This window comes from Candidatus Nucleicultrix amoebiphila FS5 (assembly GCF_002117145.1).
GTDB classification, from domain to species: domain Bacteria; phylum Pseudomonadota; class Alphaproteobacteria; order Caedimonadales; family Nucleicultricaceae; genus Nucleicultrix; species Nucleicultrix amoebiphila.
Genome location: NZ_CP008743.1, coordinates 1,440,211 through 1,497,881, shown reverse-complemented (window position 1 = coordinate 1,497,881; position 57,671 = coordinate 1,440,211). Strand labels below are relative to the sequence as shown.

48 protein-coding genes (2 of these 48 only partly in view) are annotated in these 57,671 nt (G+C 40.2%); 36 read left to right on the top strand and 12 right to left on the bottom strand.

Going from position 1 to position 57,671, the window contains the following annotated elements; genetic code table 11:
- The 6 genes from GQ61_RS07390 to GQ61_RS07365 all read left to right on the top strand — a co-directional run.
- Positions 1-1,772, top strand: partial view of an OPT family oligopeptide transporter gene (locus GQ61_RS07390; protein ID WP_232317311.1) — the 3' portion only. Its footprint begins 310 nt before the window's first position; only the last 1,772 of its 2,082 coding nucleotides appear in the window; its start codon lies off the left edge, out of view; it ends in the stop codon at positions 1,770-1,772.
- A gap of 162 nt (positions 1,773-1,934) precedes the next feature.
- Entirely contained in the window at positions 1,935-2,612 is a 678-nt protein-coding gene (locus GQ61_RS07385; RefSeq protein WP_085784714.1) for an outer membrane beta-barrel protein, read from the top strand.
- Positions 2,613-2,700: 88 nt separating this feature from the next.
- A complete protein-coding gene (mfd, locus tag GQ61_RS07380) occupies positions 2,701-6,207 on the top strand; it encodes a transcription-repair coupling factor (protein WP_085784713.1) in 3,507 nt (1,168 codons plus the stop codon).
- Positions 6,185-6,796, top strand: coding sequence for a heme ABC exporter ATP-binding protein CcmA (gene ccmA / locus GQ61_RS07375; protein ID WP_085784712.1), 612 nt, complete (start codon positions 6,185-6,187; stop codon positions 6,794-6,796). The genes mfd and ccmA overlap by 23 nt, the downstream gene beginning before the upstream one ends.
- A gap of 31 nt (positions 6,797-6,827) precedes the next feature.
- On the top strand, positions 6,828-7,415 hold the full coding sequence (locus tag GQ61_RS07370) for a heme exporter protein CcmB (RefSeq protein ID WP_198157313.1): 588 nt from the start codon (positions 6,828-6,830) through the stop codon (positions 7,413-7,415).
- A 58-nt stretch (positions 7,416-7,473) separates the two neighbouring features.
- Complete coding sequence (locus GQ61_RS07365) at positions 7,474-8,331, top strand: DUF2608 domain-containing protein (protein WP_085784710.1); 858 nt, start codon at positions 7,474-7,476, stop codon at positions 8,329-8,331.
- 31 nt (positions 8,332-8,362) lie between these two features.
- Here the strand turns inward: GQ61_RS07365 and amrB are convergent, their stop codons facing one another.
- Together amrB and GQ61_RS07355 are read right to left on the bottom strand one after the other, a co-directional pair.
- Positions 8,363-9,787, bottom strand: a complete 1,425-nt coding sequence (amrB, locus tag GQ61_RS07360; protein ID WP_085784709.1) for an AmmeMemoRadiSam system protein B — start codon at positions 9,785-9,787, stop codon at positions 8,363-8,365.
- Between the two features lie 127 nt (positions 9,788-9,914).
- Positions 9,915-11,297 carry a hypothetical protein gene (locus tag GQ61_RS07355; protein ID WP_085784708.1) on the bottom strand — a complete coding sequence of 461 codons (1,383 nt, stop codon included), beginning with the start codon at positions 11,295-11,297 and terminating at the stop codon, positions 9,915-9,917.
- A gap of 417 nt (positions 11,298-11,714) precedes the next feature.
- Between GQ61_RS07355 and GQ61_RS07350 the strand changes: the two genes are divergently transcribed.
- From GQ61_RS07350 to GQ61_RS07335, 4 genes are all read left to right on the top strand, one after another.
- Positions 11,715-13,052 (top strand): hypothetical protein, encoded by a 1,338-nt coding sequence (locus tag GQ61_RS07350; protein WP_085784707.1) that lies wholly within the window; start codon positions 11,715-11,717, stop codon positions 13,050-13,052.
- 144 nt (positions 13,053-13,196) lie between these two features.
- Positions 13,197-14,342: a Re/Si-specific NAD(P)(+) transhydrogenase subunit alpha gene (locus GQ61_RS07345; RefSeq protein ID WP_085784706.1), complete on the top strand. Its 1,146-nt coding sequence runs from the start codon at positions 13,197-13,199 to the stop codon at positions 14,340-14,342.
- A gap of 10 nt (positions 14,343-14,352) precedes the next feature.
- On the top strand, positions 14,353-14,775 hold the full coding sequence (locus GQ61_RS09455) for an NAD(P) transhydrogenase subunit alpha part 2 (RefSeq protein WP_085784705.1): 423 nt from the start codon (positions 14,353-14,355) through the stop codon (positions 14,773-14,775).
- A gap of 66 nt (positions 14,776-14,841) precedes the next feature.
- Positions 14,842-16,185: an NAD(P)(+) transhydrogenase (Re/Si-specific) subunit beta gene (locus GQ61_RS07335; protein ID WP_408606997.1), complete on the top strand. Its 1,344-nt coding sequence runs from the start codon at positions 14,842-14,844 to the stop codon at positions 16,183-16,185.
- 51 nt (positions 16,186-16,236) lie between these two features.
- Here the strand turns inward: GQ61_RS07335 and GQ61_RS07330 are convergent, their stop codons facing one another.
- A complete protein-coding gene (locus tag GQ61_RS07330) occupies positions 16,237-16,860 on the bottom strand; it encodes a COQ9 family protein (protein WP_085784703.1) in 624 nt (207 codons plus the stop codon).
- Between the two features lie 92 nt (positions 16,861-16,952).
- Here GQ61_RS07330 and rpsU point away from each other — a divergent pair, with 92 nt between their 5' ends.
- The 6 genes from rpsU (at position 16,953) to GQ61_RS07295 (ending at position 24,274) form a co-directional block, all read left to right on the top strand.
- Positions 16,953-17,156, top strand: coding sequence for a 30S ribosomal protein S21 (rpsU, locus tag GQ61_RS07325; protein WP_085784702.1), 204 nt, complete (start codon positions 16,953-16,955; stop codon positions 17,154-17,156).
- Between the two features lie 977 nt (positions 17,157-18,133).
- Positions 18,134-18,736 carry a hypothetical protein gene (locus tag GQ61_RS07315; protein WP_085784700.1) on the top strand — a complete coding sequence of 201 codons (603 nt, stop codon included), beginning with the start codon at positions 18,134-18,136 and terminating at the stop codon, positions 18,734-18,736.
- Positions 18,737-19,006: 270 nt separating this feature from the next.
- Positions 19,007-21,313 (top strand): coiled-coil domain-containing protein, encoded by a 2,307-nt coding sequence (locus tag GQ61_RS07310; RefSeq protein ID WP_085784699.1) that lies wholly within the window; start codon positions 19,007-19,009, stop codon positions 21,311-21,313.
- A gap of 156 nt (positions 21,314-21,469) precedes the next feature.
- Positions 21,470-22,114 (top strand): LysE family transporter, encoded by a 645-nt coding sequence (locus GQ61_RS07305; RefSeq protein ID WP_085784698.1) that lies wholly within the window; start codon positions 21,470-21,472, stop codon positions 22,112-22,114.
- Positions 22,115-22,126: 12 nt separating this feature from the next.
- Complete coding sequence (locus GQ61_RS07300) at positions 22,127-23,599, top strand: peptide MFS transporter (RefSeq protein ID WP_269747294.1); 1,473 nt, start codon at positions 22,127-22,129, stop codon at positions 23,597-23,599.
- Positions 23,600-23,674: 75 nt separating this feature from the next.
- Positions 23,675-24,274, top strand: a complete 600-nt coding sequence (locus tag GQ61_RS07295) for a superoxide dismutase (RefSeq protein WP_085784696.1) — start codon at positions 23,675-23,677, stop codon at positions 24,272-24,274.
- Here the strand turns inward: GQ61_RS07295 and GQ61_RS07290 are convergent, their stop codons facing one another.
- Positions 24,275-25,681, bottom strand: coding sequence for a sodium:proton antiporter (locus GQ61_RS07290; protein ID WP_198157312.1), 1,407 nt, complete (start codon positions 25,679-25,681; stop codon positions 24,275-24,277).
- A gap of 1 nt (position 25,682) precedes the next feature.
- A complete protein-coding gene (locus GQ61_RS07285; protein ID WP_198157311.1) occupies positions 25,683-28,460 on the bottom strand; it encodes an AsmA family protein in 2,778 nt (925 codons plus the stop codon).
- A 92-nt stretch (positions 28,461-28,552) separates the two neighbouring features.
- On the opposite strand from GQ61_RS07285, the gene GQ61_RS07280 reads away from it, so the two are divergent.
- The gene (locus tag GQ61_RS07280) at positions 28,553-29,068 is read left to right on the top strand and encodes a methylated-DNA--[protein]-cysteine S-methyltransferase (protein ID WP_085784694.1); all 516 of its coding nucleotides are present in this window, start codon (positions 28,553-28,555) and stop codon (positions 29,066-29,068) included.
- Entirely contained in the window at positions 29,065-29,820 is a 756-nt protein-coding gene (locus GQ61_RS07275) for a glycerophosphodiester phosphodiesterase (RefSeq protein ID WP_085784693.1), read from the top strand. The genes GQ61_RS07280 and GQ61_RS07275 overlap by 4 nt, the downstream gene beginning before the upstream one ends.
- 16 nt (positions 29,821-29,836) lie before the next feature.
- Here GQ61_RS07275 and GQ61_RS07270 read toward each other — a convergent pair whose 3' ends face one another.
- From GQ61_RS07270 to GQ61_RS07255, 4 genes are all read right to left on the bottom strand, one after another.
- Complete coding sequence (locus tag GQ61_RS07270; RefSeq protein WP_085784692.1) at positions 29,837-32,920, bottom strand: YhdP family protein; 3,084 nt, start codon at positions 32,918-32,920, stop codon at positions 29,837-29,839.
- 141 nt (positions 32,921-33,061) lie between these two features.
- On the bottom strand, positions 33,062-33,952 hold the full coding sequence (gene folD / locus GQ61_RS07265; RefSeq protein WP_085784691.1) for a bifunctional methylenetetrahydrofolate dehydrogenase/methenyltetrahydrofolate cyclohydrolase FolD: 891 nt from the start codon (positions 33,950-33,952) through the stop codon (positions 33,062-33,064).
- 27 nt (positions 33,953-33,979) lie between these two features.
- Positions 33,980-34,285 carry a YggT family protein gene (locus GQ61_RS07260; RefSeq protein ID WP_198157310.1) on the bottom strand — a complete coding sequence of 102 codons (306 nt, stop codon included), beginning with the start codon at positions 34,283-34,285 and terminating at the stop codon, positions 33,980-33,982.
- A gap of 159 nt (positions 34,286-34,444) precedes the next feature.
- Positions 34,445-35,455 (bottom strand): COX15/CtaA family protein, encoded by a 1,011-nt coding sequence (locus GQ61_RS07255; RefSeq protein WP_085784690.1) that lies wholly within the window; start codon positions 35,453-35,455, stop codon positions 34,445-34,447.
- A gap of 137 nt (positions 35,456-35,592) precedes the next feature.
- On the opposite strand from GQ61_RS07255, the gene tldD reads away from it, so the two are divergent.
- The 5 genes from tldD to GQ61_RS07230 are packed head-to-tail and all read left to right on the top strand — an operon-like array spanning position 35,593 to position 41,693.
- Positions 35,593-37,017, top strand: a complete 1,425-nt coding sequence (tldD, locus tag GQ61_RS07250; protein WP_085784689.1) for a metalloprotease TldD — start codon at positions 35,593-35,595, stop codon at positions 37,015-37,017.
- Between the two features lie 19 nt (positions 37,018-37,036).
- Positions 37,037-38,875 carry an extracellular solute-binding protein gene (locus tag GQ61_RS07245; RefSeq protein WP_085784688.1) on the top strand — a complete coding sequence of 613 codons (1,839 nt, stop codon included), beginning with the start codon at positions 37,037-37,039 and terminating at the stop codon, positions 38,873-38,875.
- 18 nt (positions 38,876-38,893) lie between these two features.
- On the top strand, positions 38,894-39,679 hold the full coding sequence (locus tag GQ61_RS07240; RefSeq protein ID WP_085784687.1) for a cytochrome c oxidase subunit 3: 786 nt from the start codon (positions 38,894-38,896) through the stop codon (positions 39,677-39,679).
- A complete protein-coding gene (locus GQ61_RS07235; protein WP_085784686.1) occupies positions 39,672-40,391 on the top strand; it encodes an SURF1 family protein in 720 nt (239 codons plus the stop codon). Before GQ61_RS07240 ends, GQ61_RS07235 begins: the two co-directional genes overlap by 8 nt.
- Before the next feature lie 15 nt (positions 40,392-40,406).
- Entirely contained in the window at positions 40,407-41,693 is a 1,287-nt protein-coding gene (locus GQ61_RS07230) for a M16 family metallopeptidase (protein WP_085784685.1), read from the top strand.
- Positions 41,694-41,737: 44 nt separating this feature from the next.
- On the opposite strand, the gene GQ61_RS07225 is transcribed toward GQ61_RS07230, so the two are convergent.
- Positions 41,738-42,322 carry a YqgE/AlgH family protein gene (locus GQ61_RS07225; protein ID WP_085784684.1) on the bottom strand — a complete coding sequence of 195 codons (585 nt, stop codon included), beginning with the start codon at positions 42,320-42,322 and terminating at the stop codon, positions 41,738-41,740.
- Positions 42,323-42,376: 54 nt separating this feature from the next.
- Here GQ61_RS07225 and GQ61_RS07220 point away from each other — a divergent pair, with 54 nt between their 5' ends.
- Genes GQ61_RS07220 through GQ61_RS07210 form a run of 3 tightly spaced genes read left to right on the top strand, consistent with a single transcriptional unit; the run spans position 42,377 to position 45,303 of the window.
- On the top strand, positions 42,377-44,182 hold the full coding sequence (locus GQ61_RS07220; RefSeq protein WP_085784683.1) for a protein-disulfide reductase DsbD family protein: 1,806 nt from the start codon (positions 42,377-42,379) through the stop codon (positions 44,180-44,182).
- Positions 44,183-44,198: 16 nt separating this feature from the next.
- On the top strand, positions 44,199-44,510 hold the full coding sequence (locus GQ61_RS07215; RefSeq protein WP_085784682.1) for a hypothetical protein: 312 nt from the start codon (positions 44,199-44,201) through the stop codon (positions 44,508-44,510).
- A gap of 25 nt (positions 44,511-44,535) precedes the next feature.
- Positions 44,536-45,303 (top strand): hypothetical protein, encoded by a 768-nt coding sequence (locus GQ61_RS07210; RefSeq protein ID WP_157111172.1) that lies wholly within the window; start codon positions 44,536-44,538, stop codon positions 45,301-45,303.
- Here the strand turns inward: GQ61_RS07210 and rnhA are convergent.
- Positions 45,300-45,782, bottom strand: a complete 483-nt coding sequence (rnhA, locus tag GQ61_RS07205) for a ribonuclease HI (RefSeq protein WP_085784680.1) — start codon at positions 45,780-45,782, stop codon at positions 45,300-45,302. The genes GQ61_RS07210 and rnhA overlap by 4 nt on opposite strands.
- Positions 45,783-45,867: 85 nt before the next feature.
- On the opposite strand from rnhA, the gene GQ61_RS07200 reads away from it, so the two are divergent.
- The 4 genes from GQ61_RS07200 to GQ61_RS07185 all read left to right on the top strand — a co-directional run bounded on the left by GQ61_RS07200 (position 45,868) and on the right by GQ61_RS07185 (position 50,031).
- Positions 45,868-46,125 (top strand): CDGSH iron-sulfur domain-containing protein, encoded by a 258-nt coding sequence (locus GQ61_RS07200; protein ID WP_085784679.1) that lies wholly within the window; start codon positions 45,868-45,870, stop codon positions 46,123-46,125.
- A 133-nt stretch (positions 46,126-46,258) separates the two neighbouring features.
- Entirely contained in the window at positions 46,259-47,314 is a 1,056-nt protein-coding gene (locus GQ61_RS07195) for a ligand-gated ion channel (protein WP_157111171.1), read from the top strand.
- Between the two features lie 2 nt (positions 47,315-47,316).
- A complete protein-coding gene (locus GQ61_RS07190; protein ID WP_085784677.1) occupies positions 47,317-49,524 on the top strand; it encodes an ABC transporter substrate-binding protein in 2,208 nt (735 codons plus the stop codon).
- Between the two features lie 105 nt (positions 49,525-49,629).
- Positions 49,630-50,031: a hypothetical protein gene (locus GQ61_RS07185; RefSeq protein WP_157111170.1), complete on the top strand. Its 402-nt coding sequence runs from the start codon at positions 49,630-49,632 to the stop codon at positions 50,029-50,031.
- A 106-nt stretch (positions 50,032-50,137) separates the two neighbouring features.
- Here GQ61_RS07185 and GQ61_RS07180 read toward each other — a convergent pair whose 3' ends face one another.
- Complete coding sequence (locus tag GQ61_RS07180; RefSeq protein WP_085784675.1) at positions 50,138-50,980, bottom strand: SDR family NAD(P)-dependent oxidoreductase; 843 nt, start codon at positions 50,978-50,980, stop codon at positions 50,138-50,140.
- Positions 50,981-51,305: 325 nt separating this feature from the next.
- Between GQ61_RS07180 and GQ61_RS07175 the strand changes: the two genes are divergently transcribed.
- The 6 genes from GQ61_RS07175 to GQ61_RS07150 form a co-directional block, all read left to right on the top strand.
- Positions 51,306-52,514, top strand: a complete 1,209-nt coding sequence (locus GQ61_RS07175; RefSeq protein WP_085784674.1) for an MFS transporter — start codon at positions 51,306-51,308, stop codon at positions 52,512-52,514.
- A gap of 22 nt (positions 52,515-52,536) precedes the next feature.
- Complete coding sequence (locus GQ61_RS07170; protein WP_085784673.1) at positions 52,537-53,556, top strand: NAD(P)/FAD-dependent oxidoreductase; 1,020 nt, start codon at positions 52,537-52,539, stop codon at positions 53,554-53,556.
- Between the two features lie 91 nt (positions 53,557-53,647).
- Positions 53,648-54,304: a hypothetical protein gene (locus GQ61_RS07165; RefSeq protein WP_085784672.1), complete on the top strand. Its 657-nt coding sequence runs from the start codon at positions 53,648-53,650 to the stop codon at positions 54,302-54,304.
- 103 nt (positions 54,305-54,407) lie between these two features.
- A complete protein-coding gene (locus GQ61_RS07160; RefSeq protein WP_085784671.1) occupies positions 54,408-56,756 on the top strand; it encodes a PAS domain-containing sensor histidine kinase in 2,349 nt (782 codons plus the stop codon).
- Between the two features lie 47 nt (positions 56,757-56,803).
- Positions 56,804-57,493: a helix-turn-helix transcriptional regulator gene (locus GQ61_RS07155; protein WP_085784670.1), complete on the top strand. Its 690-nt coding sequence runs from the start codon at positions 56,804-56,806 to the stop codon at positions 57,491-57,493.
- A 98-nt stretch (positions 57,494-57,591) separates the two neighbouring features.
- Positions 57,592-57,671 carry the beginning of a VOC family protein gene (locus GQ61_RS07150; protein ID WP_085784669.1) on the top strand. 289 nt of this gene lie beyond the right edge of the window, so the window shows 80 of its 369 coding nt (coding positions 1-80); the start codon lies at positions 57,592-57,594; the stop codon falls past the right edge of the window.

The following is a 57,671-nucleotide window of genomic DNA, read 5'->3' as shown; positions in this document are numbered from 1 at the left end:
CCGCTGTTGCCTTTACGTTGCCAGCGTTACTCATGATGCGCTATTGGACGAATTTTCCCTTTTTTCTCACCACAAGTTTGGTCACAGTTGGAGGGCTCTTTGGCGTTCTATTTTCAATACCTTTAAGACGGGCGTTTATCATTGAACAACCCTTGAAGTTCCCTGAAGGAATTGCGACAGGTGAAGTTTTAAAAGCTGGGGATACAGTTTCAAAAGAAGGCGCTAAAGATCTTTTAGTTGGTGGGTTTGTATCTGCTTTAATTAAATTTTCTCAATCAGGTCTCATGATTTTTGAAGAAAGTCTCATGACTTGGACTAGGGCGGGTAAAACCGTTGTTGGTCTTGGAACAGGACTTTCGGTGGTGATGATTGCAGCCGGCTACATAGTCGGTGTTGAAGTGGGCGTCAGCATGCTGTTAGGAAACATTATCGTTTGGGTCATGGGTATTCCCATTTATGGTTATTTGCATGGACTGCCGGAAAATGCAGCAACAGCTTATGATGCAGCGGTTGGCATTTGGAGCAGTAAGTTGCGCATGACTGGTGTAGGAGCTATGGTAGTTGGCGGTTTTTGGACGCTCATTTACCTCATTAAGCCAATAAAAAATGCGATTTCATCTTCATTCGAGATGCTGGGCCATTTAAAGCTTGGGGGCTCAGGGCACATTAAACGCACCGAATCTGATATTCCGATGTCTTATGTAATGGGAGGAATTGTTCTTTTAACGATCCCTCTCATGCTAATCTTTCATTATATTATGTCTTCTTCAAACTTGGAAATCAGCCCCCTTCTTCACTGGTCAACCATTGGAGGGATGACTATTGCTTCACTGATTTTGGGATTTCTTGGCTCAGCTATTGCTGGATACATGGCTGGTATTGTTGGTTCATCAAACAATCCGTTATCAGGCATTACCATCATGGTCATTCTATCCATTTCTTTATTGCTGTGGATGTTTTTGGGCTTTGAAGTGGATTTTCTTTCTAATACGACCAAAGCTTTAGCAGCAGCAGGTATGACCATTATTTTTGGTGCGATTGTGGCCAACGCTGCTTCTATTTCCTGTGATAACTTACAAGATTTAAAAGCTGGACAAATCGTTGGAGCGACACCTTGGAAACAACAGGTCATGTTGATGGTGGGTGTCGTAGCAGGCGCTATCGCTATTACGCCAATTTTACAGGTATTGTTTGAAGCCTATGGAATTGGAGATGTTTTACCACGTCCAGGAATGGATCCTGCTCAGGCTTTAGCTGCACCTAAAGCTGCTTTGATGGCAGCCATGGCTCAAGGAGTTTTTTCCCAATCTCTTGATTGGTCAATGATCATACTAGGCGGCAGCATCGCCATCGGCGTGATCATCTTGGATACCATCATGAAGCATCGTAATTCTCGCTGGCGTTTTCCAGTTCTCGCAGTAGCTCTTGGTCTTTATATGCCCATGGAAGTTGTTGTACCCTTGGCAATTGGTGGGTTCATCGCATTTTTTGCCGATAAGAAATTAGATAAAAGCCGAGCAACCCTAGGGGTTGATTTTCACAAAGCTGAATCTCATGCGCGTCGTAGAGGGCTGCTTTTGTGCTCAGGGTTGATTGCCGGTGAAGCTCTTGTTGGAATTCTCTTAGCTGGCCCCTTTGCTGCCTATCAATCAACGACTATTTTCAAAATTGCACCTGAAGGGTTCCACACTTGGGCTATGTTAATGGGCAGTACGGCTTTCATTGGTATCTGTCTTTATCTCTATCGAATCACGACCCAAAGAAAATATTAAAAACGAAGGGGGGCTTGAAATCCCCCTTATGTTCTGCACTTCATTGATTCTGTCACTCCCATGACACACATCCAAGAAGAATCAATGATTAAGCGCATCGGTGGTCGCCTTTTAAGGAAATTTCGCTTAGATTTTAACTAAAAATTAACCTCGGAGGCTCCATTGCGTAAACTTAAAATTGTTCTGCCAGCCCTTTCCATAGTGCTTTCTACATTCCTCACACATTCATCTGTTTCAGCTGCTGGCGGCAGTCGTACCTTTAATGGGATGTATGTAGGGGCAACCATCGGTTGGTCCCATAATCAACTTCAAACAAGGTTTACACAGCAGCAAGTCTCTAGTACTGCAAATCGCACAAAAAATTCTTTGCCCGTTGGCTTTCATTTGGGCATGGGATCCACCACGAAGAAGAAAATTTATTTAGGCGCTGAACTGGGTGTTGAATTTGATGCCAATGGTAAAGCCAAAATGCCGAGTCCCCCAGCGTTTACAATCAGTGTTCCCCATACTGTTGAAAAAACATTTAGCATGGTTATTGCTGGTAAATTTGGCTACAACACAGGTAAATTGCTTCCTTATGTTATGATTGGACCTATCATGAGCTTGTGGCGTGTAAATATGTCAGGACGCCAAGTAGGTAATCAAAAAATTCTCCCAGGTCTCGCTTTAGGTGTTGGTTTTGGCTATCAGTGGGGGAAACATGTGATTACGAGCACGGAATATCGTTTTGCCTTGTATCAGAAGCATAAGCTTGGTTTCAAAAATGGAATTCAAGATGTAAAAGTGCTGGGAGATTACGACTCTCATAATCTCCTCTTTAAACTCAGTTTTGTCATTTAATTTTCGGGGGGAGCTCTGCTCCCTCTTTTATCCTTCTCAAAAGTTAGGTAGAGTCCTCAGAGTTTTCAGAAAATATAGTTAAAGAGTTATGGACCTATTCCACTTTGATTTGCCTGTTCAGAGTAAATCTGAACCGATTACAGTAATTAATTGTCCCAGTGACCTTGAACCCTTTTTATTGGGATATTCTCCCTTTAAAGAGCGTTTTTTGGTTTATGTATCTTTGGACGACTCCGATCTATTTGATAGAGCGCAGTTATTCCGTTTTATAGACCCTCAACGTCCGGTCCTGCTTTTTCCAACCTGGGATACTTTGCCCTATGATCGTATTTCACCTCGTCAAGATATTATAGGAGAACGATCTGCAACCTTAAGCCTTCTTGAACAGGGGGTGGCCCCTAATACAATTATTATGACGAGCTTAGCGGCAATTCTACAGCGCATCCCTCCCCAAGAAAACTTCCAAGGATTTGGATTAACGCTTCATAAGGGAAAGAACATTAGTCGCCAAGAGCTGACAATGCGCCTTGAAGCTCAAGGCTACCATCGCGTAGAAATTGTGCGTGAACCTAGCGAATATGCTTTACGAGGAAATCTCGTAGATGTTTTTCCTGCGCACAGTCTTCACCCCTATCGACTGGATTTTTTTGGAGATGAGCTAGAAACTTTAAAAGCTTTTGATCCCTTAAGCCAACGAAGCGCTGGCGAAGAAGCTGAATTAAAATTGTTACCGTCAAAAGAATTAAGTCTTACTCCCCAGACAATAGCGCGTTTTCGTCAAGGTTATCGCGCAACTTTTCTCGACACGACTGACCAAGATCCTCTTTATGAAAGTGTAAGCGCAGGAAGACCCTACCCCGGCATGGAACAATGGTTACCGCTTTTTTATTCTAAGCTTTCGACACTTCAAGATTACCTTCCAGCAGATGCACTTTGGTGTTTTGATGCTCACTTTAATGAAGCGGCTTTGGCGCGTTTTGAACAAATTCAAGAACATTATCAAGCACGTAAAGCTTATCTTAAAGAATCTAAAAAGCTTGGAGATGGGTTTATCTACCACCCTCTCCCCCCCGAACAGCTGTACTTAAGTGCAAAAGAGTTTGAAGATCTCACCAAAAAAAATTCAACAATAGAGTTTCATTCTTTTCAAACGCAAGCTTCTTCCGAAGAAAATATATTGGATTGTCAGGCACGCCGTGCAAAAGATTTTCACTTAGAGCGTAACTCACCCGACATTAACGTATTTGAGGCTTTAAAAGAACACATTCAATCCTTACAGAATCTTGGAGATAAAGTTCTCATTACAGCGCCAAGTTTTGGGGCCATCAGTCGTCTTGAAACAGCTCTCAAGGATCATGGCTTTATATCAACGCGTCAAATCAACGATTTAAAATCTTTAGAGGATGTCCCCCACACAATTTTAGGACTCTGTGTGCTTCCCCTTGACCATGGGTTTTCTTTAGGTGGTTTTAGTGTTCTCACGGAACAAGACATTCTTGGGGATAAACAAACAAAAACAACTAAAAGACGCAGACGTTCAGACTTATTCCTTGGCGAAGCCTCAAACTTGACGACGGGCGATTACGTTGTTCATATGGACCATGGCATTGGGCAATATACAGGACTCATGACTTTAACCATTAATGATTTACCGCACGATTGCTTGGCTCTTATATATGAGGGAGGTGACAAGCTATTTGTTCCCGTTGAAAACATTGAAGTACTGTCACGTTACGGAGGAGAAGACAGTTTTGTCGTTCTAGATCGTTTGGGAAGCGCTTCCTGGCAAGCGCGCAAAGCGCGTGTTAAAAAGAATCTTTTAGAGATGGCAAGCGGTCTCATTAAAATTGCAGCCGAACGACAGCTGGAAAATGCTGAGAGTTATAAGATTGAACCAGGACAATTTAATGAATTTTGCGCCCGCTTTCCCTATACGGAAACTGAAGATCAACTCATCGCTCTTGATGAAACCTTAGAAGATTTAAGTGCAGGAAAACCCATGGATCGCTTGATTTGTGGGGATGTAGGATTTGGCAAAACTGAAATTGCAATTCGTGCAGCTTTCGTTGTCGCAAGTCAGGGAAAGCAAGTGGCTATTATCGCCCCAACTACGCTTCTTGCGCGACAACATTATCAGAATTTCCAGCGTCGTTTTCAAGGATTTGGACTCAAGGTCGCTCAATTATCACGCTTTACAACTCCTAAGGATGCAAGCTTAATTAAAGAAGGTATCAAAGACGGCACCATTCAAGTAGTGATTGGCACTCACAGTCTCTTAGGAAAAGGCATCCATTTTCTAAATTTAGGCTTGATGATTGTCGATGAAGAACAGCACTTTGGCGTTAAACAAAAAGAACATCTCAAATCACTCCAAGCCAACGTTCATGTTTTAACGCTTACCGCCACCCCCATTCCCCGTACGCTTCAAATGGCTCTCACAGGCGTCAGAGACATGAGTATTATAGCGACTCCTCCCGTTGATCGCTTGGCCGTGCGCACATTTGTCATGCCCTTCGATGGCGTGATGATTCGAGAAGCGATCCTAAGAGAAAAATACCGTGGAGGTCAGATATTTTATGTCACGCCTCGCATAGAGTTTCTCGAAAAAATACAACTACAACTTCAAGAACTTGTTCCTGAAATAAAAGTGGCGATGGCTCATGGTCAACTCCCCCCCAGGGCTTTAGAAAAAACAATGTTAGATTTCTGTGATGGTCGCTATGATCTTCTCCTAGCCACGAACATTATTGAATCAGGACTCGATATTCCAACAGTTAATACCATTATTGTCGATCGGGCTGACCTTTTTGGTTTAGCGCAACTTTATCAAATTCGTGGACGTGTAGGACGCACAAAAATTCGTGCCTATGCTTACCTCTTGCTTCCACCAACAGCGTTGAGCACTACCTCACAAAAGCGTTTAGAAATTATGCAAACCTTAGATAATTTGGGAGCTGGATTTCAACTCGCTAGCCACGATATGGATATTCGGGGGGCTGGCAATCTCTTGGGAGACCAACAATCAGGGCATATTCGTGAAGTTGGTATTGAACTCTACCAACAAATGCTAGAAGAAGCCGTCGAAGAAGCGCGTAATCGCCAAGGCAATAAAGCTGCTGAACCTGCTGTTGACCATTGGACGCCTCAACTGAATCTAGGGCTCCCTGTCCTTATTCCTGAACATTACGTCCATGATCTCACAGTCCGGCTCCATCTCTACCAGCGCCTTGTGCACCTTAATGCTCCTGCAGAAATTGAAGATTTTGCAATTGAACTCATTGATCGTTTTGGCCCGCTGCCTCTGGAAGTCACTTACCTTTTAGAAATCATTTACCTCAAAACACTCTGTAGAGCAGCCAATATAGATAAGGTAGACATTGGGGATAAGGGTATTGTCCTTGGATTTTACAAAAACAGCTTCCCCAATCCTGAAGGTCTGATTACCATGATCCAAAATAGCCAAGGAACAATTCGTCTCAGACCAGATCAAAAGCTTGTTTACATCCACACGTGGAGCGATATCGACCAAAGGCTAAAAGGCATTAAAACTATCCTAGAGGAGTTAAAGAGCCTTGCTGAAAAAAAATCCTTCTAGTCATACCTTGACTGCACAAAATTTATCGGCTGCCCATGGAGAAGTAATACTTTTTGAAAAGCTTTCTTTTAATCTCAAAAAAGGCGAAATATTGCTTGTCAAAGGCCCTAATGGCATTGGCAAAACAACTCTTTTGAAAATTTTAGCCAAGCTTCAAACTCCTCTTCATGGGTCGATAAAAGGAAATGATCATTTGACCTATTTAGGAGTTGAGCAAGGACTTAAACTAAATATGACGCCCCTCGAAAATTTAAAGGCCTGGCAATGGCTCTATGGAAAAGACGATAATTCTCAGAATCTACAAGTTCTCAAAATTTTTGATCTTCATCACTTAATGTTAAGCCCATGTCACCATCTTTCTACAGGTCAGCGTCAGCGCTTGCACATAGCGAAGCTCTATCTTACCAAAGCGCCTCTATGGATTTTAGATGAACCCGCCGTTAATCTCGACAAAGATGGCCTTAAAATTCTTCAAAACTTAATTGTCAAACACACCGCTGCAGAGGGAAAAGTAATTATTGCCGCACCAGATACGTCTTGGATCAAAGGAGAAACATTGGATTTAGGAAAGCAAGGCCATGGTGCATGAGTTAAAAATCGCCTTTTTTTATGAGTACCTTATGCTGAAACGTCAAAAGCAGAGTTTTATTCTTTTGGGATTTTTTCTTATTTTGGCTATGAGTCTCCTCTCTATGACTCTGCACTTTACTACGCTCCCCTCAAACTTCACATTGAAAATTTTATGGCTTTTATTGATATTTGGCATTTATCAACGAATCCCCTATTTTTTTCAAGAAGACGCAAAAGATGGCACTTTAAATGATTATATTCTTTCTCCCCTTGCTCTCGAATGGCGCATCTTTTTAAGACTTTTACTTGAAAGCGTTGCTCTTTGGATTTTTTTTGGAGGCATCCTTTTGTGTGCCATACTTTTTCTTAACCTTGATCAATCAATAGTGTTTCAATCTCTGCTCTTAGCAGCATTATGTATTCCATTGTTAGTTTATTCTTCAGGATTATGCGGCGCTTTATTGATAAGAAACAACAAAGGAGCTTTGTTGCTGCCACTTCTACTTCTCCCCTTACAAATTCCCACATTATTTTTTACTCTGGGGTCAGCTCCTCTTTATCTGATAGCCCTTCTGCTTATTCAACTGCCGCTTTCTTGCTGGGGAACAGCGTGGATCCTTAAAAATATAGATACTTAAGTCTCGACAAAACTCTCAAAATACGTTAGGAAAAACATCATAGTTATGGAGAAATGCCATGCGCTCTCGATACACTCTCCTGTTTATTACGCTCATCTTTGTTTTTCTTTCACATCCCTTATGGTCCATAGAAAAAATGAATAGCCTTGAACTTCTTACTGAAAAATTTAAGAATGCTGGTCCCGAAACGCTCATCGTATTTGATAGCGATATGGTGCTCGTACACGCTGATTTTCCGGCTTTTCAATATCCTAATCTCATCAAACACCGAAACATTTATAAGAAAGTAAAAGAATCCTTAAGCCCAGAGCGTTTTCAAATTTTGGCCAATGGAACCATTACACAGTATCCTTCAATTCTCGTGGAACGTCATACACCTGACATTATTAAAACATTGCAGAATCAAGGCATTAAGACTTTAGTCCTTTCAAATGCACTCGCTGGCTCCTTTGGAAAAATAAATAACCTCCTCGACAATCGCCTCATGACCTACAAAAATTTGGGTCTCGATTTCAGCGGTTCCTTCCCTGATCTATCGCCTAAGATTTTTGATAATTTTGAACCTACCTTTGGCCGTTATCCAGAATTTAAAGAGGGCGTTATTCATGCCAGCGACCCTATAGGTATAAACGTCAACAAAGGCGCCATCCTGGTAGAATTTTTGAAATATGCAAACAACACTTTCAGTCACATTGTCTTTATTGATGATAAAAAGAAACATGTGGAAGATGTTGAAAAGGCTCTTCAAGTCTATGATCCTGATATTACGTTTACGGGATATGAGTATGAAGGTTCAAAATTGGTCTCGACAAAATTGCTCACTGCTGAAGAATTCGAAAAAGCAATGGATGATTTAAACAACGCTTTGCAGAATATTACACTTGAAAACGATAGTGGTTTAAAAAAGGCTTCTTAAAAATTTATTTGATCCAGCTTGTTGTCAGGACTTAGCGGAAAGTAATCGTTTCAAAGACTTTTATTTTTGTGGCGGGATCCTTATAGCAATCACTGTTTAAGTGAGCTTTTTCAGTACAAAGTTCTGCTAAAAAGTCGTCTTTCGACTTAAACAATTCTGCAACTTCGGGTAAGAAAATGCCGGATTTTTGGCCTTGAGAAACGATTACTCCTTGGCGACCCAACTGGATATCTTGATAAGAATCAATGATTTTTGGATGTGTGAGAATTGAAAGGCCTATTTCTATATTCGGCAGTTCATCGATGGTTACAGGATTAAACCGACTATCCTCACTTGCACTCGCTATCGTTAATAATCGCACACTTTCCTTTAAAGGGTCTGACGTTGAAACATGTCCCAAGCAACCCCTTAACGCTCCTTCTTTCTGACCAAAGGTAGGTTTCAAACGTAAAGTGACAAAAAGACCTCGAACAGAGTCAAATAATTGATTGCGTTCTTTTAACTGAGCGGCATCTCTTCTACCTGTTTCTAAATAGTATTTCAGCACTTCATATCCATAGTCTAACAATGCTTGATAGGATTTTGGTCGATAAACACCTCCTGAAAAATATCCAACCACACGCGACGGATCACCTGTCATTTGTCCACTATGGTTGTGCCCAAAATTTTCAACTTCCATTCCTCCCTGCTGCTTTACAAGAGCCAGAAGTGTTGTCACTGCAGCAGCCCCACACATTTCAATGGTATGCTCTTTAAGATCAAAAACCATCTTTTCGATATCTTGATGAACAATATCTTTGATTGCTCTTCCATCCATAGCATCAGCAGTTAACGCCGGATAATAATGACTCATATCTGTTGAGATAATCAAAAGGGTCTGTCGGTCCACATACTTTGATAGAAGGGCTCCAAACTCTTGTGCGCGATCAATACTATTAATTGCTATAGGAAGAATAGGTACTTCTGGAAACAAAACTTGCAGAAAGGGAAGTTCAACTTCGACTGCATGTTCTGGAACATGGGGCTGATCGTCAGAAATAATATAGTTTCCTTCTTGCAAAAGGTCATCTCGAAGCTGTTGATCAATAGCTACTTCACCAAGAGGCGTCCTCCAATAATTTGCATTGGGTAGAACCACATTCTCTCCGACATCAACAAAATGAGCTGGACCAATAATAATAATGCGTTTTGGATTTAAGCCTTGCAGTTGCTTAAAAGCTTGCGCCGCTAATTTTCCTGAATAGGCATAACCCGCATGGGGAACAATAATAGCTCTCACATAAGCATCATGGTACTCCACGGGGCTATGATGCAAAACCTTAACGATGTAACTTTTTAGATCCTCAGAGTTTTTAGGATAAAAAGAACCTGCTGCAATTTCTGGGCGCACGGAAGCAAAGGTTGCAGAAATTTGAAAAAGAAGAAAAATAGAAAAAATTCTTATGACTATCCTCATCTCTCTAATATGCTAAGCATCATTTAACGAAACGTTAATCACATCTTTGAAATGAATATTTTATCATAAAAAAAGCGAGCATGCAGTGCACGCTCGCTTTTGGCTTAAATCAGATCGCGTTTAAATCTTATTTTTTACCTTCGATATACAAGTGCAAAACTTCAGGTGTAAACATTGCCTTAAGCATATCTAACTTTTGCATATCGCTAATTCCTAACGCTGGCCATGGAAGGTCAGTAGACTGATCCAATGCTGTCGCACTTAAATCAATAAACTGCCAAAGATTTTCTAATGAAATGCCATGAACATGTAACAAAACTTGCAAAAACTTATTTGCAGGTTCAGATTCTTTGAGACGCTTTTCTCGTTCCTCAATTTCCTTATGTAACCCTTCTTCTTTGCTTACCATGGATTTTTTAAAACGCTCTAATGCTTTACTCTTTTCTTCTACTTCGCCTTCGAGTGATTCAATTTTTTCTTCTAATTCTTCAATTTTTCCGGGTAGATCTTCACCTTCACTATCACCAAAATCAAGAGGAGCTCCGGATGTATTTAAAAACTGATCATCGTCTTCCTCATCTTCACCTGATGAACCTTTTGACTGAGCAGATTTTTCATGATCCTTTGCTATAGCGTCTAACCCCTTAGCAAGATTTCTTCTTACCTTACTTGTCGAAGCTTCCTTATCTGACTCTGAAGATTCGCTTGAGCTTTCTTCGCTGCTGCTTGGTTTTTTAGGAGCTTTCTGAGTCGCCTTTTTACTTGTTTTTTTTACAGGAGAACTTTCTGAACTACTCTCATGCTTTTTGTCTTTATCTCCAGACAAATCGCCCTCGTCACTTGAAGATCCACTATCACCACTACTGTCATCCTCATCCTCCGGAAGCCATTCACCGAACGTATTGCTACGCGCTTCTACGATAAGATCATAAAAATCTTTCACGGTTTTTTTTGTAATACCTAATTTTCCTGCAACAGTAGATGTATATTCACTGTATGTAAGGGCCAAAACAAGGGCATCAATCAATGCTGAATCTTGTGCAACTAGAATTTTTTTGTCGAGTGAATAAGAAAGTGCCGCAATGTAAGATTGACCTGGATTCTGTGCATCAAATTCAAGTTCTTCGTCAAAAAACTCTTGTCCTTTTTCAAAAGCTTCAGTTTCATCCAACTCATCTTGAAGACGTTCAATCGCCTTCAATGCCATATTCTTCGCATAGTCAACAACTTCAGTTTGAGCAGTTTCAAGATCTTTTACAGCTTTGGGATTCCCTCCTCTAGCAGGATAAGTAAATCCGTTTGGGAAAAGCTTTTGATTACCAGCTTGAACTTTTCTTGGAGATCCAACTTGCGTAAAATCGAGAGTGCTTCGACGTAGAGTTGCTTTTTTTGGAGTTGCTTTAGAATCGCCCTCATCCGACAGGTGAGAAGCATAAACATCCAAACTGGCGGTGGCTAAGAATGATGTGGCCAGGGACGTCGATAACAAAATTGCTCTTAATTTTTTCATGATTTTTTCCAATAATCCTTGTTAAACACAACGGATCTAAGCTATAAAATCCCCTCGTCTTCTAGTCAAGTATTTTCGTCAGATCGTCAGAAAAACAAAAGGGGAGAACCCTTATACTTAACTCCTTAAAAATTATATTTTTTTGACAAGCTTAAACACAGAATTTAAGTAATAATTGACAACAGGAAAATATTTATTTTAACCTAACAATTATTTTTGATAGTTCGTCATTTTTAAGTTAATCAACTTTAAGAATTTAAATTTTATTTTTAATAACAAACATAAACTCTTCTTAACCCTATCACTCTCATTATCATTAACAGTCCTTTAACCTTTTAAGGTTTTGCTATTTCAAGAGAATAACATTTATGCTTTTAAGACTAGGCTGTTTCTTTAATCTCTCAAAGGAGATGATCAATGAAGACGATACAGTGGTCACGACCTATTATTGTATTATTCTTAGTTCTGTTGAGCACAAAAATTTATGGTTCCTCATCGTCAGAGGAAATAAATGTTAGAGAATTGAGAGATCCTTTCGAACGCGCAGTTCTTTCTGAAGGTAATGTGTTCGCGTTACCAGAAGAAAATCTACACCCCTTAATTCAATACAGTAAAAGCAAAAAAAAAATTTATAAAAAACTCAATACAAAACACTTAAAACATTTTCTATCTCATAAAAAACAACTCCCCTATCATGTGGCTAATGGCTTATTACTGCGTGGATCCTCACATCTTTCAAACTTACAAGGCCTTGTTGATGATTATAATTTTATGATCACTTTATGGTCTGAACGTAGCAAGAGACTACGACAAAAATCTGGTGATCTTCCTCAATTTTCCTTTTTACACTATTTTCAAAGAAACGCTTTACAGGTCGAAGCATTGCACGTCCTCATTAAAGATATTCTAGACAGTCCTACTCCTTATCATAAAAGTTATTTACGATATGAAGGCCTTTCCCCTGAACAACGCAATCCCCTGGCTATAAAATTTACCCGAAAAACCTTAAACTCTCTGAGCGCTTTTCTGCGTAAAAATATTAGTTTGATTGTCAGTATTTATGAAGAAAGATGGGAAAACCTCAACAATTTACACAATCTTGTAATAGCGCATGACATGCAGATTCCAGAATCTATAGAGTGGCAATCATTGAAAGAAAAAGCGCATCCGGCAGTATCACAACCTCTCGTAGACGCTCTCACCAGTTTACAAGAGATTAGCGCAAATCTAAAATCTCTCCCTTGTAAAATGAAAGAATTTAAGGAATTGAGAACCCATTATGAGGGGGAGCCTTTGGAAGAAGCAAATGATTTAACGTCCACAAGCAGTGAACAAATTGAAGACGATTCAGAAGAAGAAAAAGAATTAAGTCCACGCATGAGGTTAAAACGAACTTTCTCTGTGAAAGCTCTGCGAATGAATCAAAAGAAAGATACGATTCCAAGAAGTCATGCGACGCCAAGCACCTCCAAAAGAGGAGATTTAAGTCCGCGAGAGCTGCCGAAACGCAAAGCAAAAAGAAAGCAAAGTTCTCCTCCAAAAATTGCAACCACAAGTATCCCACACTCTATCGAAGATGCGCGCTCTATACAACGTGAGCTCCATAAAGAGATCACTGATCTTGTGACAAAAACCAATCAGTTAAGACTTGATATTTCTACGCCAGAAGAGCTTATAGAAGTATCGCCTCCAAGGCATACAAATATCCCTCAACTCCAAAATGAGGAAAATTTATTTTCCGTGATACAAGAGTAATAAAAAAATAACTTCTGGCGCGTATTTATGGGGGATCTATTAAAAAATTAATGAATCTTTACAGGATATTAAGAAGAGCCCTTAACGGCGCCTCCTCCATATGGTATGAAGAATCTATTGGATCAATGAAGAGTGGTGTAATTAATGAAAATAGCAGTACTTCGTGAACGTCGTCCAGGTGAAAAGCGTGTGGCGGCAACACCAGAAACCGTCAAAAAAATGATCGGCCTTGGCGCTTCGGTTGTTATAGAAAAAGGTGCCGGTCTTGCCTCAAGTTATCTTGATGAGGCGTATAAAGATTCTGGAGCTAAGATTGCTGCCGATGCCGCTAGTGCTTTGGATGGGGCTGACATCATTTTAAAAGTGCAACGCCCCGTTCTTAAAGGCGAGCAAACAGGTACCGACCAACTGGAAAAAGCCAAAAAGGGGGCCTTTATCCTTGCCCTATTTTCTCCTTACAATAACACTAAAGATTTAAAGGTTTATGCAAAACAAGGACTCACGACCTTGGCTCTTGAGTTAGTTCCCCGCATTACGCGTGCACAAACCATGGATGTTTTATCTTCTCAGACAAACCTGGCTGGATACCGCGCTGTGATTGAAGCCGCATATGTCTACGATCGTGCTTTTCCCATGATGATGACAGCGGCAGGGACTATCCCCCCAGCAAAAATCCTAATTTTAGGCGCAGGTGTTGCAGGTCTTCAAGCCGTCGCAACTGCTAAAAGAATGGGTGCGGTTGTCTCTGCATTTGATGTGCGCGCTGCAGCCCGTGAACAAGTTGAAAGCCTTGGTGGTACTTTTATTTCTGTAGAAAGCGATGAAAAAGGTGAAGGCACTGGAGGCTACGCAAAAGAGATGAGCGCTGATTATCAAAAGCGTCAAGCCGATAAAATTAAAGCAACGCTTGAAAAAAGTGATATTGCAATCACGACAGCGCTGATCCCAGGGAAGACTGCACCACGCTTAATCACGGAAGACATGATCGCCGTCATGAAGCCAGGATCGGTGATCCTGGATATGGCCGTTGAAAGTGGTGGCAACTGTGCTTTGAGTGAGCCTGGGAAAATTGTTGAGAAAAACGGCGTACAGATTATTGGGTACATCAATCTTCCAAGTCGCATTGCTCGCGACGCCAGTGCCCTTTATGCGCGTAACGTTCTCAATTATCTAACACTGCTTATCGATAAAGATTCTAAGAAAATCAATTTGAATTTTGAAGATGAAATCATTGCGGCAACAACGCTTACCCATGGTGGGGAAGTTGTGCATCCAAATTTTAAAGCATAGGTGAGGTCCAATGTTTGAAAAACTCTATGAACGAATTAATGAGTTGCATGAACAAGCACTCAATCTCTCAAAAAGTGTCGGAGATTTAGATATCGTTGCACAACGGACGGCAGAGTTAGTTCAACACAGTCAACATGCGAATCACGAAACCATTTCACCCTTTGTTTTTGGATTGACGGTTTTCGTACTTGCCGTGTTTGTTGGGTATTACGTGGTATGGAAAGTGACACCTGCGCTACACTCTCCTTTGATGGCAGTAACCAATGCGATTTCCAGCGTTATTATCGTTGGAGCCTTATTAGCCGCAGGATTATCAACTTTTGGTTTTGCTAAAATCCTTGGATTTTTAGCTGTAATGTTGGCCTCTGTTAATATCTTTGGAGGTTTTATTGTAACGCAGCGCATGCTGCAAATGTTTATGAAAAAGAAATAAGGGGAGACCACCTTGAGTCAGAATTTACTCGCTAGCATTTATTTGGCTTCTTCCGTTTGTTTCATCATGGCCTTGCGTGGTCTCTCATCGCCTAAATCGGCGTTAAGCGGCAATATCTTTGGTGTGGTGGGAATGTTATTAGCGATCGTCGCAACAGTTGGTGCGCCAACTGTTGTTGGTTATAGCCTGATTATCTCAGGTATTTTAATCGGTGGCGCCATTGGTACTGTGATTGCCCTACGTATTCAAATGACAGCCCTTCCTCAACTCGTGGCAGCGTTCCACAGCTTGGTTGGATTGGCCGCTGTATTTGTTGCTGCCGCTGCTTTGTTACATCCAGAAGCTTTTGGAATCGGCAGTGTTGGACATATCAAAGCTGGAAGCCTGGTGGAAATGTCTCTAGGCGTTGCCATTGGTGCTATTACTTTTACGGGATCCATTATCGCCTTTTCTAAATTGCAAGGAATCATGAGTGGTGCTCCTTTAGTGTTCCCCCTCCAACATCCTTTTAATGCGTTATTGGCTTTGCTCATCGTTGGGATAGGCGCTTATTTTGTGATGAGTGAATCTTATACCGCATTCATTATTCTAACCCTGCTCTCGCTGGCTTTAGGGTTTCTTCTCATACTCCCCATCGGTGGAGCAGATATGCCCGTTGTCGTTTCAATGTTGAACTCTTATTCAGGATGGGCAGCTGCTGGTATTGGTTTTACCTTACAAAACAATTTGCTGATTATCACCGGCGCATTGGTTGGTTCCTCTGGTGCCATCCTCAGTTATATCATGTGTAAGGGGATGAATCGTTCTATCTTTAACGTAATTTTGGGTGGCTTTGGAAGTGACACCGGAGCAGCTACAACGCACGGTAAAATTGAACAACGTCCCGTAAAATCCGGCAGCGCAGAAGATGCAGCCTTTATTCTTGGCAACAGCGCGTCAGTAATTATCGTTCCTGGTTATGGAATGGCTGTCGCCCAAGCTCAACATGCGTTGAGAGAGATGGGTGATCTCCTCAAGAGAAAAGGAGCTCAAGTACGCTATGCCATCCATCCTGTTGCAGGACGTATGCCAGGTCACATGAATGTATTGTTAGCCGAAGCGAATGTTCCCTACGAAGACGTGCTTGAATTAGATGAAATTAATCGCGATTTCACAGCCACTGACGTTGCTTTTGTCATTGGAGCTAACGATGTTACCAATCCTTTAGCAAAGACAGATCCAAAGAGTCCAATTTATGGCATGCCGATTTTAGATGTTGAAAAAGCTAAAACAATTTTATTCGTAAAACGTTCTATGTCCACAGGATACTCTGGCGTAGATAACGAGCTCTTCTATCGAGATAACACCATGATGCTCTTTGGTGACGCTAAAAAAGTTTGTGAAGACGTCATCAAAGCTTTGGAATCTTAAGAAAAACAACCTCCACGGGGATAAGCACTGTGGAGGTTACGATCCAATATATTACTTTTTTAAATAACTGAGGCCCTTTTCGCATAATTCTTTCGCAAAAGATTTTATTTGGCCTACCTTCAAAGCTTTTGAAAGTCTATTTTCAAGGTGAGCGCGGGTTTGAAGAGCATCTGAAGAAACGTCCTTAAGCCAGAACTTAACAGTAGAGAGATATACCCCCGCTAGAAGTGCTCTTTTTGTGTAAAAATTAAAATCAGTGGCTTTATCTCCTGCTATATACCAAATGTGATTCACAGTCTTATAAAGACATTTAGCACCAAGCGGCATATGCGGTGGCTTCGCCAAAAACGTGAAAGTGCGCTCAACAACTGCCTTATAAGGCGCCATCAATGCTAACCGCACCATAATGATGGTTGCTATTTTATCTCTGGTACGCATCGACGTAAGATCAAAGGTCTCCATCTTTCTCAACATTTGTTGGTCAACCCATTGAAAATAATATTCAACAACTTTTTCCATATTGCCTTCAAAAGCACGATTTTCATCCCCCTGATTAAACCCAGCCTCCACAACAGCTTTACTCAACGCTGACATCGTCCAACCAAGCGTTGGAACATGGAGCATCATTTTTTCAATAATCGCGTCTTTTACAGCATTAGAATGAATTGAGTGCATAATATTACCTCTGGGTTTGACATTTAAATCATTATAGATTATATCCTCCCCTATGGCATTAAATAAAGCCTCTGAAAGGAGAGTGAAAGCCGGTGCAAATTCTTGTTCGAGATAATAACGTCGACCAAGCCCTACGTACATTAAAGAAAAAAATGCAACGTGAGGGTATTTTCCGCGAAATGAAGTTGCGACGCCATTATGAGAAGCCCTCAGAACGCAAACAACGTCAACGTTCGGAAGCTATTCGTCGAATCCGTAAAGTTCTTCGTAAACGTATGGATCGCGAAGGTTATTAGACTTTAATAAAAGTTAATGATAAAAAAGCCCAAGGCAAAACTTGGGCTTTTTTTTGCCTAAGATTTTGCCTATGTAAACTCCTTTGTTTATAAGACTCTTCAGAGGTTCTATGCATTTTTTTTCAATCTTTTTCTTGGTCCTTTTTGCTCTTTAGGTGTATAAATAACCCTATGTTTGTTCTGCAGAATAACATTTACCCTTGTCTCTCCCCAAGAGAGACTGGAGTAAGATACGTTAAAGAAGTAATAGGTCATTAAGATCTTAAGACCACACAGTAAACGATCTTTTAAAAGGAAGAGGGTTAGTTGTCCGCCGGCCCAGGACCTTTTAAGAAGATTTTTAGAGTGTTAAAAGAATTTTTCCCCGGGGAAAGAGCTTCGAAGAGAGAAGATTTGAGAGAAGAGTCTCCCTTTGAAAAACGGTATCATGCTCTTTCCTCCCTCACCGTCCTGAGCCATCCCAGGCGATGGGGGAGTGAAAGAGTCATCACCCAAGAACAATAAAAAAACATACTCAGAAAATGTCATCACGCGATTCTTTCAGAACCGCGGGGCGATTCAGCGTGCTTATTGGTAACCAAACCACGTCTCTGCGAGGCCCCTTGGCCGCGGCAGTCCATCTTGCTTATTTAACTGGATCACGTCGCTTCGCTCGTGATGACGCACTTCTATAGGCCGTCATCGCGCCGATTCTTTCAGAACCGCGGCGGTTCAGCGTGTTTATGTGTAACTAGACCACGTCCCTGCGAGGCCCCTTGGCCGCGGCAGTCCATATTGCTTATTTAACTGGATCACGTCGCTTCGCTCGTGATGACGCACTTCTATAGGCCGTCATCGCGCTGGTTCCAGAACTGCGGCAATTCAGCGTGCTTATTGTGCTGAAGTGCGTGGTCCATAGCTGTGCAAACTATTATTCATCTTTTGGTAATAACTCCAACGACATAATATTAAAAATCACAGTCTATTAAGGGGTGCTTATGCGGAGTCTTATTCTAAGTATTCTACTCATACTTTTCTCAGAATCCGTGAATTCCTCGAACGTAATTCTAGAATACTTTAAAGAAGAGAGTGATCAATCTACGCTTAAACACCGCCTTCAAGAACTAAATTTTGATACACCGTATGTATCTAGCAGCAATCTAAGACAGCCGGCGTCCTATCTCGAAGAGTATTGGGAATACTATTTTGCGCTTCCCAAGGATTCAGGTCTTAAGAGCAAAACTCTCTTTTTTACGCTCAGCACCCAACATCTTACATTTGGCTGTGGTTATGTCATTCCGCAAGAAGAGAAAAATTCCGTGTCCGTTGCATTGTATCTGGGGCAAACTTTTGTCAGTCTTTTTGGATCCAATGATATTGCGAAGCACATGATGCACGCTATTTTTAATCTATTGGCCGCAGACGCCGAAGTCGCAAAAACTTCGATTTTTTTAAAGACTTCTGGTTTTCAAGCCTCTCCAGCATTTCATCGAGACCTAGCAAAAAATCATCGACAATTCCTCGCCTTATTATACAGCGATATCTCCGATGTAAGATTTTTTGAGAATATTTGTCTTGTAGAAATCTCCAATCAAAAATGAAACCCTGTATTGTTTTACAGGTATAAGCAATAATTTTTTGCCTTAATAGCATCACTTAGTTGTTTCATGAATTGTTTTTTATACTTAACTTGTCAAAATGTATTTTAAAATAATTTTTAGAACTATATATCCTCTATATTAAAATATTCGTGACATTATTATTTTAAGCCAACTTCCATTTCTGTTTTTTTGACAAGATTGTTGACACAATGTCCTATCATCGATATGACAAAAGCGATGTAAAAACGTCAAAAGAAAGATACAATAGCTATGACAAAAATTTCCCTTCTACGATTTTTCCTCGCTTGCTCTGCACTCACCGCTGTTCCTTCAGGATATATCCAAGCATCTAATGATTCAGTATCTGATTTTTCTGAATATACGATTGAGAATTATACACGCAGAGGACTCACACTTCCTGCGTTTAAAAGGAAATTTAACTCAGCGGGTGTTAAATCTTCAGGAAAAGGATTCAGTATTTCAGAAGACAAAAAAGCGACTTTTAAAGAAGCATTTAAAAATTACGTCGTGCGTTATGGCGTTGTATCCGCCGATGCTAATCCTGATCTTAAAGGCACATTTAAAAGAAAGAATCTTGATACTAAAGTATCGAACGCTCAAGAACTTTCAACACAATTCTCGTTCGGCCAGCGCTCACTCTTTGCCATGACAGTTTACAATGAACTAGGAAGAGTTTTTGGCGCAGATATCAAAACTGACTTGTTTACGCCTGCTATGACGGCCTTAAAAGACAAGTATAAAGACTTTGTACCTGTCCAACCTTCGCCTGCAAGAAGTTCAAATAGTAGTGGAACACCGTCTCGCCGAGGAAATCTTGGGGATGACCTTGCAGAAAAACAAGCCCTTCAAAGACAAGCGAAAGAGTTTGAGGCCAAATCCCAAAAGCTAGAATCTTCTTTACAAGAAACACAAGAGGAGCTAGAGACCGTTTCACGCACGCTTCAACAAAAAAACAGCGAGCTTGAAAGGCTTAAAGAAGAAGCTAAAAAACATGCGAGCAGTGTCAAATCCCTCGAACGTAGTCGCGACCAAAAAGTTGAAGAAAATGAACAAATAAAAGAAACACTTCGTCAAAAAGAAACAGAGATTGAGGCTCTCAAAAGGCAACTCTCTTCTGCCCAAACAAGCGTTCCACAAATCTCAGATCCTGATGCTCTGATCAAAGCCACAGAAGCCTTAAAAAAAGCTGAAACAGAAAAACTTTCTCTTACTGAACAAATTGAATCGATAAGCGCCGAAAAAGAAAGTATCGAGAAAAAAATTCAAGCGTTAGAGTCTTTAATTGAAAAAGAAAAGCAACGCGTTTCTTCTTTAGAAAAAGAGCACTCTGCTCTCAGAAAACAAGCTGAAACGGCACAACAACTTCAAAAAGAAGTTGAAACGCTTACACAAGGACTCGAACATTTAAAAGAACAAAATGCAGAGCTCCAATCTACGACAGAAGCTCAATCTTTGTCTATAAAGTCACTCGAAACGTCCACGCAAGGAAAGAGCAAACTCCAGGAAGAATTTGAAGCACTCGATAAAAAGCACAAAGCTCTTGACACGCAACTGAAAGCGCAAGCCAAACAAGTCAAGGCTCTCGAACACCAAAAAGCAGCCGAAGAAGAAAAAGTTGCAAGAATTTCTGAAGAGCTCGAGCAACAAAAGGCAGCCCTCCTTGCAGAGAAAAAAGAAACTCACCGTCTTGCCGCTAAAGAAAAGGATGATACTCGAGCCTTTGAACAGAAAGACACAGAGCTCAAACAAGCCCTGAAACAAGCTGAAACCCTTGACACGCAAGTGAAAGAGCAAGCCAAACAACTCAAGGCTCTTGAACACCAAAAAGCAGCCGAAGAAGAAAAAGTTGCAAGAATTTCTGAAGAGCTCGAGCAACAAAAGGCAGCCCTCCTTGCAGAGCAAAAAGAAACCCAACGTCTTGCCGCTAAAGAAAAGGAAGACGCTAAGGTCTTTGAACAAAAAGAGGCGGAGCTAAAACAGGCTCATAAACAAGCTGAAACCCTTGACGCGCAACTAAAAGCGCAAGCCAAACAACTCAAGGCTCTTGAACACCAAAAGGCCGCTGAAGAAGAAAAAGTTGCAAGAATTTCTGAAGAGCTCGAGCAACAAAAAGCAGCCCTCCTTGCAGAGAAAAAAGAAACTCACCGTCTTGCAACTGAAGCTAAGGCACATGCACAAACACTTCAAGAATTAGAGGAAAAACGTCAAGAAGTTCTTAAGGTAAAAGAAGAGCTCGGTAAAAAAACTGAAGCACTGGAAGAAATTGTTGAAGAAAGAGATGTTGCGATCGAAGAGAAAGAGGCAGCTGAAGAGGAAAAAGCAAAAATGTCAAAACTCAAAGATGCAGCGATTGCAAAACAATCCAAGAAAACTGATACCTACAAAGAAATTGTTAATGTACTCCTTGCCTCCTTTGGGCTCGATCCTTTAGAGGCAGATTCTTTAGCGCAACCTGGTGAAGTAAAGAAGTTCGTTTCTTCCTTACATAAAAAGAAATCGAACCTTGATCAACAAAGTCTTTTGACGACCCTTGAGAAACTCTATCCAACTAAATAAATCAGTCACTTCAAAACTTCAGGCTCCCTAAAAGCCTGAAGTTTTTTTCTCACTCCCTTGCGATATTCTTCAATAAAAGATACAAATACCCTTTATAATTATTTTACGTTTTTTCCCCCTCTCAATACAGAGGAGCGTTAAAGAAAGAATATTCCAATGATGCAGTACTGGCCTGAATTTGTCATCCTTTTCACGATTAACGCCCTAAACGTTTTAAGTCCTGGCGCCTGTTTTGCTGTCACAGTACGCAACAGTGCTGTATATACGCGTAAAGTTGGTGTGCTCACCGCTCTTGGAATTGCCGCCAGTTCTTGCATTCAAAAAAGTTATGTTCTTCTTGGCTTTGGCCTCTTTCTCGCTAAAAACCCAACTCTGTTCTATATTGTGAAGTATGTGGGGTGCGCGCACCTTATTTATTTGGCCTTTTGTTGTTTTAAGAACAGTAAGAAAAAAATTAAACCTCTCTCAATTGGTCATGCCTTGCCCCATAATCAATTATCGTCTTTTGCAGCTTTTCGTTCGGGCTTTTTGACGGACACTTTGAATCCTCAAGCCTCTCTTGGTTTCATGAGCATTGTTGTTGCAACCGTAAGTCCTACAACGCCAATTTCCGTTCAGATTCTGTATGCTGTTCCCCTCATCCTCACTGCAACGCTTTGGTATACAACCGTTGCTCTCTTTTTCTCCAATAGTGCTTTACGCACATGGTTTACTAAAATACAGCATTGGTTCGAACGCCTCATGGGCAGCGTCCTCATAGGTCTAAGCATTCGCTTAGCTATGATCACTGCACGCACCTAAGGGGAGGTTCTAATCCCTCACACCCAACGGAACCATAGTCATCCTCCTTTTCTGTGGATGTTCTTTACAATCGAGACCCTGGGGAACTTCAGTCACTACGGCGTCAGGATGCTTCTCGTTCTTTATATGTCCCTATCTCTCAAATTTAATGATCATGTTGTGTATGGAATCTACGGTAGTTTTGTAGCTCTCATATACTTAACGCCAATGATTGGCGGTATCATGGCGGATCGTTTACTCAAGAACAGCTTTCTAATGAGGCTTGGTGCAATTAGTATTACAGTGGGGGGCTTTGTTCTGGTCTATCAAGATATCAATGCTTTTTATTTTGGACTGGGCATCACAGCCATCGGTTACGGACTATTTAAGCCTAATCTCATGCGTATGATGGGTCGCCTTTATGATCAAATGGAGTTTAAAAGAGAAGCAGGGTTCACGCTTTTTTTCGTGGGATCAAATTTAGGAGCAGCAGCGACTGCATTGGTTTCAGGATATATTGGCAATCGAATTGGCTGGCATTATGCTTTCTTTATTGCGGCTACTGTTATGCTCTTGAATCTGATTCTTATATTTTATGCCCAAAAACGCATGACAACCCTTAACCTCGATGTGCGCCCTGAGTCGCTGACTATGAGATGGCTTAAGAAAAACCCCAAGCTATGGGGAATATTAAGCGTCCCTTTCTTTGGCCTTCTTTTCGCGGTGCTTTTATCCCAACAACATTTCTTTTTCCAAGGGATCATGCTAACGGCTATAGTGATTACAGCCTACACAATCGTTATTGCCTTTAAGAGCACATCTCTTGATCGTAAGCTTATTAATGTCATTCTTATTTTAGTTTTCTTCCATCTCATTTTCTTTGCGTTTTTTGAACAGTTGGGAAATTCTATGAATCTTTTCGTAGAGCGCTCTATTGAGCGCACCTATTTGGGATTTCAAATTCCCACGACTTGGTTTCAGTCTTTGAACCCCCTTTATGTTATCCTCATTGGTCCATTAATTTCCGCTCTTTGGTTAACTTTAAGTTATCGTGGACGAGACATCTCAATTGCAGCAAAATTCTTTGGCGCGCTTTTATTTTTAAGCGCTGGATTTGGCTTATTTACCGTGGGGGCCTTTAATACAGATTGCGATGGAAAAGTTTCTATTCTTTGGCTTCTGTTCGGTATTTTATGCATGACGATAGGAGAAGTACTAATCGCTCCCGTTGCCATGTCAACGATCACGAGAATATCGCCCAAAGGGCATACGGGCTATTTTATTGGACTTTATTTTTTGAGCGTCTCGTTTGGCAATTATATTTCTGGTTTTATCGCCAAATTAATGGCTATTAGCCCAGACGAAAATGGCCAAATCTACGCTGTTGAATGTGCCCCTGTCTATGGGGGAATCTATGGTAAAGTTGCTTTGGCAGCGTTGGGGGCGAGTCTTCTCCTCCTCATCTTTGCCCCTTTTCTCAAGAAAACGCTTGCCTTAAAGCATTAAAATCCGCTGTTGACTTTTCGAGCATTTTAGAGCGCTATAACAGGGGTTTGCATAATAATTTTGGGAGTTGCTCTTATGTCTTTCACATTACCACCTTTACCTTTTGAGAAATCGGCACTTGAACCTCATATTTCAGCCAATACGCTTAATTTCCATTACGATAAGCATCATCAGGCGTATGTAACAAATTTGAATAAACTAACAGAGGGCACACCTCTTTCTTCAAAATCTTTAGAAGAAGTTATTCTAGAAAGTGCGAATAACTCTGAACGTGTAGGCATTTTTAATAATGCTGCTCAAGTCTGGAACCATACTTTTTATTGGAATTGCCTCTCTCCTACAGGAGGGGGGGAGCCCATGAGTGATGTTCTGGCACTTATTGAACGGGATTTTGGCTCTTTTGAAGTGTTTCAAGAGCAGTTCAAGAACATGGCCGTCAGTCAATTTGGCAGTGGTTGGGCCTGGCTTGTCTTCGACAAAGGTGCGCTTAAAATCACCAAGACAAGCAATGCAGATCTTCCTTTGGCCCATGGACAAGTCGCTCTTTTAACGTGTGATGTTTGGGAACATGCCTACTACTTAGACTTTCAAAATCGTCGACCTGACTATGTGGATACCTTTTTAAAGCATTTGGTCAACTGGGAGTTTGTTGCTAAAACTTTACAAAAAGCTTAATTAAAAGATCAACCAAGTCAAAAGAATAAAAAGTGGTCCCAAGAAAATAAGGGACCACGCCATATAGCCAAAGAAACTGGGCATACGTATTTCATTGGCTTCCGCTATTGCTTTAACCATAAAATTTGGTGCATTTCCAATATAGGTCAAAGCCCCCATAAAAACTGACCCTGCAGATATGGCCACGAGCGTTGACTGTAAGGAACTCAAAAATTCTGACGCTTTCCCCCCAGCCATATGAAAAAATATGAGATATGTTGGCGCATTATCTAAAAAGGCTGACAAAAATCCCGTCAACCAAAAATACATCTTGGGATCAGGAATTCCGTTATTATTAACCATATGGATAATACCACGTAGCTCTCCTTCTCCTCCTGCATGTAGAATTGCAATTACGGGAGAAGCTGTAATAAATATCGCCGCGAAAATTTTAGCGACTTCGACAATGGGCCCCCACGAAAAAATCACACCTTCAAGAGGATGTTTTTTTTGCATATACAGTGAAAGACAAGCAATAAAAATAAGCCCCAGATCTCTGGCCAAATTATTGGCTTCGAGAAGCACATGAAAAAAATTAATACTCATCACAGATTTCCAGGAACCACTCAAAAGAATGAGACTGATTGCGCAAAAAAGTAAGCCCACATGTAAAAAACCTTCCACTTTTACAGCAATGGGTTTAGGCAAAACCTTAAGGGGCTCTCGACGAAAGTACCAGGATTCAATCAAAAAATAGACGCTTAGTAATGGAACCGTTATCACGAGAAAAGGCCAGAAAAGATGGGTCATAGGCCAGAAAAATGGAATGCCGTTAAGGTATCCAAGGAAGAGAGGCGGATCACCCAAAGCTGTTAAACATCCGCCTATATTACACACCAAAAAGATGTAAAAAATAAGCGTATGACGTTTATAGTGACGATTTTTATTCAAGTTTAAAAGAGGACGAATAAAAAGTACTGCTGCACCTGTTGTCCCAATAAAACTTGCAGTCATAGTTGCGATTGCCAAAAACCCTGTATTCATCAATGGCTTTGAAGGCCCTCGAACATTCACATGTATTCCCCCTGCAATGATGTACAAGGTTGTGATGATCGTAATAAAAGGAAAATAATGATGAAAAAATGTAGCACTAACCTCAGCGAGTAAAATGTCGAATCCAAAAAAAATCAAAATCGACATAAGAATCGCTAATGTCCAAAGAAAAACAATTTTACCATAATGGTGATGCCAAAAAGATGAAAAAAGAATGGGCATCAGAGCAAGAGAAAGCAACACGCCAACAAAAGGTAAAACCCAAAACAAAGATAGCTCATGGCCTGGCAAAGGACTGGCGCCAGCATGTACGCTGGTTGAAAAAAGAAGCCCTATAAAAGCAAATCTCCATTTATAGAGCATACCAATCTTCATTCTAGAATAAGCCTTTTAAAACGTCTTTTATGACGTCTTGAGGCTTCTCAAGAGCTTTTTCTAAAGAAGGTTGTTGTTGCGTTGGCTGAGATTGTTGGGGCGTTGTCTGTTGAGTCGGTTGCTGAGGCTGAACGAAACCATCTAAAAGGTTTTTCAGCGGATTTCCACCTTGCGTCAGGCTTTTAAAAATATTCTTTAAAAGATAGTCCCTAAGCTCTCCCAGATCCACACTACGTTCAGGATTATCAATAGGACCTGAGAACCGCACCTTCAGTGGTGGATAATCAGGACGTGCCAAGACACCAATTCTCACCATCATATCCAAATAATATTTAGGCAAATTAATTTGGCCTGCGCCAGATAGTTCCGCCCCTTTTGTTTTCAGTGATAGTTGTGTAAAGGTCCCAATTCCACGTGCAAACGCAACAGTCGATTCGAAATTAGCAAAGCGGGTTTCACCTCCCTCAACCATTTTTGCAATGCCTGATAGCAATTGAATCCCATTTAAATTACTGACTAAATTCGCCACTGAATCCAGATCAAAGCCCTGAATCACACCATCAACAGCATGAAACTTTGCCAAACCATTAAGATTTGACGCTAAAGCCAAGGTACTTTTTCCTTTTGAAACAAAATCCAAATCTAAATTTGCGCGTCCCTTTATTACTTTGACCTGACCAGTATTGGCAGCCAATCTTTGTAGTTGAGCATCCTTTAAATTCGCTTTAAACGTCGAATTTTCAGGGTTTAGTTTTCCATTCGCCGTCAAAACACCTCCGAAAACTTTTCCTGACAGCTGGATGAGATCAACATTTCCATTAAACACCCGTGCTTCTAAATGCGTTTGATCTAAAGTAATATCTTCATGTCTTATGCCATCGGCTTTAAGCGTAACGTTTATATCCGTCGCTTTTAATCCTTCAAAATCAATAGGCTCCGAAGACCAAGGAACTCCTCCGCTAGAAACGGGTTTTTCTGCACTTTCTTTACCACCATGATGACGTGAAGAAACTCGCTGAACTGTGCTTTTGCTCTTCCCCATAAGCGCACCAATGTCAATGATCCCAGTTTTAAGATTGGCATTCACAACCTTTTTAGCACCCGCTTCCGTTAAACTTACTTCTCCATTAAAACGACAAGGAGTACCACCAAGTCCAATGCTTCCATCTAACGGTGCAAGAGATATTTTATGATCACTCTTGTGCACCGTGGTCTCAAGTTTTAAGCTCCCTAAATTATAATCAGGTTTATGCGCAAACATTCCTAACAAGTTCGTGGCATTTGGATGTTGTAGGGTGAGCTCAAATTTAGACCCCGTTAAGCCACCATGCAGACCAACATCCGCGTTATCAAAATGAATTTTCAAAGCACTCGGTAAACCATCCAAGGACATGTTGGTTTCCCCTTTAATTTTAACGATGCCAGGGCTTTCTTTTAAATTAAGACCTGCTAATGCTAAGAGAGGCAAAACATTTGAGATTTGCAAATCATAGCGCATCACATTATTTCCGTGATAGCTACTTGAGATCGTTCCTTCAATTTTTGTTTGAGGGAAAGCGACGAGCAAATTTTGCACAGATATGATCTCTGGCTTTAAAGTGATTTGTGCCGCTAAGTTCATTTTACGGAAAAAAGTTTCAAAAAACTTTTTAGGATCTTGCACAGTGCCTTTCAGAAGATCTTGAGGCAAGTCACCAATAAATGGTTTCATTAAGGCTTCCAAATGATTGGTGGACATCCCCAGAGTCCCATTCCAACCATCTTTTGATTGGTTCATCGTTACTTCAACGTGTCCATCACCAGGCAGTTTTTTTAAACGCAGACTTGTGACAAACTTGGTCAGATCAACTTCTGCATCACCTTCAAGTTTCAGAGTGTCCAATTGGGCCGTAAAATTATCTATCGACACTAACTTTGGTGACACTGAAAACCCACCTTTAATCTCAACCTTATCTTTTGCAAAGGATTGGACTGCTGAAGGAAGATTAATGTTTATAGAATCAAAAACTTTCCCAGGACTCACCTTCAATTCAAGCGTTCCTTGAGCAGATTGAGAGGCGATATCAGCTTTTCCCTCTGCGCTTAGAGAACTTCCTAAAGCAGAAAAAGCAATTTTGAAAGGTGCCGGCATATCCGTCTTTTGAACTTCTCCTTCAAAGCGAAAGTGCTTTTTCAAATAGAGACCGCTGCCATCAACATTTAAACGATTATCTTTTTCTGACATTTTAATACCCACATCAACGTCTTCAAATGAGTATTTCTGGTCATCTTGTTGGTATTCTATCGTGGCATTTGCTACTTTAATAACGTTAATTTGAATCTGTGGAGACGACACTAACACTGGTTTTTTTTCTTCCGTCACCTGTTCCGATTCAGGAGCGCCATCTAAGTTAAGAGAAAATTCCCAATTTCCATGCCCGTCGGGAAGTTTTTCTAAATAGACTTTTGCCCCTTCAAGTTGAACTTTTGTGACTTCAATAACTCCTTTTAAGAGACGCATCAAATCTACATTAAGTTCAAGCTTGTCAAGAACCACCATATCGGGATGATGCGCATGATCAAGGTTCGCTAAGCGAATTTTACTTACTTTAATCCCTGGCGTTGGAAATAGTGCCAAACGAATATCGCCATCAACTGTTACCTCTCGTCCAATATATTTTTGAGCCTGAGCTGAAATATCATCTTTGTAATTATTAAGATCAATTAAAAATGGTAAAATTAAAACACCACAAATGACGAAAAATAAAAGACCAAAAATACCGTAAACGAGCTTTTTCAAGGATGCCTCCAATGAATAATTTTTATGATTCTAGCTTGTCTTTTCCCCTTTAACAATTGGCTTTCTTAATAAGATATGCTTATGATTCTCTTATGACGCAAGCAAAATTCACATGGCTTACAAAAGCGCAGACCCCTAGAAATCTCATCTGGGGGCTTCATACCTCATCCTTTGGAAAAAGCTATATAGTTACGGATGAGGCAAACATTTATGGTTTTGGCTTTGGCGAACCTCGTGAATATCAAAACGCTTTTCCCCGAGATGATGCGAAAACACACTCCCAATACGAAGCACTCTTAGCACTCTATGAAAAAACACAAATGTCTACGCCTGTGTCTTTTACAGTAAACGGAACAGCTTTTCAGCATTCCGTTTGGCAGGCCCTCTTAGATGTTTCTTGGGGAAATACAGCAAGTTACCAAGATATTGCTATTATCATCGGTAATCCTAAAGCCGCTCGCGCAGTTGGGCAAGCGGTTGGGAAAAATCCCATTAGCCTGATTATTCCTTGTCATCGCATTATTAGTCAGGATGGAGGAATAGGTGGCTATGCCTGGGGACCATCACTCAAAAAAAAGCTTTTAGAATTTGAAAAATCTTCCCCATGACCTTACAAAACCCCTTCAAAATAATTGCCCATCGAGGAGGCGCAGGACTACGATTAGAAAACTCAATGTCCGCCTTTAGAAATGCACTTTCTCTTCCCATTGACGGCATAGAATTTGATGTCCATCTGACGAAGGACAACCGCGTCATTGTTTATCATGACTTTACAATTAACCCTGACTTGACGTACCGTAAGGACGGTAGATCCTTTACTCATCAAAGTTTTCCAATAGAAAATCTTACATTTGCTGAAGTTCATGATTTTTTGTTAAAGACGGATCCTGCAGAACCTATTCCCAGTCTTTATACAGTGCTCACTTATATAAAGGCCCATGCTCCGCATTGTGAAATTTTTTTGGAAATGAAAACAAAAGAATTTAAAGATGATACCTTTTTAAAAGCTATCCTCAAGGATATCGAAGAAACAGGAACAGAAGACAAAGTTCGTGTTTTGTGTTTTGAATGGTCAACCCTTAAGCATCTCGGTCGCATCAATCCTAATATCCCTCTCATTTTTGCTGTGGATGACCAAATGCATCCATTAAATGATTTTCTTCCGCTGATTAAAAAAGATGGGGGATGGGCTTGGTCCACTCACTACAAAAATTTAACGGCAGACTTAGTGCATAAAGCCCATGATTTAAATCTCCACGTCAATGTCTGGACACCAAATGCTGAGAACGAAATGGAAAGACTTATTGGTTTGAAAGTAGACTCAATTACAACGGATCGCCCTGACTTATTGATCTCTTAAAAAATGAGCTGAGCTGTTATTTGCGAGAAGACTGAAGCTCTTGAGGATCCTCATCTTCTGTAGAAAATATTTTACGAATAATACCTGGTGTGAGAACAGATAACGGATTCACTGATATTTTAGGCTTCACCATATCCCCACTCATACTATAGCTCACAGCAAATAGTCCTTCGTTTTTGCCACCTGTTAAGAGTTCTCCCAACAAAGGTATTTTATTTAACAACGTATTCAAAAAGTAAGCTGGAATTAAATTGCCTTGTAACGCAAGCTTGCCTTGCTTTGGATAAATAAGGCCAGACACACTAATACCAAGAGAAGTTCCAGCAGCTCTTCCATCCTTTATAAGTAATTTCTCAGGAGTATATTGAAAATTGGCATTAAACAGATTAAACCGCAAACCGTCATCCGAGAAAAGCTCCATAAACCCTGTTGGAAATGCAAGCGTCAAAAGCTTTCCTAAAAGTGGAGCCTTTATAAGAGCAAAATCTTTCAGCTTTATAGTCCCCTGCCAAGGTTCTGTTGTAGGTCCATCATGACTCGCCTTAATTTTTAGCACCCCACCCCTAACATTCTCAGACCAATCCATAATAGACATAAAATTCCCAGCATGATTTGTTGAGAGTTCAAAGGAGCGTTGGTGGTCATTATTCGATTTAAGACGTATTTTTACGAGTCTATTTCCTGCTTGCGCAGAAAGATAAAGATCCCCCTCTAAATGGCGAATCTTATCTTGGCTATAGCCAAGATAGATAGAAGAGTTATGAAACAAACGATGGGGCCCCATATAGAGCTGATCTGCACGTAAACGAATATCTACAGGCCTATCGAAAGTTGTTTGAGAAGATTTTTCAAGATATTCAAGAATGGGTTCAAGATCAAACACAAGCCCATCGAAATAAACTGTTTCAACACCCATTTTGTTTCTTTTTAAATGCAATTTTCCTTCTGTTTTACCTAATTTAAACGACGCAAAGTCAACAGTTTCAAATCCCTTACCTGACTTATCAAATGAACCAGATGCAACCACATTTAAGAGATCTTTAGCAGTGAGTGACAGGTCTTTAAAATATCTTGGCTTGCCATTTTCAAAATCAATCTTCGCCTTAAATTCACCTGGCAATCCTCTTGTTTTTTCAATCCCCAGAATAAATAGATCAACGGGCTCTAGATTACATTTAAAACTCAGATGTGCTTTTTCTCCTTTAGATTGATATTGCAAAGTCAAGGGAGCCTGCCCTTTCAGATTATCCTCCAATAAGAATCCGAGCTTCGCAAGCCCAAAAGAATCAATGGAAGACTCAACCGTCAAAGTGTTTTCTATCTCCAACGCTTCATCAAAATTCTTCTGCCAAGTAATTTTAGCGGGCAATCTATTAATCAATGCCTTACCTTCAGCACTCAATTTGTCATTATTGACTTTTAAGAGAAACTCTCCTTCTTGTAACGTTGCAGGCACTTGCGAAATAGGATTAAGCAACCCAACGCTCGTTAAACGACTCTCGGATTCAATTTTCAACTCTTTAAAAGTCGTTTTCCTTTCCAAGGGAAAAGCCAGATGTAATTTAGTAGTTCCCTCACCACTGCAATGAGCAGGCAAGAGACCTAAACTTTTCGCATAGCCCATAGGCTCATGATCAAGAAGTTGTAAGGCCTCAGAAAAAGGTCCCATAACATCTAGATCGATCGTAATGTTCTGGTCCTTAACATCTAAATCGGTAATCAGAATTTCACCATTTTTAATGTTCTGTTTAAAGGTTGTGCCACTGGTCACAACAATCCGAAAAGTCTTATCATCATACCAAGCTTTACCATTCACTCCTTCAACCATAGGCATTTTTTCAAGATACCGAACACGTGCATTCAATATGTCAATTTCACCATGTAAATCTTTAATATCTACCTTGATTTGATCATCGCCATAATGCACATCGGATTTTAAAACAAGCGTGGCCGCAGGAACCTTTGCTTTCTTAATATTGTTCGTTACCCAATCTCTTGGCACTTCGGCCAAGCCCTTGGGCCACAAAAATTTTAGATCATCAATAGGGACATTTTCTACTCCCCCTATCACATCAACATGAGCCGTTTTATTTTCTCTGTTTAAATCGATCTTTCCTTCAAGATGACCTTGTGCTTCTTTTGAAGTAAAAGTCAAAGTATTGATGCGAATTTGATGGTTCGAGAATTCCCCAGCAAACCTAAAAGCATCAATCGGTAAAGGGCCTTCGAAAATTTTGAGGTTATCCCATTGTCCAGAAGTGCTTTCAACAGATAATTGGAAATTTTCCAATCCCTCTTTCTTTGAATATGTAAGGTCACCCGTACCCGACAAAAGAAGCGTAAGTCCCGTGAGTTTATCTTTATAATTGTTCGATAGGAGAGAGATGAAATTAGCGACAGGTAATTGGGAAAAACTGAGCTCTGCTTTCCAACGACCTTCCTTTGGAGAAAAGTGCATCATCCCACTAATGCTTAAATCTTCCCCCTTAATTTCCACATGTCCTTCGTAGCCATGACGACCACGCGCAAGTCCTAAGTTCACTGTTTGTTTCTGCCAAAAGTGGAATTCTTCTGGGAGATTCTCCACAATCACACGCCCCTCAATAATCTCTATTTTCTTGAGAAAACTTGCAAAATCAGCGTGATTCACAAATTGATCAAGTAAATTTCCAATGAATTCCTCTTTAGATGTGCTTGCAAAAAGAAAGGAGGATTCCTGATCTGGCGCATAAGTCATATTGAGTTCAGGCCTATGAATTTGCATCACTGAAGGCCAAAGACGCCCCTCTAGAATATGAAATAGATTAAATTTCAACTGCATTTCAGGGATTTCAGCAGCGAGCGCCTTTTGATCACCCTTTTTGTAAACCTTAAGCTCTTTTAAACGAATCCTTAGAGGTTTAAAGAATTTTGGCCATTCCAGAGTAGCGTTAGCAAAATGCATTTCTAACCCTGGCGCTAGTTTCTCAAATTCTCGCTCAATAGCTGAAGCATATGAATTAAGTATCAAAGGGGAAGAAGTCAGATACCAGTAAAGCCCTCCCAACATAAGCGCCACCAAAACGCTTAGGAAAGCAGCGGCTTTAATAAAATGCTTCAAAAATTGTCGCAAAATAAGAATAGATAAAGCTCCTAGAAAGTAAGTATTTTTAATACTACCTCGAATTGCCTTTCATTATCAAGATTTCTTACAAAGAGAAGACGATGAATTGATTCAGTAAACAAGACAATAACGCACTGCTTAATTTTTAGAAAATTCTTTTTCCAATCCCATTTGGCGTAAAGCAACTTCCACTGTATTCTGCAAAAGGCACGCAACGGTCATAGGTCCCACACCTCCTGGCACAGGAGTAATGGCCCCTGCTATGTCTTTCACCACGTTAAAGTCAACATCTCCCACAACATCAGACGTCCCATCTGGATGAACCAAATAATTAATCCCCACATCAATCACCAAAGCTCCTGGCTTAACCCAGTTTTTCTTAACTAATTTGGGTGATCCTGCAGCGGCTACAAGAATATCGGCGCTGACACACTCTTCTTCAATATTTTTCGTTTCACGATGAACATAGGTAACGGTACAATCTTCGTTCAACAACAACAGCCCTAAAGGCTTCCCCACTAGATTTGAACAGCCGATGATGACCGCTTTAAGACCTTTTAATGATTTGTAATAGTCTTTAATAAACATCATACATCCCTTAGGTGTGCAGGGAGTAATATAAGGGTTACCTTGTGCAAGCCTTCCCAAATTATAGGGATGCAAACCATCTACATCCTTCTCTAAATCGATTGCTTCGCAGATATCTAAAGGGTTCAGATGATCCGGTAGAGGAAGTTGTACGAGGATGCCATGTACATTTTTATTAGCGTTGAGACGATGAATAAGCTCAATAACCTCTTCACGATGGGCGTTTTCGGGAAGATGATGTTCTTTCGCTTGCATCCCCATTTCTTCAGACTGGCGACATTTTGAAGTCACATAAAGTTTACTCGCTGGATTTTCACCTACACGAATAACTGCAAGACATGGGACAAGGCCATATTTTTTCTGCAAAGAGTCGACATGATTATGTAATTTTCTTTTGATTCGGGCGGCATTTTCTTTACCGTCCAACAGTTGACTAGGCATCTTCACCTCTAAATAACAACTATGGGATTAAAAACTCATGACTCTTAAGGTAAGAAGATCAACCATTCTCTGCAATGAATACAAAGCCAAAATAAGAATTAAAGGTGAGAAGTCGAGCCCTCCAAGGTTAGGTAGCATCCGTCGAATTAATGATAAAACAGGCTCTGTTAGCCGATAAAGCGCTTCAGAAACCATTGAGATAAAGCGATTGTGAGTATTCACCACATTAAATACAATTAACCAGCTCAGAATCACAGAACTAATCACCGCCCATATGTAAAGGTGGATGACCATGCTGATGAGTTCCAAAAGGGGAATTAAAATAATTTTCACTAAACTCTCCCTGGTTATTTCTATCCCTTGAACTATACAGATTTAAGGTTCCATGACAAGAAAATACTGCAGTTCTAGCGTTTAGGCTTCGTTTTATTGTAAAGCGCAAACTGTAAGAGTGCTCTATGATTATTCATTACTGACACCCTAAAATAAGAATCATCGACTTTCTCTCAACACGCCATTTTTAGCGGAGAGTCGTGTAACAATCATGAGTGACAAGAGGATAAGGGCACTCCCTTGATGAGCCAAAGCTAACCCTGAAGGAACTTGGTAAAGCAAGGTCAAAACACCTAGGATAATTTGTACCATCACCATACCGCCAAGACCCCATACCCACTTACTTTCTTTACGATTCAATATCACATAAAAAGCGATTAAACCTAAGACGCTAAAAGCCAACATTCTATGAATAAATTGAACAACACCATGGTTTTCGAAAAAATTACGATAGAAAGGGTGAAGACTCCAAAATCCTTCTGGCAAAACACGCCCATCCATGAGAGGGAAAGTGTTGTATAGAAGGCCCGCCTTGAGACCAGCAACAAAGGCTCCATAGGCTAATGTTAAACATAAAAGTCCTAAAACACTGTAATAGAGCCGTCTTTTTTGCAAAGTATTCCCTTTTACTTTAAAGGCGAGTGCAAGCGTGTAATAAAGCAAAAAAGCGCCGAGCAAAAAGTGCACGCATAGCCGATAAGCGCTCACATGAGGATCATCGATTAAGCCGCTTTTAACCATAATCCAACCAAGAATACCCTGGCTAGCAATCGCTCCCACTAAAATCAACAGAGGCTTTAGATATCGTTGACGTAAACTTGAGATGCTGTAACCATAAAATAAAAGCATCAGAGAAAATAGACCTAAAGCCCTTCCCCATAGACGGTGAATGTATTCTAACCAAAAAATGTTTTTAAAAGACTCCAAATCCATCCATGAATTTACTTTGAGAAATTCAGGTGTTTTTTGGTAAAGCTCAAAAGTATGTTGCCATGCAGCTTTACTTAAAGGAGGAAAAATACCCGAAATTAATCGCCATTCAACAATGGATAACCCTGAGCCAGTAAGACGCGTTGCTCCTCCTATGAGGATCATGATTAAAATCATGCCATAGGCTATAAAAATCCCTAAGGAAAGCAGTTTTTCTGAGCTATCTAACTTTTTAGTCATAAAAACTTATTATAATAAGTACGATAGAAAGCACAATGACAAAGCCCTCTCCAAAATATTTGATAAAAAAAGTATTCTCAAATGAAGGAATTAAGGCTAAAGATGATGTCAGTCATTATTAATCATGAGATCAAGCAATGTCATCAATCAATATTTCTGAGAAATTATTTTTTCAAGACCTCGATAAGTCCGACGCTGAGAATATTGTAAACAACACATTAGAAAGCGCTGACGATGGAGAGCTTTATTTAGAATATTCTCAATCTGAAAGTATGTTTTTTGAAGATGGCATTTTAAAAAAAGCAAGCTCCGATACAGAGCAAGGATTTGGTCTTAGAGCTGTTTCCGGTGAAACCGTTGGTTATGGTTATGGAAATGAAATTAACTCCGCTAACTTAAAATCCGCCTCTGATATTGCACGAACGGCAGTTTCAGCCAAAGGAGGAAAATCACAAATTCCTATGGCTGCTCAAAAAGTTCTTTATCGACCTGACAATCCTCTTGAGAGTATGAGCTTTAATGACAAAATAAATTTATTAAAAGAGATTGATGCCTATACCAGGCACTTAGATAAATGTATACAAAACGTGACGATAGGACTCAGCGCGAATTGGAAAGTCGTTGGGATCATGCGTCAAGATGGTCATTACGTTGCAGACATAAGACCTTTAGTAAGACTGGCAATTCAAGCCTTTGCTAAAAAGGGGGATCGACAAGAAAGTGGTTATTATGGATGTGGTGGTCGTTATAATTATGATGTCCTCTTAAAAGGAAACTCTTGGGAACATGCGGCCGAAGACGCCGTGAGACAAGCTTTGGTTAACCTTGATGCTGTCCAAGCCCCAGCCGGTGAAATGGAAGTTATTCTTGCCCATGGATGGCCTGGAGTTTTACTCCATGAGGCTGTTGGTCATGGGCTCGAAGGTGATTTTAATAGAAAAAAAACTTCTGCTTTTGCTGAATTAATGGGGAAAAAAGTAGCTGCAAAAGGTGTCACCGTTGTCGATGATGGCACCATTCCCGATTGCAGAGGTTCTCTTACATTTGATGATGAAGGAACTCCGACTCAACGCAATGTTCTTATCGAAGATGGGGTCTTAACTGGTTATATGCAGGATCGTCTTAATGCACGTCTTATGAAAACACAGTCAACGGGAAATGGCCGTCGTGAAAGTTATGCCCATGAACCCATGCCAAGAATGACGAATACTTTTATGGTGTCCGGAGATCGATCCCCTGAAGAGATTATCAAATCAACCAAAAAAGGACTCTATGCGGCGAACTTTTCAGGAGGCCAAGTTGATATCACCAACGGTCAATTTGTTTTTTCTGCAACAGAAGCTTATTTAGTAGAAAATGGAAAAATCACACATCCAGTAAAAGGCGCTACATTAATTGGCAATGGCCCCAATGCATTGACTAAAATATCAATGATTGGCAACGACTCACAACTTGATACGGGCACAGGAATGTGTGGTAAGGATGGACAAATGATTCCCGTTGGTGTTGGCATGCCTACAACAAAAATCGCAAACATGACAGTTGGTGGCACCCAGGTTTAATTATTTTAAGAGTATTCCTATGTTAAAAAAAGTTTTCTTTGGCTTTGTAGCGTCATTGATTATAACACTTGCTTTTCACCCTGCTCAGGCCGAAAAAAAACACGGTTTGGCCATGCACGGAGAACCAAAATATCCTAAGGATTTTAACTGCTTTGATGGTGTCAATCCTAATGCCCCTAAAGGTGGAAATCTAAAACTCGCCGTTATTGGCACCTTTGATAGTACCAATCCTTACATCAATAAGGGCACGCCTCCAGCAGGTATTAGTCTGTACAGTGAAAAATTGATCTTTGAGCCTTTGATGAAACGCTCTCCTGATGAGCCATTAACCCAATATGGTTTAATTGCAGAAAGCATTGAAGTCGCCCCTGATCGCTCATGGATTATTTTTCATTTACGTCCTGAAGCAAAGTGGTCTGACGGCACGCCTCTAACGGCAGATGACGTTATATTTTCTCACGCTATTCAAAGAGATAAGGGACGATTTAATTTGAGATCCCTTTATCAGCGGGTTGAAAAATCAGAAAAGCTGAGCACTCATTCGGTTAAATTTACGTTTAAAAAAGACGCTGACGGAACATACGACGCTGAGCTTCCCATTGTGATAGGCATGATGAATATCTTACCTAAACATATTATTGAAAAAGGTGATTTTGAAAAGAATCTCTGGGATCCAGTGATCGGTAGCGGACCCTATCGCGTCAAAGAAATGTCTCTAGGTAAATATATTATCTATGAACGTCGCCCTGATTATTGGGGCAAAGACCTAACAGTTAATAAGGGGCTCTTTAATTTCGACACGATTCGTTATGACTTTTATTTGGATAGTCGTGTTGCGTTTGAAGCCTTCAAAGCAGGAAACTATGATTTTCGTGCGGAATCTGACTACCCTCTTTGGGTCACTGGCTATGATTTTAAAGCTGTTAAAGAGGGGAAAGTCAAAAAGCTTGAGCTTGAACATAAACAGCCCGTAGGGATGAAAGCTTTTGTCTTTAATACACGTAAACCCTATTTTGCCGATCGCACTGTGCGCAAAGCTCTTTTTTATGCTTTTGATTTTGAGTGGTTGAACAAAAACCTTTTACACAATGCTTATACGCGCACGCGAAGCTTTTTCGACAATACCGAGCTTGCCAATACAGCCACCCCTAAAGATCAAGAGCTAAAAATTCTTAATGAATTTAAAGATAAGCTACCCTCTGAATTGTTTGTGCAAGAATTTAACTGCCCTCAAACCGATGCCAGTGGTAAAAATCGCGAAAATTTAAAAATTGCCCGTGAACTTTTAAAAAACGCCGGGTGGGTCTTTAAAAATAATAAGTTGGTTAATGCCGCAACTGGCAAACCTTTCGTGTTTGAGATCTTACTTTACAGCAAGGATGATACAAAAACTGCTCAAGCCTATGCGCGCAACTTAAAGCTACTAGGCATTACGGCCAATATCCGTGTTGTTGACCCAGCGCAATTTGAAAATCGTCGTCTAAATTTCGATTTTGATATGATCATTCACTTTTGGGGACATAGCCTTTCCCCCGGCAATGAGCAAAAACTCTATTGGAATTCGGTTGCTGCTGATACCCCTGCTAGTAGAAACTATGCTGGCGCAAAAGATCCCGTTATCGATGAATTAGCGAAACGTTTGGTCGAAGCAAAAACGCGTGAAGATTTAGTGACTTATGCTCAGGCTCTCGATCGTGTTCTTGTCTGGGGATATTATGTAGTACCCTTATTCCATCAAAATAAGTATTATATTGCTTATTGGGATAAGATAAACCATCCTAAACACATTCCAGGCGCCCCCCTCATGGGCATTTCTTGTCTGTGGTCAAAGGATGCCGAAGAGAAAAAGCAAAAATAATCATAGTCGGGAGGTATTATGGCCGAGGTTAAGAAACATCCATACCATCTTGTAGACCCCAGTCCGTGGCCATTTGTAGGTGCGTTAGCTGCATTTATGCTTACGTTTGGCGGCGTTTTGTTTATGCACAAATCTGGTCCTATTGTTCTTATTGGAGGACTCATTTTATTCGTCATCACGCTTCTGGGTTGGTGGCGTGATGTTATTAAGGAGTCTAAAACTGAACATAACAAGGTAGTGCAAAAAGGCTTTCGCTATGGCATGGCTTTGTTTATTTTATCTGAAGTGATGTTCTTTGTAGCGTTTTTCTGGGCATATTTTGACGCCAGCCTCTTTCCAAAAGAGGCCGTTGGCAATATTTGGCCTCCTAAGAACATTGAGACTCTCGATCCCTTTGATTTGCCTTACCTCAATACTCTCTTGTTGCTCCTTTCGGGCACAACAATCACTTGGGCCCATCATTCTCTTTTAGAAAATGATCGTGCCATGGCGCTAAAACAATTGTGCTTCACTTTTCTGTTGGGGTTTATCTTCCTTGGTGTGCAGGCCTATGAATATAGTCACGCAACCTTTGCTTTTAAAGGTGGCATTTATCCTTCAACTTTTTATATGGCTACGGGATTTCACGGATTTCACGTTTTTGTCGGAGCGATTTTTTTAGTTGTCTGCTGGTTCCGCATGAGACTGGGTCATTTTAAACCAGATGATCATTTTGGTTTTGAAGCAGCTGCCTGGTATTGGCATTTTGTAGACGTTGTTTGGCTGTTTTTGTTTATCAGCATTTATTGGTGGGGGAGTGCTTAAGTTTTTAAGCCTGCTCAGATCTCAAAAAATCCCAACTCTGATGACCGTCGTAGGGTTTTGTATTCTTTTTTCTCTAGGCACATGGCAAATCAAACGTCTCACCTGGAAAGAAGCTTTGGTAAAAGAGATCTCTGAAAGGGCTAAACTTCCCTCTTTAAATGCTCAAGACATGGAAAAACTTACTTCAAGCACATTAGTCTTTCGCGTTGTTGAGCTTAAAGGCCATTTTTTACACGCCTATGAAATGCACCTCCAGAGTCGCCTCTATCAAGGACAAATTGGCTACCACCTGGTTACACCCTTTGAAACAAAATCTGGGAGTCTCTTGATGATTGATCGTGGATGGGTCCCCCTTCACGAACATCCTGCTATTGAAAGACCCTTAGGTGAAGTTTCCCTAAAAGGTCTTGTGCGCCTTCCAGAAAAACCGAGTATGTTTACGCCGTCAAATCAGTATGATCAAAATCATCTCTATTGGATTAGTCCTTCTGAAATTGCTGAGAAGAAATATTTAAAGAATGTGTTGCCAATTTATCTTATCCAGATAGGACAAAATGAAAATGGATATTATCCAAAAATTTCAAACGGTTCTTTTTCTTTACGAAACCTTCATCTTTCCTATGCGATAACTTGGTATAGCCTCTCGATTATTTTGCTGATTATTTATGGTGTTTACATATTCAAGAAAATGCGTTACACCCATCGAGCTTAAATTTTAAGGGGTTTTATGACAACGCGCATCTCAACATTGGCCAACGGCTTAAAGATTGTGACAGACACACTGGATAGTGTGGAGACTGCCGCTATTGGTGTATGGGTGAACGTGGGAACACGTAACGAAAAGACTGAAATAAATGGCATCTCACATTTTCTCGAACACATGGCTTTTAAAGGCACAACCAAACATTCTGCCAAACAAATTGCAGAGCGTATTGAATCTTTAGGTGGACACTTAAACGCCTATACTTCCCGTGAATCGACCGCTTATTATGCCCGTATTTTGGCTGAGAATCTGCCAACAGCTGTCGATACCCTCGCCGATATTTTGCAATTTTCAGTTTTTAATTCCGATGAGCTCGAACGTGAACGTGCCGTCATTCTGCAGGAAATTGGTCAAACCTATGATACCCCAGACGATATCATCTTTGACTATTTTCAAGGAACAGCTTTTCCTGATCAACCCCTTGGGCGTCCTATTCTAGGATCTATTGAGGTCGTTAATAGCTTAACGCGCGAGACCATTAAAGATTATATGCAGCATGCCTATGCAGCCTCACGCATGACATTAGTTGCTGCAGGAAAAGTGGATCATGATGCCCTTGTTGCCATGGCCGAAGAGAAGTTTCAGCATCTTCCCCATGAATCAATCGTTGAAGTAGCACCTGCCAAGTACGTAGGGAATGATTTTCGTCAAGCCAGAGAACTTGAACAAGTGCATGTCGTTCTTGGGTTTCCGGGCGTTGCCTTAGGAGGTCATGATTATTATACAGCGGCTGTTCTCAGCACTCTTTTTGGTGGTGGCATGTCATCGCGCTTATTTCAGGAAGTGCGCGAAAAACGTGGCCTCGTTTATTCTATTTGCGCTTTTGCATCCTCTTATAGTGACGCTGGCCTTTTCGGAGTTTATGCAGGTACTGGGGCCAATGAAGTAAAAGAGCTTATCCCCGTTGTCATCGATGAAATTAATCGTTTACCAGATTCTCTTAAAGAAGAAGAAGTGCAACGCGCTAAAGTGCAATTAAAAGCAGGACTGATGATGGCTCTTGAGAGCACCTCTGCACGATCAGAACAACTGGCGAATCAGATGACAGTTTATGGGAGACCGCTCGCCATTGCTGAAATTATTGATCGTATTGAAGCCGTCAATGTGCAAAATGCGGCCGCTTTAGCCCGTAGCATTTTCGCCAATAAGCCGACTTTTGCAGCCCTTGGTCCTATCCAAAACGTTGAATCTTATGATTGTATTCAAACACGTCTTGGAAAAGATTCCTTGAAGCAAAAAATAGCAATATAGTTTTTTCGCTAACTAAAAAAGATCAACGTTTACCCATAGATCTTTTAAGCATGACCTGCATCAGCGGAAAGTAGATCTGGATCAATGCCCAGTTTTCTGATAGCCCGATGCCAAGTTTGCGTCGCGTCTTCAGCGTAAATAAGGCCATTATCAGGTTCAACAATAAGCCAACTGTTATCATGGAGCTCAGCTTCAAGTTGTTTAGGACTCCAACCTGCATAACCTAAGGCAATGAGATATTCTTTTGGCCCCTCATTTTGACCGATCAATTTCAGCAAATCTAACGTGGCCGTCAGTGATGTTGTTGGAGAAACTTTAACGCTTGTTTCGTGTTGATAATCCGTTGAATGAATGACGAACCCTCGCCCCATTTCAACAGGCCCGCCATAATGAATAGGGCAATTTACTTTTACTTGAGAGTCATCAACTTCCATTTGTTTCAACAAATCCTTTAGATACAAAGAATCAATTACTTTATTAAGAACAATTCCCATGGCTCCATTATTATCATGACCACAAATATAAATTACGCCATGGGAAAATCGCGGATCTTGCAACTGCGGCATGGCTACCAAAAGTTGCCCTGTGAGCGTGCTTAAATTTCTACTGCTTTGAAAATTCGGATTCATTCACAACCTGTTTTTAGAGTATGATTGTTGAAACACACAAGGTATATAGTAAACATGACCAACAACTTTTTTTATAAGTTTTTCGAATATTTTATTATAGCAAGCTTTTTGTTAACGGTACAGGTAACAAGCCTTTTTGCTCAAGAAAAAAATACTGACTCTCCTGGTCATGTTTCCTTAGAACCCACAACAGCAGGATTAGGGTCTGACAACACCATTCGCATCGCCCTTGTTTTCCAACTCAAAAAGGGTTGGAAAATCTACGCCCCCAGCGAGCAAGAGGATTCTTTTTCGACCTATCCTCCAGAAATTGTTTGGAGTCCTCAAAGTAAGAATTTTAAGTCTGCTACCATTATTTGGCCTCCTTACAAGAAAGAGAACTTTGAAGGGTTCAAGGTTAATATCTATGAAGGACGTACGATTTTACCTATCGATATAACCATCCAAAACCCTCATGAACCTTTATTTTTAAAGGGGACACTATCATACCTTGCCTGTAAAGCAACGTGTATCCCCGTTGAAACACCCATTTTACTTTATCTTGCGCCTGGCGAAGCAACTCCTTTAAATCTCAGCGCTCAAGTCAATAAAGCACTTAAGGGAAGTAAACACGACTCTCTTCTTTTTGACGATGAAGAAGGGGAAATGAATCTATGGCTGATGATAGGAATTGCCTTTTTAGGGGGCGTTATTCTAAATTTTATGCCGTGTGTTTTGCCAATCCTAACATTGAAGATTATGACGTTAAAGAAAATTTCACGACATCAGCACGCATTCTCCTATCGATGGCGCTTTTTGTCATCCCTCTCAGGTATTCTTGTTTCTTTTATTATCTTTGCCCTTGGGGCAATTATTTTGAGGGCAATTGAAATTCAAGTGGGATGGGGTATGCATTTTCAAGAGCCTCTCTTCCTGACGTTTATGGCCATCGTCATGACAATATTTGCATGTAATTTATGGGGGTTTTTTGAAATTAACCTTCCGCTAACCTTTAACAAACAAATTGATAGTCTATTAGGACATCATAACGCACACGTAAAAGTATTAACCGGTGATTTTTTCTCAGGCATCTTTGCTACCTTCCTTGCAACTCCTTGTACTGCACCATTTTTGGGTACAGCAATTGGTTATAGCCTATCCAGAGGGCCAATCGAAATTTTGCTGATGTTCTTTACCCTAGGGGTTGGTTTTGCTCTTCCTTATTGGATTGGGTTGATGCTTCCCAGTCGCTTTTTGATCTTACCCAAGGCCGGACCTTGGATGCAAACGATGACCAGAATATTGGGCTTCGGCCTTGCTTTAACGGTTCTATGGATTTTATGGATCCTGAGCGAAGAAGTGAGTTTTCTTGCGACGATCATTTTAAGTCTTTTGTTAGTTGGGCTTTGCATTAATCTTTGGTACCGACGCAATCCAGTTCTAAGTACGGCTTTAATTTTATTTAGTTTTTTCATTATTTTTTTTGGTGACGATCTTCCAGAGGTATGGGAAGAAGACACTATAAACGCCTATGTGACGCCATTTTCTGAAGAAAAGATCCCTGAATTTGTAGCTGCAGGAAAAGTCGTTTTTGTTGATGTTCACGCTAAATGGTGCATTACCTGTCAAGTCAACCATAAGCTCGTGCTACAATCTGAAAAGATCCGTAAATTACTTGCCTCAGACAAAATTGAAGTCATGAGTGCTGACTGGACCAACCGAGATCCCAATATCGCTCACTTTTTAGCACGATACCATCGTTATGGCATTCCTTTTAATATTGTCTTTGGTCCAAGAGCTCCGCAGGGTATTATACTATCTGAACTCTTACAGCAAAAAGAAATTTTAGAAGCTTTAAAAACAGCTGGTTTAAAAGAATAAGAATAGGGAGAGATGCATGCGCTTCATAGTATTGGGAACACTGCTTTTATGTTGGACGAGCTTTCTTCACGCTTCGAAAGAAGAAAATCCTGATGAAAGAATAGGCAAGCAGTCTGGGCCTATAATCGTTTTCCTTGACCGCCCTTCCAATACAGAAGAACTTCCTTTTGATCCGACTCAACTTATGGCTAATGTAAGAAAAATGAACGTTATATTGAAAGAGTGTGATGGGAACCCTAGTGATGCCGAAGTTATGGAAATTGCGCGACTCTTAGGGGTAACAGGCGCAATGCCTACTTCGAGTGTCTCTCCAGAACACAAGAAGTAAACTAAAATATCAACGGAGATAATTAATGAGAAACTACGTATTAGCAACTATATTAATGGGCTTATTGATTCCTCAACAAATTCACGCCACATATGATCAAGATACTTTAAAAGAAGAGTCACAAAGTCGAGATTCACCTTCGATTCACTCTCTTCCATCTGTCGATGAAGAAGCTTTAAGAGTTGTAGAAGAATGCAGAAAAAGCCGTGAACGTATAACCAAAGAACAACAAGAACGCAATCATCAACAGCAACTTAGCATTCACATAACTCAAGTTGTCCTGGAACCTGAAGTTCTGGAAGCTATTTTCGCTGGTGAAAGTCCCCTTGATGCTGAGCTGCGCGTAAAAGCCAGACAATTTAGAGAATTGCAGATAGGCACACAAAAATTGATGGAATTAAAGGCAACTATTGAGGGAGAAGAGAATCATCCTCACAAAGATCGTATTCCGCAAATTTTAAGTTTAATTCAAACAAATATCGCTCATCTAAAAAGCCTCGAAACTGTTATTTCTCTTGGCAAAGCATCATCAAAACTGACGGCCAAACTTCACAAAAAACAGACAGCTCTGTCTTTGTTGAGAGAGGAGGAAATAGACCGTCAGGCAAGAGAAGACTTGGATAAAGAAATCAAAACTCTAACTGAGGCCCTCGCTAACAAGGAAAAGAAAATTCGCCAAGTGAACTTTACTCAGTCAACCTCTGAAGAGGCTGCTAGAGAGAATTTGTACAAAGAAGCTCCTGTAAAAAAAGAAGAAGAAGAAGATAAAACGCCTCAAGATAAACCCTCTTAAGAAGCGTTTTGCTTAGCCATGGTCGCTTTCATCACTTCCGTGACGATCGCATTCTTTGCTAACACATCAGCCCGTTCATTTTCTGGATGTTCATTGTGTCCCTTGACCCAGTGCCATTCAACTTTATGGGGGGCTGACAGCTCATCAAGCCGTTGCCATAAATCAATGTTTTTTACAGGTTTATTATTGTAAGTCTTCCAACCGTTTTCTTTCCACTTGGGAAGCCATTGGGTAATCCCATCTTTTAGATATTTACTATCCGTATGAAAAACTAAATGAAACGGTGATGTTCCTAAGATTTCAAAGGCTTTAATAGCAGCCATCAATTCCATTCTATTATTGGTTGTCTCAGCTTCACCCCCAGCATACTCCTCTTCTCCATCTGGACGCCTTATAATCACACCCCAACCACCAGGCCCAGGATTGCCACTACAGGCTCCATCCGTAAAAATTTCTATAGTCTCTAAGGAATTGCTCATAATAAAATGTGACCTTGTGTTATAGGAGTTGCTTCGATACATATGGGATACACGATTTTTCACGAGAGGTAAATGAGGTGTCCTTATGCAACTGCCAAAAATCACCCAAAAAGGTCCGTATAAAGTGAATGTTGAGGCCGGTAAAACCTATTTTTGGTGCACGTGCGGTCTTAGCCAAAATCAACCCTTTTGCGATGGTCAACACAAAGGATCAGGTTTGAAATCTCGACCTTTTGTGGCTGAACGCAACCAGACTCTTTACCTTTGTGGGTGCAAAGCTACGCAGGAAGCTCCCTTTTGTGATGGTACGCACAGTTCTTTGAAGGTAAACGACCCCTCTTAAATTTCCTTTGAATTTTAATGGATTAGATGTCATTTCAAGCAGCGCTTTTCTGTGTTGCTTGCAGGTCTTCGATTTTTTTTGATTTTTGATGCATGTTCAATGTATCATTAAATTAATAAATAATGAAGAAGACATGACTTTGAAAAAAAGAATAAACCCAAGAAATACACCAGTCCTCCCCCTTTATCATAAGAAAGGATTCCAGCTTGTTTATTTGATCATGATTATGGGGTTATTTTTCTTAAAAGCCTTGATGATGCTTCATCAATACAATGTTTCTGAACCCCTGCCTCCAATTTTTCCAAATCTCGCACATAAAGAGCAACAATTCGGGTTCGGAGCAGAAATTGTTAATGTGGGACTTTTCATAAAAAACTTTCCTGAATTTGATGTTCAGGCAGGTATTTTTTCTCTTGAGGGCGAAATATGGTTTGATTTCAACCCTCATTTACTTTCTCTGCAAACAATCGAAAATTTTCAGTTTGAGAAAGCTTCTCATTTTACCAAATCACCTCCATTAGTTAAACTCATTGGTAAAAGGCTTTTCGCGATTTATCCAATTTCAGTTAAATTTAATTCAGACTTAATGCATCATCTTTTTCCTTTTAACGATCATAGAATCTATTTAACAATGACGATTGATAAAGTAAGCCCCAAAGAGATACTCTTTGAAGCTAGTCAATCGGGTCTGCGCATTACCAATGAAATAAAGCCCCATGGCTGGACTCCTGTTGATTTTGACGCTAGGTCTGGTTACATTAAAAATTCCCTGGATATTCAGGACCAGAGAAAATTTTTATCTTATCCAGCTGTTGTTTTTGCCGTAACTTTTATAAAGCCTGGGTTTCGTAATGTTTTTGTTATTTTGGGTCCCAGCATTTTTCTTTTCTTTTGTGGGTTATTGAGTCTTCTTATTGAAGGAAAAGCAGGCACACGACTGACGATTGTCATTGGAAGCTTGACGGGTTTATTAGTCCATCGCTTTGTCATCGAACAATTATCGCCAAGTGTAGGATATTATACGCCTGTTGATTATTTGTATGTTCTTTTCTTGCTGTCTACTTTTATCATTCTGATTATCAATATTTATGAACTAGAAAAGCCTATGCAAAAGAATTTCAAAAATGCAATTTTTTACGCTATTCAAATTTTTACCGTTGCAATTTTTTATGGATTAACGTCGAGCTAAAGATGGCAGGAAAGTTTTTAATCGGTGCTATTGTTGGTTTTCTCTTCTCTCTATCTTCTGGGAATGCTTCTCCTATCACCTTAAAATCTTTTCAAGACGCTGCCAAAGAACTTCCAGAATTTCCCGTACCAGATAACGATAACCTTCTGAACCCAGATTACACGACTTATCATCAAACGATTACACCAGGTTTTTTCAAAGAAGTTTTTAATTTTTCAGTGTTTGTTGGAAAAGAGCCCTTATGGACAAAGAAAAAACTTACAAACAGTCTTAAGGAGGCCTTCAATAAAAGCGCGTATACCAATAAAGACAGCATTTTTATTCAACTGACCCCTGGTGATCAATTGGTTGTTTGGGGAGACATCCACGGTGCTTTCCACGCGCTCGTGCGGTCTTTGAACCAATTAAAAAAAGAAGGGTATATCGATGAGTCACTCAAAATATTAAAACCCAATATAAAGTTTATTTTTATGGGAAATATTATTGATCGCTCACCTTTTAATTTAGAAACATTAACGCTGGTATTAAGTCTTATCAATAAGAACCCTCAGCAGGTGATTTACTTACGAGGCAGCCATGAACATCATCAAGCCTGGCGATTTTATGATTTTCAAAGAGAAATCAAAATCCGTTTAAGAGACCTTCCTGAAAAGGATGCTTATTTTGTCAATTTAAAGAAATATTTCGATTCTCTGCCAACAAAAATTTTTTTTGAAGGTCCTTCTCCTCAAACAGGTCATTTGGTTTTCAATAGTCTCTATGAAACAAAAGCTGAGTCTCTTTCAGAGATCAGAAAACCTATTGAAGTTTTGATTGCTAACCAAAGTCGATCCAGAATGTACCAAGCAACACCTGGACTTAGTCAACTCCCTCCAACGAAGGGGATTCAAAACTGGACTCTCTTTTCAAGTCCCACACTTTCCTTTCAAAGACTCTATAATTTTTACAATGATAGTTTTTCTATTATAGACGTAGGACAAACCCTTTATGATTCAAATATAACTCTTTACTCGCATAAGGTCTCTGATCCTTCTCTTGAATTTTCTCAAAATACCTTTCATCTGATCTCAGGGGAACCCATGAATCGCACTATGCATAAATTCGTAAAGTACGGTCCATCACTTGGCTGCTCACTCGATCTATCAGGAGCCGCAAGAATAGTAGGAGAAAGAGCGAGAGCAGGCATAGATTTAAGAGTTCGTAAATTGAATCGAGAAGGTGGTATTCATAAAGAATTACTGAAAGTATATTTTGAAGATGATGAGTATTCTCCCTCTTTAACTTTGAAGAACGTAACGAACTTCCTAAAAACCTATAATACGGACATAGTGTTTAGCTTCAGTGGAACAACTGTTATAGAAACCCTTTTTCCTTTAATCCAAAACAAGAAAATACTTGTTTTGTTTCCGAGTTCCGGAGCTTCAATTTTAAGAAAAAATGAGTTATCATATATTATCCATTTTAAGCCTTCAGTCAGTAAAGAAGTAGAAGCTCTTGTCAAATATGCTGTCGAAACTTTATTGAAACGACAGTTCGCAGTCTTTTATCAAGATGATGACTTTGGACGCGAAGCCTTGACCACAGCCAAAAAAATGCTTAAAGAACAGTATAATGTTCCTGAAAGCCGTATCTGCCAAGTTTCTTACCCTCGCAATAGTGTCAATGTTGAGAAAGCTGTTGAGATTATTCAAAGTTGCAATCCTGATGTAATTTTTCTTTTTTCAAGATTAGCTCCCTCAAAAGAATTAGTAAATAAGCTAGGAATCTCATTTTTAAGCAACACAATTTTAATGGGCACGTCGATATTATCAGACCGATTTAAAGATTTTGTCTCAGGACTTGATAAAAAAGATCAACCCGGAAAAGGACTGAGTTTTATTATCTCAAGAACACTCCCCAATCCGGATAATGAAAACATTGAGATTATTAAGGAATATCACGACGAAATGCAGCGCGTTTATCCAGGGACTCTTTATGATACAGATTCTTTGGAAGGATACATTAATACTAGCCTTTTAATTGAAGTGTTAAAAAATCTCCCCTCCCCTCTTAATTTAGATAAAATTATTGCCTCTTTCGAAGCCATGAAGAACACACCTTTTAAAGGGCTGTCTTTGGATTTTAATCCTGAAACACGGGAGCTTTCTAAGAATGTATGGTTAGATGTCGGCAAAAAGGATTGGATTTTAATTGAGCCATCGATTCGTTAGATGCCTTTATGGAGTGGCGATTCGTTTTATCAATGTTCGTTTAGTAAGGAATTGACAAAACCTTCCTTGCCAACGACAATAGCTAAAAAATTCCCAGGAGGCGTAATGAAAGTATCACTTAAGATATTTGCTGGTTTAATGTTTTCCGTTCTTGTTACAAAATCACTTGTTGCACAACAGATATTAAGTCCTGCCACCCCTACTTATACGCCTGGAACGGATGTGAACGCTTCTGATCATACGCCTGAAACCTATAATGGTAAGCTCACTTGCACGGGTCTTCAGCCATTAATGGCAAATTTCAATTCCTTTGTAAGCTCTTTTTGCCAGTATGCAATTAGAGATTGTGAAGCAACAAAGTATTTTAAAGACTTAGATCCCAAAGATCCTCTTTGGGATCTTTTGTACGATCAATTACGCAATGAAACAAAATATCATCTCGAAATTTGTGAGCTCGCTATCAAACATCATGCACCCGAGTATTATACCAATAATTTAAAACGATAAGACGTAATACTTATCCGAATCCGAAAAATAACTGTGACACAACAAGTTTTGTGTCACGCTCCTTCGAAGGAGATGGAGGTTATTTCTCTACACCTTAAAAGTTAGCTTAATGGAAATCTGCAGCTCCAACGATATCAAAAGTCATTCCTGTCGAGTGTTTCATATCTCCAGTGCTGAGAAATAGGATGGCACGCGCCACCTCTTGCGGAGTCGCAAAATCATTTGTTGGCATGTCTTCACGCGCTTTTTCAAGCACCTTATCTCCGTACTTATTCTTGAAGGTTGTCACCATATCTGTTTCCGTAATACCCGGGGCGACAGTATACGAAAAAATGTGATCACGCGCATAAGCTCTGGCAATGGAGCGCGTCAAAGCTACTACGCCAGCTTTGGATGCAGCATAGGCCATCCCATCAGGTCCATATCCCCTAAAGGCTGCGCGACTTGATACATTAACTATAACGCCAGATTTTTTATTGTGTTTAAAATAATTAATGGCTTCCTTACAAAGATCTGCTACAGCAACGAGATTAACCTGTAGCGTTCGATGCCACGTGTTTTGCCAATCCTCTAAATTATCCGCAGGGTTGGTATATTCTAGAATACCAGCATTATTGATTAATACATCAATATGGCCTTTCCATTGAAGAGCTGTATGCCATAGCTTAGATGGCGCTTCGATTTTCATAAAGTCAGATTGAATTGTTAAAACGCGATCAGGAGAAAATTCTCCAATCTGAGAAGGACTGTTGCTATTGTACTGTAGTATAACGTAAGCATCCTGTTCTAAAGCTTGTTTGACGATTTCTGCTCCTATACCTTTGGACCCTCCGGTGATTAAAATAACCTTGTTTTTTAACGAAGCTGTATCTGCTTTTACATCATGTATAAGCGCTAAGAAAATGCTCACTAATAAGACACCTATGCGCACAACCTGTTGATTCAACATGCAATTCTCCTGATAAAACTTTAAGGGCCTTACTATAAGTAACCTTTCTCGAAAAAAAAGAAAATACTTAATGGTGGGTTCCGGCTATCCAGGATTTTGCGTTATAAAGAACTTATGAACTCAGGAAATACCATCTCCTAAGCTTAATTCACAGTCACTTTTCGGATAAGCCTATAAGACCTATTAAATTCAATTTTTTAGCTTGCCCTTTTCCAGAAAAAGGTTTATCAAGATACTCTTTTAAATTTTCTCAAGGCCTTCAATAAAAAAACCTAATAATACTCCGCCTTTGGAGAGGTCTTTATATTTTTTTAGTAACTAGGTTATGAAGCATATTTTACGAAATTTCTTACAATTGCCACAAAGCATTTGGGCAATAGGCATTGTTTCCCTTTTGATTAATGTCTCTTCAGTCATTGTCTTTATGGCATCGCCTTATTATTTAACGAAAGTATTTGGGGTTACAACTATTGGGCTTGGCTTTATAGAAGGCTTAGTCGAATTTACAGCTTGGGCAACGCGTATTATTTCGGGCATGACCAGCGATTATATGAGCAAAAGAAAACCAGCTCTTGTGGTCGCGTATGGACTCAATTTTATTTCTCGTATTCTTTTTGTTCTTGCTCCCGGTATCGGTCTCTTTTTCCTTGCGAGATCCATTGATCGACTCAGCAATGGCATTCAAGCAACGCCTCGCGAAGCTCTCGTGGGCGACTTGGCTCCAAAACATCTTAAAGGGGCATCTTATGGCCTTCGTCAAACTCTGAGTGTTGCTGGTTCAGTTTTAGGCGCCCTCGTTATGATTGCTTTCTTTTTAGAATCTGGTGAAAACTATTCCTATCTGTTTATTGCTGCAACGATCCCTCCTCTGTTTGCTCTGTATGTCATGCTTTGCCATGTTCGTGATGTACCGCGCGAAAAGATGATGGGGCCTTTACACCCTACAAAAATTTTTAGCTGGTCAAGTATCGTAAGCTTAAGCAATAACTACTGGCGTGTAGTGGCTGTTGCTTGTTTTTTTACTCTCTCTAACTATAGCGGTGCTTTTTTGCTGATTCATGCTGAGAAAGTAGGTATTAGCCAACACCTCATTCCTCTCGTTATGGTTGTCCAGAACTTTTCAGCCATGATCGCTTATCCTATTGGCCGTTTGTCAGACAGAATGGATCGTCGTTATTTGCTAGCCATTGGTTTTTTTATGGTTGTGATTTCGGGCGTTATTTTGGCTTTAGCTTATAATATTTGGATGGCTCTTTTAGGGGCGGCTTTCTGGGGATTACACATAGGTATCAACCAAAGCCTTCTGATGGCAAAGGTCGCGGATACAACCGTTCCTGAAACCCGTGGAACAGCTTTTGGAGTCTTTTACCTTTTGATCGGGATTACTCTCTTCTTAAGTAATAATATTATGGGGTGGATTTCCCATCATATGAGTCCTTCAGCCTCCTTTATCACAAGCGCGCTTATTGCTGGTGTCGCGATTTTCTCGCTTCCATTGATAAAATCCTATAAAAAGAAAAATATCGAAGCTTAGATATTTAAAAATGAGGTTAAGTATGGCTGGTTTATTCGAAACAGATGTTGCCATTATCGGGGCAGGTCCCGTAGGTCTTTTTACAATTTTTGAATGTGGCATGCTGAAAATGCAGTGTCATGTTATAGATAGCTTAGAGATGGTTGGAGGACAATGTACGGCTCTTTATCCTGAAAAACCTATTTATGATATCCCTGGTTTTCCAAAAATATTGGCAGCCGATCTTATTGATAATCTTAAAGAACAAGCAGCCCCTTTTAATCCCACATACCATCTTAATCAACAGGTCAGCGCTATACAAAAATCTCCTGACAACCGATGGCTAATTACCACCTCTCAAGAAACGAAAATAAAGGCGAAGGCTATTATTATCGCAGCAGGAGTAGGAGCATTTGGCCCCAATAGACCTCCTTTGGAGAATATTGAGCATTATGAGGGGCATAGTGTTTTTTACTATGTGAAGAAGCGTGAAGATTTTAGAGATCAAAATATTGTAATTGCAGGAGGCGGAGACTCAGCCGTTGACTGGGCTATATCTCTTTCGGAAATTGCAAAGCGTGTTTATGTTATCCATCGTCGTCCCAAATTTAGAGCTGCGCCAGAAAGTGTGGCACGCCTTGAAGAACTCGTTGCCAAGCAAAAAATTGAAATGGTCATTCCTTATCAATTGGAAGGGCTTGAAGGTGTCGATAAAAATCTTCACACAGTGATTGTTAAAACCCTTGATGGTGCAATTAAGAAAATTGAAGCAGATTGTCTCTTACCTTTTTTTGGACTCGCTATGAATTTGGGACCTATTGCGGAATGGGGACTAAACTTGGAACGTCATCATATTCTTGTAAACCCAAGCACCACCGAGACATCAACGCCAGGGATTTATGCCGTCGGTGATATTGCAATATACCCCAAAAAATTAAAATTAATTCTTTCAGGGTTCGCAGAAGCCGCTCAAGCAGCCCATGCCGCAAGAGAAATCGTTTTTCCTGGGGAAGCCTTACACTTTGAATATTCAACAACGCATGGTGTGCCAGGCCATAAATAGAAAAACGTTTTTTTTCATATACTTATGATTTTTTGCTTGATCGGTTATAGATATTTTTCTTATGTATTAAGAATCAAAATAGGGAGCGACAATGACAAAAAAGTTCATTAAAAAACTTATGCTTAGTCTGTGCACGCTCTGCACACTGTCCCCTTTGTATGCGGGTGAAACAGAATCTACAACCGAATTCTCTATCATTAGAGACCTCAGAAATGAGACTCAACTCTCCCTCCCTACGTTACTCAAAGGCTTGTCAAAACTTAATTTAGGTGTTCTCACCAATAACAACCAAGACGTCATTTTAAAATCGCGTCGCGTAAAAACCATTGTTGAAGCGGGCACCAATAAATCCTGTGGCGGACAAAATGGAACTTGGCAAGAGGTTGTACACTTTGACGTAGCTGGCAATGATCACCAAGTAAATCTTCTGATTACAGCTGATTGCAATAAAATTGATATCAAACACATGTTTTCTGGTCATTCTATGGTTTCTCCTGAAATGTTTAACGACATTGCTTTTCCAGCAATCCATAACCATCTCAAGGATGAATTTAATCTCAATATCCCTTCTCAAAATCTTGATGAATTTATGAAAGCTGTATCCTTTGAAATTAAAAAAGTATCAGAAAGCACCAAAGAAGTTCTGGAAGAGTGGACAGTTTTTTATAAAGATAAGCCCCATATTGTTCTTGTTAAAATTACCCCAGTCGATCAAGGTAAATTTACTTTTAGCATTCAACAGGGTTAATCCATCATCCCTATGTTGATGATTCACAGGTCTCGTTAATACTGATGAACGTTTACAGAAAATTAACCATTCGAAATTAATTCTGGGATCCTGGGTAGACATCGTGACATCAAAATATTATCTGAACCAACTATTAGACGAAAACATTTTGTTAACCCCCTGGGTTTTCGGTGCTTTCGTGTTCTTCGCAGGCATCGTTGTTTATGCTGTGTGGCTCCATATTCAAAAAGGCACCACAACTACTTCTTGGTCAGAAAGCCTTCTTTCTATTCTTGAATCTTCAAATCTTCCCTGGCTTCTTTACACTTCAAAAGGTAAAGGATTTAGATGCAGCAACGATCTCTCTGAATTACTCGGAAGCTCAAAAAATCTTGAAAATTTTAACGATGTTTTTGAGTTTTTGAACAAAGAAGGGGCCGAGAGTTTAAAACTTGCGCTTAAAAAATTGTTGCGCGGTCAAAAAACCATTCGCACCCAAGTCATGAATCATCGTGGAGAGGCGCTTTATGTCAAAGCCACTTTAGTTTTACCTCAGCGCCAAATACTGATCTGGTGGCAAAACTTAACGTCTGAACAAAAACTAACACAAAAAATTAATGAACAAGTGACGCTTCTCCAAGAAGAAAGAAAGCTCCTTCTATATTTACTCGACAGTTTACCAACTCCCGTTTGGTTTCGTAATCAGCAAGGATTACTAGAATTCTGTAATAAATCTTATGCCCAAGCTCTTGATCTTCCTCAGGAAACAATTATTACTCAAAATCGTTTATTATGGGGTTACAATTCAACATCATTTAAACAAGAGCTTTCTGAGCCTCTCAATACAGAAATAAAGAAATATCTGATATTTGATGGAGAGCGGCGTCTCATGAGTTTCCATGAAACGGCCGATGAAGAATTAGGAATTGCAGGGTTTGCTGTTGATCTCACGGAGCTAAAAAAAGCGCTTTCAGAACTAGAACGCCATACAGCTGCTTATCGTGAAGTTCTAGAGAATTTATCAGCTGGTGTCGCAATTTATGGATCAGACAAACGCATTAAATTCTTTAATCAAGCCTATAGCCGTATGTTTGATATGGATGAAAACTGGTTACACTCTGGACCTACTTTAGGAGAAGTTCTTGACGACTTGAGACAACGCCGTACTTTGCCAGAACATGCTGATTACGCAGCTTATAAAAAAAATCAGCTGCAAATGGTCACGACGATTCTTCATCCATTTCAGGAATTGATCCATCTCCCCGACGAACGTACTTTAAGAAAGATTACTTCTCCCCATCCCATGGGTGGGATTTTTTATATCTATGAAGATCTTACTGATTCTCTGATCCTTGAGCGCAAATATAACATTCAGATGGCCGTGCAACGCACATCCTTAGACAACCTCTTTGAAGGAATCGCTGTGTTTGGAAGCGATGGTCGACTCAGGCTTACCAACGCAGCTTTTAGACGCATTTGGGATCTTTCTGCTAACCAATGCAAAGAAGGTCTTCATATGTCAGCCATCCTTGATAGTTGTCAGAATTTCTTTGATGAACATAAAGATTGGAATTTGCGCAAAAGCAAATTATTAGCCGCAGCAACTGATCGAATTCCAAAGAAAAAACAAGTCTATCGCCAAGATGGTTCCGTAGTGGATTTTTCGTATATCCCACTTCCTGATGGTTCCCATCTCATGAGTTGTATTGACATAAGCGATACTTATCGTATGGAAAAAATATTAAGAGAAAGAAATGAAGCTCTTGAAAAGGCCGATCAACTAAAATCGGAATTGATTACACGTGTCTCTTCTGAATTGAAATCGCCTGCAGGAGAGATTCAGAAAGTAATTGAAATACTCTATAAAGGAACCCAAGGAGAATTGAATAAAAAGCAATTAGACAAAATGAAGTCTATTGATAAGTCTGCCATTAAGCTTCTTAAGTTCGCCGATGATATCCTTAACCTTGCGAAGGTCGAGGCAGTGAATTCATACTCAAAGGAAGAAAATATTTCTGTATGCCCTTTTTTACGGAATCTCATAGAAGAAATGACTGCAAAATATACAGATAAAAGTGGCATCAGTTTTACAATAGATTGTCATGAAGATGTCACAACTATTAGCACTGACCCTCTACAATTGCGTCAAATTTTTTCGAATCTTTTAGAAGAGTGCTTTGAACGCGCCAAGACACAACAAGAAATTCCAATTCATGTATCCCGTGAAAATCAAGATATCATTATGACATTATCGCGTTATGATGAAAAATATGATCAAAAAATGAACACTGAATCAGTAGCTCCAAGCTGGAGGCTAACATTGGTGAGAAATCTTATTGTTATGTGCCGAGGAACACTTGCAACGCAAATTTTTGAAAACGGTCTCCATGAAATTGTCTGTCGTTTTCCCATTAATATTAAGTCTACCACAACCCCTAAAAATATTAAGCTTGTACAAAGTGCTGTTAAATAATTGAGGCACCCTGCGGAGTGTCCTAGGGTATAAGAAAGGATCTATGCTTGTCTCGCACTGCACGACTTCTTGATTTAATCCAGATTTTACGTCGGCATCGATATCCTATTCAAGGTAGAGCTCTTGCAGAAGAACTTAGTATCAGTCCTCGAACACTCTATCGCGATATTAAGACGCTCCAGGAACAAGGAGCAAAAATTGATGGAGAACCAGGCGTTGGTTACATCTTGAGACCAGGTTTTATGTTGCCTCCTTTGATGTTTTCTGAAGAAGAAATTGAAGCACTCGTGCTTGGTGCAAAATGGGTTTCTAAGCGGACGGATCATCGCTTAGGAGCCGCTGGCCGTAATGCAATAGCAAAAATATCTGCGGTTCTTCCCCAAGACCTTCGAGAGACCTTAGACGTTCCAGGTCTTTTAATTGGGCCAGGAGATTTTGTTGCAGCCGGTGATACTGAGCTCGCTCTTATCCGTCAAGCCATTCGAAAAGAAACGAAACTCACGATTACTTATCTTACTCTTAAAGAACAAAAATCTGTACGAACGATTTGGCCCTTAGCACTTGCCTTTTTTGATCGCGTTAGGGTTGTCGTCGCATGGTGTGAATTACGTCAAGCATTCCGTCACTTTCGTACTGATCGTATTCTCAAATTGTCACCATCCAATGAGCGCTATCCCAAACGCCGCAAAGTTCTTCTTAAAGAATGGCGTCAAGTCGAAGGTATTCCTGCTCCATAAGTTCACACTACTGACAAAAACTGTCACTAGAAGCTGATAAAGTATTCTCTAAGTCCTCATATGAGGAAATGATCACTATAACCCTGGAGTATACCCCCATGTTTGACACAACCTTTGTGATTCTCTACGTTGATAATCCAACAATAAGCGCCAGTTTTTACGAAAAAATACTGGGAAA

Bases quoted from the DNA above. Each gene is read 5' to 3' on its own strand.
- mfd (WP_085784713.1), top strand. From the start codon at position 2,701: ATGGACCTATTCCACTTTGATTTGCCTGTTCAGAGTAAATCTGAACCG.
- GQ61_RS07370 (WP_198157313.1), top strand. From the start codon at position 6,828: ATGCTGAAACGTCAAAAGCAGAGTTTTATTCTTTTGGGATTTTTTCTT.
- GQ61_RS07365 (WP_085784710.1), top strand. From the start codon at position 7,474: ATGCGCTCTCGATACACTCTCCTGTTTATTACGCTCATCTTTGTTTTT.
- amrB (WP_085784709.1), bottom strand. From the start codon at position 9,787: ATGAGGATAGTCATAAGAATTTTTTCTATTTTTCTTCTTTTTCAAATT.
- GQ61_RS07355 (WP_085784708.1), bottom strand. From the start codon at position 11,297: ATGAAAAAATTAAGAGCAATTTTGTTATCGACGTCCCTGGCCACATCA.
- GQ61_RS07350 (WP_085784707.1), top strand. From the start codon at position 11,715: ATGAAGACGATACAGTGGTCACGACCTATTATTGTATTATTCTTAGTT.
- GQ61_RS07345 (WP_085784706.1), top strand. From the start codon at position 13,197: ATGAAAATAGCAGTACTTCGTGAACGTCGTCCAGGTGAAAAGCGTGTG.
- GQ61_RS09455 (WP_085784705.1), top strand. From the start codon at position 14,353: ATGTTTGAAAAACTCTATGAACGAATTAATGAGTTGCATGAACAAGCA.
- GQ61_RS07335 (WP_408606997.1), top strand. From the start codon at position 14,842: ATGGCCTTGCGTGGTCTCTCATCGCCTAAATCGGCGTTAAGCGGCAAT.
- GQ61_RS07330 (WP_085784703.1), bottom strand. From the start codon at position 16,860: ATGCACTCAATTCATTCTAATGCTGTAAAAGACGCGATTATTGAAAAA.
- GQ61_RS07315 (WP_085784700.1), top strand. From the start codon at position 18,134: ATGCGGAGTCTTATTCTAAGTATTCTACTCATACTTTTCTCAGAATCC.
- GQ61_RS07310 (WP_085784699.1), top strand. From the start codon at position 19,007: ATGACAAAAATTTCCCTTCTACGATTTTTCCTCGCTTGCTCTGCACTC.
- GQ61_RS07305 (WP_085784698.1), top strand. From the start codon at position 21,470: ATGATGCAGTACTGGCCTGAATTTGTCATCCTTTTCACGATTAACGCC.
- GQ61_RS07295 (WP_085784696.1), top strand. From the start codon at position 23,675: ATGTCTTTCACATTACCACCTTTACCTTTTGAGAAATCGGCACTTGAA.
- GQ61_RS07290 (WP_198157312.1), bottom strand. From the start codon at position 25,681: ATGAAGATTGGTATGCTCTATAAATGGAGATTTGCTTTTATAGGGCTT.
- GQ61_RS07280 (WP_085784694.1), top strand. From the start codon at position 28,553: ATGACGCAAGCAAAATTCACATGGCTTACAAAAGCGCAGACCCCTAGA.
- GQ61_RS07275 (WP_085784693.1), top strand. From the start codon at position 29,065: ATGACCTTACAAAACCCCTTCAAAATAATTGCCCATCGAGGAGGCGCA.
- folD (WP_085784691.1), bottom strand. From the start codon at position 33,952: ATGCCTAGTCAACTGTTGGACGGTAAAGAAAATGCCGCCCGAATCAAA.
- GQ61_RS07255 (WP_085784690.1), bottom strand. From the start codon at position 35,455: ATGACTAAAAAGTTAGATAGCTCAGAAAAACTGCTTTCCTTAGGGATT.
- tldD (WP_085784689.1), top strand. From the start codon at position 35,593: ATGTCATCAATCAATATTTCTGAGAAATTATTTTTTCAAGACCTCGAT.
- GQ61_RS07245 (WP_085784688.1), top strand. From the start codon at position 37,037: ATGTTAAAAAAAGTTTTCTTTGGCTTTGTAGCGTCATTGATTATAACA.
- GQ61_RS07240 (WP_085784687.1), top strand. From the start codon at position 38,894: ATGGCCGAGGTTAAGAAACATCCATACCATCTTGTAGACCCCAGTCCG.
- GQ61_RS07230 (WP_085784685.1), top strand. From the start codon at position 40,407: ATGACAACGCGCATCTCAACATTGGCCAACGGCTTAAAGATTGTGACA.
- GQ61_RS07225 (WP_085784684.1), bottom strand. From the start codon at position 42,322: ATGAATCCGAATTTTCAAAGCAGTAGAAATTTAAGCACGCTCACAGGG.
- GQ61_RS07220 (WP_085784683.1), top strand. From the start codon at position 42,377: ATGACCAACAACTTTTTTTATAAGTTTTTCGAATATTTTATTATAGCA.
- GQ61_RS07215 (WP_085784682.1), top strand. From the start codon at position 44,199: ATGCGCTTCATAGTATTGGGAACACTGCTTTTATGTTGGACGAGCTTT.
- GQ61_RS07210 (WP_157111172.1), top strand. From the start codon at position 44,536: ATGAGAAACTACGTATTAGCAACTATATTAATGGGCTTATTGATTCCT.
- rnhA (WP_085784680.1), bottom strand. From the start codon at position 45,782: ATGAGCAATTCCTTAGAGACTATAGAAATTTTTACGGATGGAGCCTGT.
- GQ61_RS07200 (WP_085784679.1), top strand. From the start codon at position 45,868: ATGCAACTGCCAAAAATCACCCAAAAAGGTCCGTATAAAGTGAATGTT.
- GQ61_RS07195 (WP_157111171.1), top strand. From the start codon at position 46,259: ATGACTTTGAAAAAAAGAATAAACCCAAGAAATACACCAGTCCTCCCC.
- GQ61_RS07190 (WP_085784677.1), top strand. From the start codon at position 47,317: ATGGCAGGAAAGTTTTTAATCGGTGCTATTGTTGGTTTTCTCTTCTCT.
- GQ61_RS07185 (WP_157111170.1), top strand. From the start codon at position 49,630: ATGAAAGTATCACTTAAGATATTTGCTGGTTTAATGTTTTCCGTTCTT.
- GQ61_RS07180 (WP_085784675.1), bottom strand. From the start codon at position 50,980: ATGTTGAATCAACAGGTTGTGCGCATAGGTGTCTTATTAGTGAGCATT.
- GQ61_RS07175 (WP_085784674.1), top strand. From the start codon at position 51,306: ATGAAGCATATTTTACGAAATTTCTTACAATTGCCACAAAGCATTTGG.
- GQ61_RS07170 (WP_085784673.1), top strand. From the start codon at position 52,537: ATGGCTGGTTTATTCGAAACAGATGTTGCCATTATCGGGGCAGGTCCC.
- GQ61_RS07165 (WP_085784672.1), top strand. From the start codon at position 53,648: ATGACAAAAAAGTTCATTAAAAAACTTATGCTTAGTCTGTGCACGCTC.